Here is a 57,671-nt window from a genome sequence, read left to right as displayed (position 1 = left end):
GGCGCTCAGGTTGTCCCGGCCGTTCGGCGTGAACGTCGTCGTCAGGGAGAACGCCTGCGCCTTCTGGTCGGGCATCTTCATGCTCAGGTAGTACGGCGGCACCGCGTCGCCCGACTTGTTGCTCGGGTCGTCGGGCACCTGCCACACCTCGGAGCCGCTGAGGAACGTCGACGCGGACGCCACGTGGTAGCGGGTCAGCAGCTCACGCTGGACCTTGAACAGGTCCTGCGGGTACCGGAGATGGGCCATCAGCGAGGCCGAGATGTCACTCTTCGGCTCGACCGTGTTCGGGAAGGCCTTCATCCAGGTCTTCAGGACCGGGTCCTTGGTGTCCCACTGGTAGAGCTTGACCTCGCCGGTGTACGCGTCGACGGTCGCCTTCACCGAGTTGCGGATGTAGTTGACCTGGTTCTGCTGGGCCACCACCGCACGCTGGTTGTTGTTGGCGGTGAGCGAGTCGGCCGTCGTGTCCCCCAGAGTGGTGCGGGAGGCGTACGGATAGCCGTTCGTGGTCGTGTACGCATCGACGATCCACTGGATCTCACCGTCGACGACGGCCGGGTAGGCATCACCGTCGATGGTCAGCCAGGGCGCGACCGCCTCGACCCGCTCCTTGGGCGTGCGGTTGTACAGAATCCGCGAACCCTCGCCGATGGCACCGGAGTAGAGGATCTGCGGCTCGCTGAACGCGACGGCGTACGCGGCGCGGTTTATCGGGCTGGAGAGGCTGACACCGCTCTTCGCCTTGTAACTCGTGGTCTTCTCACCGGCGTCGTCGGAGTAGTCGATCTCCTTCTGGGGACCGCCGACGATCGAGTACTGGCTGGTCTTCTCGCCGTAGTAGATCCGCTGCTGGTACGTCCCGAGGTCACCCGTGGACGGCAGGTCGGACTCGGTGAAGACCGGGCGTCCCTCGGCGTCCGCCGTGGTGCCCTTGGCCGCGACCACACCGAATCCGTGCGTGTAACGGAAGTGGTCGTTGATCCAGTTGTTCTTCGGAATGCCGTTGAGGTTCAGCTCACGCAGACCGATGACCGTGTCCTGGTCCTTGCCGTCCTTGCTGTACCGGTCGACATCCAGGTTGGTCGGGAACGCGTAGTAATTACGCATCTGCTGGAGCTGCTGGAACGTCGGCGACACGATGTTCGGGTCCATGATGCGGATGCTCGCCGTGGCGTCCACGTCGTCCCGCAGCTTGGTCTTGTCCTCGGTGTCGCTGCGGCCGGCGTACTCGCTGACCTTGGCGCCGTCGATGCCGTACGCCTCGCGCGTCGCCTTCAGGTTCTTCTCGACGTACGGGGCCTCCTTCGCCTGCTCGTTCGGCTGGACCTGGAACTTCTGCACGATCGCCGGGTACAGCCCGCCGATGAGGATGGCCGAGAGGACCATCAGTCCGAAGCCGATGACGGGCAGCTGCCAGGTGCGCCGCCACAGGGTCGCGAAGAACAGCAGCGAGCAGATGATGGCGATGCAGAACAGGATCGTCTTGGCCGGCAGGTAGGCGTTGGCGTCGACGTACCGCAGCCCCGTCCAGTTGCCGGTCGCCTTGAAGTCGCTCGACTTCACCGCGAGGCCGTACCGGTCGAGCCAGTACGCGACCGCCTTGAGGGCGACGAAGATACCGAGCAGCACGGACAGATGTCCGGTCGCCGCGGCCGTGGCACGGGCACCCGGACTGGTGACGCGCAGCCCGCCGTACAGGTAGTGGGTGAGGGCGGCGGCGATCAGGGAGAGGATCGTGGCGGCGAAGCCGAAGCCCATCAGGAAGCGGTACCAGGGCAGGTCGAAGGCATAGAAGGAGACGTCCAGACCGAACTGGGGGTCCTTCTGCCCGAAGGACACTCCGTTGACCCACATCAGCCAGGTCCGCCACTGCCCGGACGCCGACGCACCCGCGATGAGACCGACCAGGGCGGTGATACCGAGCAGCAGCCACCTCTTGTAGGGGGCGATGCCCATGCGGTACCGGTCGAGGCTCTGCTGCTCCATCGACATGGCACTCAGCGGCGGGCGCAGCCGGTGCGCCAGCCAGATGTTCACCCCTACCGCCGTCGCCATCAGCAGACCGAAGACGAGGAAAAGACCGATCTTGGTCCACAGCGTGGTCGTGAAGACAGAGGAGTAGTCGACCGAGCGGTACCAGAGCCACTCCGTCCAGAAGCCCGCGAACATGATGAACGCCATGCCGAGTACGGCAAGGACGCCCAGTGTCATGAGCAGGGTCCGGACGCGCCGGGACGGGCGGCCCACTCTGATCCGTGGCCCCTGCGGGCCTCCGCCGCGGTCCGGCATCTGGAAAGCCAAGGTTGGCACCTCAAAAGTCGCTGTCGGTCCGTCAGGCCCCCGTGATCGTGGACCATCCGTCAGGCCCGTGATCGTAGGGGCCTCACCTATGCAACTTACTCACGCTTTACTCGGTTCCCGTTTCGGGCCATGAACGAGGCAGGATTGTGACCATGTCCAACACTCCCATGGCGGCCAACCCGCTCACCCGGGCCGTACTCGAGATCGACGAGTACGCCTCCGGCCTCGGCTGGGACCAGCCGGCTCGTCTCTTCGCACTTGTAGACACCGCCCGACTGCGCGTCCAGGAACCCGCTCTCGCGGCCCAGCTCGGCCTGGCGGACGAGCAGGCGACCACCGGTCTCACCCCGATCGAACAGGACGAGATCCCGGCGGGCAAGCCGCTGGACGAGTTCCTCGCCACCATCGCCTGGCCGGACTCGGTGGTCGGCTGCGCCCTCACCGTCGAGCGCCTGATGCTCCCGCCGTCCGCCGAGGCGGCGGTCCCGCAGGGGCTCAGCGACAAGAAGCTGGCGGCCTGGGTCGCCGCGCACCCCGACCGTCAGGAGGTCCGGATGACCGTCGCGGTCCTGCGTGACGGCACACGCGACTCGGCGGTGCGTCTGCGCGAGAAGGACGCGGCGACGGAGGTGCTCACGGGCTCGGGCCTGGTGCCGGGCCTGGCGGAGGCGTTGTCGGCGACCTTCGCGGACTGACGGACCAGCGGAGAAACAGAGAGCGGGTGCGCGGTCCGGTGGACCGCGCACCCGCTCCCCGCTCACTCGATGCCGCTTACTGAGTGCCTACTTGGTGCCGCACTTCGGCAGATCACCGGTGTCGCCGGAGCGGATGTCCTTGAGCGCGCTCAACGCGTCGCCAATGGTGCTCACCTTGACGAGTGTCAGCCCGTCGGGGGTGTCCGCGGCGGCGGCCGCGCAGTTGTCGGCCGGGGTCAGGAAGTACTGAGCCCCCTTGTCCCGGGCACCGACGGTCTTCATCTCGATCCCGCCGATGGGACCGACCACGCCGTCGTCGTCGATGGTGCCGGTGCCGGCCACGAACTTGCCGCCGGTGAGGCTTCCGGGCGTCAGCTTGTCGTAGATGCCCAGGGCGAACATGAGCCCCGCGCTGGGCCCTCCGACATCGGCCAGCTTGATGTCGATGGTGAACGGGAAGGTGTGGTCGGTTCCGGCGGAGATCCCGACGATGGCTCGCTGGGCGTCCGCGTCGTCCGACTTGGTGGTCGTGATGGTGATGTCCCGCGTCTTGGTGGCCGCCCGGTTCGCCTTCTCTGCGGCGGCCTGCTCCGCGGCGGGCACGATGGTGAAGACGACCTTCTCGCCGGCCTTGTGCTTGGTCACCAGCTTGGCGACGTCGGTGGGCACCTTGACCGCCGTACCGTCGACGGCCTTGATGACATCACCGGCGTGCAGCACGCCCTCTGAGGGGGACCCCTTCACGACGGTGGCTACGATCACCCAGGACTGCACCGGAACGCCGAGCTTGTCCAGCGCCGCGACCTTGGCGCTCTCCTGGGACTGGCTGAACTCCTCGGCGTTCTCCTGGGTCGACTGCTCCTCGGTCTTGCCGTCCGGGTAGAGCGTGTCGTGCGGCACGACCTTGTTGTCGTGCGAGAGCCACCCGTACACCGCCTCGACGAGGTTCATCCTGTAGTCGGCGCTGGTCACCCGAACGGTGGTCATGTTCAGGTGCCCGGTGGTCGCATAGGTCTTGTGCCCCGAGATCTGCAGCACCGGCTCGCCGCCGTGGTCCCCGAGAGTGTTCACGGTCGGCCCCGGCGACAGCTCCGAATACGGCACGGTGACGAACACACCGGCGCACAGGAGCACGATCAGCATCAGGGTGGAGGCGAGCATCGTCGCGGTGCGGCGTGGCATGGCACGACAGTACGGGACGGTCCTGTCGGCACACCGTCAGGGCCGCCCGTACGGTGTCTCAGGTACGGGACTTCTCCATGGCCTCGCGGAACCGCTCGTAGCCGTCGAGCTCGGGCCCGTCTCCACGCGTTCTGCGCGTCCGGTTGGCCCAACTGCCCCACAGACCGGCGCCGATCGCAGCCACCAGCGGAATCAGCAACCAGGCGAGTGCCGCCATGCCGACCTCCCAACCCCAAAGAGCCACCGCAACTGACTGATCAGCAGATTAACCTCCGCCGTGTCAACGCTCACGCCCGGGGGGCGGTTACGCAACCGGAGACGTCTCACACACAGGGTCGCCCGTGCGGCTCAGCAGGCACCCACCCACTCCTCGGTCCCGTCGGAGAACGTCTGGTGCTTCCAGATGGGCACCTCGTGCTTGAGGTCGTCGATCAACTTCCGACAGGCCGCGAAGGCCTCCCCCCGGTGCGGGCAGGACACGGCGACCACAACGGCCAGGTCCCCCACGGCAAGGTCCCCGATCCGATGCACAGCGGCGAGCGCCCGCACCGGAAACTCGGCGACGACCTTCTCGGCGACACGCCGCATCTCGGCCTCGGCGCTCGGGTGACACGAATAGCCGAGCGCGTCGACGTCCGCGCCCCCGTCGTGGTTCCGAACGGTCCCCACGAACAGGGCGGTCCCCCCGGCGGAGTCGTCCCCGACAGCCCGGAAAACCTCATCCAGGGAGAGGGGTGTCTCCCGGACGGCAACCAGCTTGATGGGATCCAGAGCCGCCTGCTCGCCGGGATGATCGCTGAGGGATGCCATGTCCCCATCGTGCCACGCCCAACACCGTCGGCCCGTAAGGGCGGCGGGGGCGAAACGGCCCAGCCCACCCTCGTCGGTCAGATCCGCCGCCGCGCCTTCCGGGCCCGTCGCACCAACGCGGCCGTACCCAGCAGCGCCACCGTCGCCCCCGCGGCCCCCGCCGCGGTCGCGTCCTTGCGCCCGAGCCGCCGACCCACCACCGTGTGCCGCCCGGCAACCTCCTCCAGCAGCTCCGCGAGAACCTCCTCGTTGCTCCACTGGGGCCGCCATCCGGCATCGTGCAGCCGGCTCCCGCTCACCACCCAGGGATACATCGTGTACGCCAGGTCCCCGGCCGGAGAGGGCGTCAGCCCGATCCTGTGCAGCCTGGCCGCCGCGCCCAGAGCGACAGCGGACGGCAGCTCCATACGGCGGATCCCGCTGAGTTCCTCGACCTCCTCCTGCTCCAGCCATCCGTCGCAGCCGACGGCCAGCTCCCCGTCGACCTTCTCCAGCACCGCGTACTCCAGGGCGCTGCACAGGTCCTCGACGTGGCAGAACTGCCAGGCGGGCCGTGACCCAGCCACGACAAGCAGCCGGGGCGACTCGAAGTACCTGGTCAGAGCGGTGTCCGTGCCCCCGATCAACACCGCGGGACGCACCACCGTCACATTGAGCCCAGGATGCGCCCGCGGCGCGCGCCGGGCGAGCCGCTCGATCTCCAGCAGGTCCCCGACCCCGGTCGCCTCGGCCGTCGCACGCAGCTCGGCGTCCTCCGCCAGCGGCAGTTCGTTGTCCGGAAGCGCTCCGTAGACCATCGCGGACGTACAGAGCACGACGCGATGCACCCCGGCCGCGGCGGCAGCGGTGAGCACGGTCTGTGTCCCCCGTACGTTGTACGCCGTACGGGCCGCGCCGTCCGTCTCCAGGTTCAGGTCGAGGGCCAGGTGCACGACGACGTCGGCGCCCCGCAGCTTCTCCGCGATGGCCGGATCCCGCACGTCGAGGATGTGCCACTGCGCCGCCGCGCACTCGCCGCGGCGCTCGTCGATGGCGACGACCTGCCTGATCTCCTCGGAGGCGGCGAGCCGCTCGGTGAGCAGCGCTCCGATGCCCGTAGCGGCGCCGGTGACCGCGACGACGGGCCCGCGTAGGGCCGGGTTGGTTGAGTGGTTTCGCGCTGCGCGAACCTGCGGATCTGGGGAACTCACCGGCGTCTCCAGCGGTTGTCTTCAGTAAGGACGCGCGTGACGCGTACGTACCAGGTGACATCCATCCTGCCGCAGGCCAGGAGTCGGCGAAGCACCGAGCCCCCAACCGGCTGTGGTGTCTAGGCTGGGTGGTGTTGTCGGGCAGCCGCCGTCGAAGAGCCGACGGCCTTACCAGCCGAGGAATCCCGTGAGTGACACCCCATTCGGATTCGGCCTTCCGCCGGAGGAGCCGGAGAACGGCGACGAGGGCAAGCAGAAGGACCAGCAGGGCGGTGGTGGTCAGGGACCGTTCGGTTTCGGGCTGCCAGGCTTCGGTGGTCCCGGAGGCGACAATCCACTCGCAGCCATGTTCGGTTCCATGAACCCCAACGACCTGGGCGCCGCGTTCCAGCAGCTGGGCCAGATGCTCTCGTACGAGGGCGGTCCGGTGAACTGGGACATGGCCAAGCAGATCGCCCGCCAGACCGTCTCCCAGGGGACGTCCGACGGCGTCAAGGACTCCAGCATCGGTCCCTCCGAGCGCACCGCGGTCGAGGAGGCCGTCCGGCTGGCCGACCTGTGGCTGGACGACGCGACATCGCTCCCGTCCGGCGCCGGCTCCGCGGTGGCGTGGAGCCGCGCGGAGTGGGTCGAGGCGACCCTGCCCGCCTGGAAGGAACTGGTCGACCCGGTCGCCGAGCGCGTCGGCGCGGCCATGGGCGATGTCCTGCCCGAGGAGATGCAGGCCATGGCGGGCCCGCTGATCGGCATGATGCGCTCCATGGGCGGCGCCATGTTCGGCACGCAGATCGGGCAGGCCGTCGGGGTCCTCGCGGGTGAGGTCGTCGGCTCGACGGACATCGGTCTGCCGCTGGGCCCGACGGGCCGGGCCGCGCTGCTGCCGGCGAACGTCGAGGCCTTCGGCAAGGACCTGAGTGTGCCGCAGGAGGAGGTGCGACTGTATCTCGCCCTGCGCGAGGCCGCCCACCAGCGCCTGTTCACCCACGTGCCGTGGCTGCGCTCGCATCTGTTCGGCGCGGTCGACGGCTACGCGCGCGGGATCAAGGTCGACACGGCCAAGCTGGAGGACGTGGTCGGCCAGTTCGACCCGCAGAACCCGGAGCAGCTGCAGGACGCGCTTCAGCAGGGCATGTTCCAGCCGGAGGACACCCCGGAGCAGAAGGTCGCCCTGGCCCGTCTGGAGACGGCGCTGGCCCTGGTGGAGGGCTGGGTGGACGCGGTGGTGCACGCGGCGGCGAAGCCCCGGCTGACGTCCGCGGACGCGTTGCGCGAGACGCTGCGCCGTCGGCGCGCCTCCGGCGGCCCGGCCGAGCAGACCTTCGCCACCCTGATCGGCCTGGAACTGCGTCCGCGCCGGCTGCGCGACGCCTCGCGCCTGTGGGCGTCCCTGACGGACGCGCGCGGCGTCGACGGCCGCGACGGCCTGTGGGCCCACCCGGACATGCTGCCGACAGCGTCCGACCTGGACGATCCGGACGGCTTCGTGCACCGCGAGCAGCTCGACTTCTCCGAGCTGGACAAGATGCTCGGCGAGGCCGCGGGCGGCTCCGCCGAGAAGCCGAACCTGGAGAAGGACGACGACTCCGAGTGACTCTCCACCACAACGCGGTCCGGGTGCTGGAGAAGTACGAGGATCAGCGGGACCTCCGTCAGGCCTACCTGGACCATCTGGATGCCCGTCCCGACGGGATGTGGAAATCCTGCGAGGACGGACACATCACGGCCAGCGCTCTGGTGATCGACCCGGAGCGTGAGCGGGTCCTGCTCACGCTCCACAGGAAGCTGCGGATGTGGCTCCAGATGGGCGGGCACTGCGAACAGAGCGACAACACGCTCGCGGGCGCCGCGCTCCGCGAGGCCACGGAGGAGTCCGGCATCCCGTCGCTGCGTCTGCTGGGGAGCACGCCGGTCCGTCTGGACCGGCACCACACGCCCTGTGCCTGGCACCTGGACGTGCAGTACGCCGCCGTGGCCCCTCGGGGAGCCGTGGCGGCGATCAGCGAGGAGTCCCTGGACCTGCGCTGGTTCTCCTACGCCGAGGTGGCGGACGTGGCGGACGACTCGGTCGTACGACTGCTCGAAGCAACTCTCGCCCGGTTGTGAACGGGTAAGGGGCGACCGCCCAAGGTGGTCGCCCCTTACCGGTCCGGTGCTGCTAGCTCCAGACGTTGCCCTGGTTCTGCGCCCGGGCCCCGTGCTGTCCCATCCCGAACTGGGCCGCTGCGCCCTGGCCGATCTGGGCGTTCTGCGGCGGCAGCAGTTCGCTGGGCTGGACCAGCGCGAAACCGCTGCCCATGAAGCTGAGCTCCCAGCCCTCGCCGGTGTTGCCGCGCCGTCGCCATACTCCGGACGTGTGTGTCTGGGCCTGCATCTGCACCCGCAGGCCGGTCGACCAGGCGACGATCGCGTCGGCGTCGCAGTTGACGTACTTGTCCGGCGTCACCTGCATCATCAGCGGCGCGCCCGAGGTCATCAGGGCGACCCTCCCGCGGCCGGTGATGTTGAGCTGGTACTTCCCGGATCCGGAGATGCCGTAGAGGCTGTCCACGGCGATGACCTCGTGGTGCAGCCCGGAGTCCATCGCCAGCACGTAACTGCTGTCGACGGTCAGACCGTCCTGTTCCACGTCCACGAAATGGATGTGCTGGGCGAGGTTGGCGAGATAGACCGTGCCCTGCCCGTGGCAGCGCATCAGGTCCAGGCCCTCGCCCGTGTGCGCGCGTGAGCGGCCCTGGTTGCTGCTCTGGTACTCGGCGTCGAACTCCATCAGCCCCTGGTAGGCGACCATCGTGCCCTTGCGGGCGAGGATGTCGTCGTGGCCCTCCAGGGTGATCCGGAGCATCTGCTTGTTCTGCAGACTCCAGCGTTCCTGGGTCTGCGAGTCGTTGTGCGCGAAAAGTGGGCTCTGCATGGCGTTCTGGCTTCCCCTCAGCCCCGGAACCGGAGACGGTCGGTGCTGTCCTCGCTGGGCTGGACGACGACGATGCCCTGGCCGGAGAAGGCCATCTGGAAGGCCTCACCACTGCCGCGGCCGATGAGCGACTGCGCCTTGAAGCTGCGCTTGCCCTTCACCTTGAGGTTCGGGGACCAGGCGACGAGCGCGTCCGGGTCGACGTACGTCTCGTCCTCGCCACCGCCGCAGTCGACGACGATCGGCTTGCCCCGGGAGGTCAGCGCGACCCAGCCCTGCCCGGAGATCTTGGTGTTCCACAGGCCCTGCCCGGCGAACTTCGCCAGCCCCTTGACCCGCTCGACGCCCCAGGTGAGATGTGCGTCGAAGGCGAGCAGGTTGGTGGCGTTGACGGAGATGCCGTCGCCGTTGAGGTTGATCACGATCACGTTCGCGCCGTAGTCCGCGAGATAGAGCAGACCGTCCCCCGAGCACTTCATCAGGGGCGCGCCCTCACCGGTCATCCAGTCCTTGGCGATCTGGCGCACGGCCGGCGGGTTGGGCTCGTACTGGACGAAGCCTTCGTAGGCGACCATCGACCCCACGCGCGCGAGGAGGTCGTTTCCGGTCTGCATGGCGACCTTCAGCATGTGGTTGCCGTGGTTTTCCATGCGGGCGGTGACGGGTGCGGGAGCGTAGCCCGCGAGCGGCTGGTTCATGGCGGGCTCCCTCAGATCTCGTACGGCTGGACGACGATGAAGTTGCCGGGCGCACCTCGGAACTGGAGGTTGACGCCCTCTCCGGTGTCGCCGGGGTAGGCGTTGCGACGCATCCGTACCTGGCTGGATACGACCACCTGGGAGGCGGCCGACCAGGCGACCACGGCGTTGCAGTCGGCGAACGTGGTGGGTGTGACCGGGAGGACGACGGGGACACCGTGCGTCTTGACGACGATGGTGCCGGTTCCCGTGAACTGCATGGTGAACAGCGCACCACCGGGGATGCCGTGTCCCTCGACGCGACGGACCTCGTACTGCAGGCTCTCGTCGAACGCGAGGACGTTCTCGGCGGACACGCAGATGCCGTCACCCTGGAGCTCGATGGGGTGCAGCATCGTGGCGTTGTCGGCGAGGAACACCTGGCCCTGGCCGGTGCAGCGCATCAGCTGCATCTCCTGGCCGGTCGCGTTGCCCACGATCCGGCCGGCGAATCCGGCGCCCTTGTAGCTGAAGTCGACCTTGCCCTGGTAGAGCACCATGCTGCCCTGCCGGGCCAGCACGGGCTGGCCGCCCATGCCCAGGTCAACGCGGATCAGCTTCTTGTTCTGCTGTGTCCAGCGCTGCCCGGTCGGGGTCTCCTTGAACTGCTGGAGCGCGGCCGTCACACCGGCCGCCTGTCCGCCGCCCTGGGGTGCGCCCTGGGGCATCCCGTAGGGGGCTTGCTGGCCGGGGGCCTGCCCGAACGGGGGCTGCTGCCCGTATCCGGGCGGGCCGGGCGGGGCCTGGGGCGCCTGCGGCTGGCCGTATCCGGGAGGCAGCGACCCGGGGTGGCCGGGTGCCTGGCCGTACGGAGCCTGCGGGGCCGCCGGTTGTCCGTAGGGCGCGGGTGCCGGAGCCGGGGGCGGTACCTGGGCGCCGCCCGGCGGTGTCAGGGGCGCGATGATGGTGGGGGCGGCGTGCATCGACGGCGCGGGCACCGGAGCCGGGGGCGCGGGGGCTGCTGGCGGAGGCGCGAACCCCTGAGCGGCGGGCTGCGGAGCGGCCGGCGCCGGAGCGCCGAACGCGGGCGGCGCGAAGCCGGGAGTGGCACCGGTCTGGGGCTGCTGCGCGGCGGGCTCTTCCTCCTCGGCGACCTCGCCGCCGAAGTTCTTCAGCAGCGCGTCGAGGCCACCGTCGAAACCCTGCCCGACGGCGGCGAACCGCCACACGTCCTTCAGATAGAAGTCGCCCAGCATCACGGCCCGCTCGGTGGAGAACTCCGAACCGTTGAACGAGTAGCGGGCCACCTCCTCACCGCCGGCGACGACGCGGATGTATCCGGGGGCGACCTGCGACATCTGCCCGGCACCGTCGAGTGTGGCCGTGAACGACAGTTTCTGGATCTGCGGCGGGATCCGGTCGAGCGTGACGCGGAAGGACTCCGTGTCGCCCGCCTGAGCGCCCAGGAGCTGGATGGACTCCTCGGGAGACTTCGGCTGGTTGAAGAAGACGAAGTACCGGTCGTCCGAGAGCCGCTCGTCGGCGTCGAGGCCGAAGCAGCTGATGTCGAAGGTGAGCCCCGGTCCGGAGATCTGTACACCTACGTACAGATCCGTGCCCGCCGTGAGATCACTGATTTTGGCCTTGTGACCGCGTTGGAATTCCCTGGCCATGCGTAACGACCGTCCCCCATCCCGAATGCCTGATGCGTCGGGTCAGGCTAACGGCTAATTCCGGCCGTGGTCAGAGCCGGTACAAACCCGGTACACAACGCTGCGCGACCGCCGCACACCTTGCCGCCCGAAGATCAGTCCCCGCGCGCGGGCGGCGATTGCGGCTGCCGGTCGGCGGCGACCACTCCTTCGAGGTAGCCACGGGCCCGTTCGGTCCGTGGGTACGCGTCCAGGAGCCGCCAGAAACGGGGCCCGTGCCCGGGCACCAGCAGATGCGCCAGTTCATGGAGGAGGACGTAGTCGACGACGTACTCGGGCATGCCCTGCAGCCGGTGCGAGAGACGAATGCTGCCCTCGGCCGGGGTGCACGAGCCCCAGCGCGTGTTCTGGTTGGTGACCCAGCGCACCGTGGTGGGCCGCGCACGGCCGCCGAAGTACTGGGCCGACAGCCGCTCCGCGTGCTCGGCCAGCTCGCTGTCGCCGGGCACCCGTTTCGTCTTGCTTTCCTGGGCGGCCAGTTTGTCGAGCATGACAGTCACCCAGCGCTGTTCCTCGGCCTCGGACATCCGGGCGGGGATGAGCACGACGGTGCGATCGCCCTCGCGGTAGGCGGAGACTGTCCGGCGTCGCCGGTCACTCCTGCGAACCTCGATCGCGCTCGCCCCCGAGCCGCTCGGCGGCTGGCTCGTCGTGCTGCGCTGTGGGTTTTTGGCGCGGTGCAGTGGGTCGGCGGGCACGGCACGACGTTACCCGCTGTGCATGGAGGAAGTCTTGACTCCGGCACGGTTCGGCGGCGATCCCCACCATGCGTTTGATTTGTACGACGAATGCCCACCGCCTGTGGACAACTTTCGACGCCCGATGAGCAAACCGGTCATGCTGACACTCGTCGGCGGAACGAGCACTGACATCCACCGACAAACAAGGACTTACCACGGGGAATCTCTCTGGCTACGGGGGCCTGCCATGCGATCGACCACCACACCCGCGCCCGCATCGGACACAGCGGTCGCGCCGCCGACGACAACCCACTCGGGTGAGGTCCACCCGGGTGTCGCTCACCCGGTGATGAAGGGCGCGCTGCGCAGCGGCTGGCGAGATCTGAACACCGTGCAGTTCGGGATGACACCCGCCCACGCGATGACACTCGGCCCGATGGACACGGCGACGGGCAGTTTCCTGAGCCTGCTCGACGGCACGCGCGGACTCCCGCGCCTCCACGAGGAGGGGCACCGCATGGACCTGCCGGCCACCCATGTCGACGGCCTGGTGGAGCGGCTGAGCGAGGCCGGCCTCCTCGACGACGCGACAGGCGGTGGTCCGGACGTCGAGAAGCTGCGCGGGAAGGAGAAGGTCCTGGCGCGGCTGGGCCCCGATCTGGCCTCCCTCTCCTTGGTCGCACGGGCGCCGGGCGAAGCGATGGCCCGGCTGGCCGCTCGCAGGTCGCAGCGTGTACAGATCCGGGGCGCGGGCCGGGTGGGCGCGGTGATCGCCTCGCTGCTGGCGGGTGCGGGCGTGGGTCACGTCGATGTGCGTGACGGCGGCGTGGTCGAGCCGTGGGACGTCGCACCCGGTGGCCTGCCAGTCGATTCCGTCGGCGAACGCCGGGACGAGTCCGCGCGACGCGCTGCCCTGCGGGCGGCCCCGGACCGCCCGCCACGGCGTACGGCTGCTCAGTCGCCGCCGGACGGGAGCGACCCCGGTCTCTCCCTGGTGATCATCGCCCCACGCGACGATCTCGCCGTGCACGCGCCCGACCCTGCCGCCGCCGAGGAACTGGTGACCTCGGGCACACCACATCTGTACGCGGGTGTCGTGGAGGGAACCGGCATCGTCGGCCCCCTGGTTCTGCCGGGCGAGACAGCCTGCGTCGGCTGTCTGGAACGGTGGCGCGTCGACCGGGACCCCGTCTGGCCACGTCTGGTGGCGCAGTGGCGTTCGGCACGGCCGCGCCAGGTCAGGGCTTGTGACCTGGCTCTGGCGACGACGGTCGCGGGTCTGACCGCGAGCCACGCGCTCGCCTTCCTGGACGGGAGGACCCCGTCCACCGCCGGTGCCCGCTGGGAGGTCTCGGTACCCGGGCTCGACTGGCACGCCCGCCCGGTCTGGGCACATCCCGCATGCCCGTGCGGTGCGGAGGAGAAGAGTAAGGAGGAACACACTCCGGAGGACGGGGGGTCGCACGAGACAATGGCGGAGCAACGGCCGTCGACGGAGTTACGCCGTAAGGCACACACGGCGCGGCTGTCCGGAACCTGGAGGGCTCATGTCTGATCTTCCCCGGAAGGCGGTCACCCGTACCGCCAAGCTCGCCGCGCTCCCGCTCGGCATCGCCGGGCGGGCCACCTGGGGACTCGGGAAACGGATCGTCGGCGAGTCGGCGGACATCGTCGGCCGCGAACTGCAACAGCGCACGGCGGAGCAGCTGTTCAAGGTGCTTGGCGAGCTCAAGGGCGGGGCGATGAAGTTCGGGCAGGCACTGTCCGTCTTCGAGTCGGCACTGCCCGAGGAGGTCGCGGGCCCCTACCGCGCGGCGCTGACGAAGCTCCAGGAAGCGGCCCCTCCGATGCCGACCCGCACCGTGCACTCGGTGCTGGAGGCTCGGCTCGGCGCGGACTGGCAGGACCTGTTCCTGGAGTTCGAGGACAAACCGTCCGCCGCCGCCTCGATCGGGCAGGTCCACCGGGCGCTGTGGCACGACGGACGCGAGGTCGCGGTCAAGGTGCAGTATCCGGGTGCCGGCGAGGCACTGCTCTCGGACCTGACGCAGCTGAGCCGCTTCGCCCGCCTACTGGGACCCCTCATCCCCGGAATGGACATCAAGCCGCTCATCACCGAACTCCGGGACCGTGTCTCGGAAGAGCTCGACTACGGCCTGGAGGCTCAGGCCCAGCAGGCCCACGCGGCGGAGTTCACGGACGATCCGGACGTCGTGGTACCTGCCGTCGTCCACCAGTGCGAGCAGGTTCTGGTGACGGAGTGGATCGACGGCATACCGATGTCGGAGGTGATCACCAGCGGTACGCAGGAGCAGCGCGACCGCGCGGGCCAGTTGCTGGCCCGGTTCCTCTTCTCGGGTCCTGCCCGCACCGGCCTCCTGCACGCCGACCCCCACCCCGGCAACTTCCGCCTGCTGCCCGGCGGTCCGGCCGGCAAGGACGACTGGCGCCTGGGCGTGCTGGACTTCGGCACGGTCGACCGTCTCCCGGGCGGGCTGCCTTCGACGATCGGCCGCTCACTGCGCCTGACCCTGGACGGCGAGGCCGAGGCGGTCTACGAGGCTCTCTGCGCGGAAGGCTTCGTCAAGGACTCGATCGACCTGGACCCCGAGGCGGTACTCGACTACCTCTTGCCGATCATCGAACCGGCCGAGGCGGACGAGTTCACCTTCACCCGCGGCTGGATGCGCAGCCAGGCGGCCCGTATAGCCGATCCACGCTCCCCGGCGCATCAACTGGGCAAGCGCCTGAACCTGCCTCCCTCGTACCTCCTGATACACCGGGTGACCTTGAGCACCATCGGCGTCCTGTGCCAGCTGGGAGCGACGGTCCGCATGCGCGCGGAACTGGAGGAGTGGCTGCCGGGATTCCTGCCGGAGGCCGAGGAGCAGTCCACAGCCGCCGAGGCGTGAACCGACTTCACCACCGAGCCGAGTTCAGCTGGCCTCGATCGCCCTGAGTTTCTCCCGGAAGCACGGGGCGCAGTCGCGATCGCCGTGACCGGCGGCCGGGCTCTACAAGAAGGGCAACGGGCAACGCACCGCGGGGGCCGGTCCGTTCGGACCGGCCCCCGCGGGAAGCGACTGCTGTTACTGCCGAGTTGCCGTGATCGTTACTGCATGACCGCCATGGCGAGCGCGCGGCGGGCACGCAGCGACGCGCGCTCGGCTCGGCGCTGGAGCCGACGGGCGGTCACCACGCTGTGCGCGCGGCGTTCCCGCTCGGCCTCCTGAAGGCGGTCGTGCATATGCGCACGAGCCAGGGCTTCTGGGATGAGTTGCATCTCTCGGGTCCTGTTCTGGCGCGAGTCGTTCGCACCGGTGGTGGTGAAGTCTTCGGTCGCGGAGCCGACGGGCTCGCTGGTGGACGGCGTCATCGGGACCTGCTTCTCGGGGTCGTGCGTGAAGGGGCGATCGATCGTTCCTGCGATGTTCATGCTGTGACCGGGTTCTTGCGCGGACGGCCACGGGGCCGCTTGCGGGCCACAACAACACCCTGGACGAACAGTTCGCCGCCCCAGACGCCCCACGGCTCACGCCGCTCCTTGGCGCCGGCGAGGCAGGCCTCCATCAGCGGGCAGGTGCGGCAGAGCGACTTGGCGTACTCGACGTCGGCCGGCGACTCGGCGAAGAAGACCTCCGGGTCGTAGGAACGGCAGGGGACGGGTACGCCGAGGTTCTCGATGGCGTCGTCGAGCGCGGTGAGCGCAGTGAGCGGGATCAAGGTGCAGTCCTCCGTGAGGCCGGGCGGGGGGATCGTTTCGGAAGGCGGTACTGACGGGGCGTGCGCTTCGAGTTGCACGGGTTGTTTTCCTCGTCTGGTCGTTCCGGCCCTGTTGGGCCGGGTGCGGCTGGTACCGGCGGGTTTTCTCTTGTCCCGAGGCCCCTTCACTCCGTCGTCCCCGTTCGGGGAAAACAGAAGGGCCGCGGATCCCGGATGGGGTTCCGCGGCCCTGAAGGCGCCGGCCTGATCAATCAGGCTGGATCACTCCAGGGTTCTGGCCCACGGAAGGCCCACATCGTGTGGTGCTGCGTCGTCTGCTTGAGGGATCCGGCACCGGCCGCAAAGGCATAGGCCGGGGCCTGTGCCGCTACTGCTCCTGCTTCCAGTGCCTTACTCGGTCGCTCATTGCGCTCGCGGACAGGGAGAGTCGCGAGAGACACGGGGGACGCCGGCCGGACGGCACGAATGTCGGACAGACCGGTGCCCAGGTTCGAGACGCCGAGCATGCACAGGGAGACGGTCGAGAGATCGGTCATTTTGACCGCGCTGACAGAGCTGGTGTTGATGCTGATCACTGGACTCGCCTCCTCTCGGCGTCTTGGGGGACCAGTGCGAACCGGTCCAACGGATATACGACTATGAAGTACAGCACAGGGCCAGACCTTCTGAGAAGACTCTGTTCCCGTGGCTAAGAACCTATGGGGATTGCCGGGGCATGCGCAAACTATTTTTCCGACGAGTTTGAATCAGTCACCACCGCTCTCCCCCTCAACCACCTGACCTGCACAGATGGCCAGAACGTCGGCTCCGTACCGATTGAGCTTGCGCACTCCGACGCCGGGGATACGGGCCAGTTCCCCTTCTTCGTCCGGGACGGTCTCCGCGATCGCCATCAGGGTCCTGTCGGTGAAGACGCAGAACGCCGGCTGTCCGCTGCGCGCGGCCTGGACCGCTCGCCACTCTCGCAGGCGCTCGTAGAGGCCCTCGTCCATGTCGGAGGGGCACTCGTCGCAGCGCATCAGCTTCATCTCGCCCGGGTCGGTCAGTGTGCGCCCGCAGACGCGACAGCGGGCGGGGGTCCTCTGGGTTCGGCGCGGGGCGGCTCCGGGGCTGCCTCCGAAACCGCGCTCGATGCCGCCTGGACCCGCCGTGCCCGCCCGGACGGCGGTGGTGACGGAGCCGGGACGCAGTCCGTCGAGGAAGCGGCTGGGGCGGCGGTTCGGCCGGCCCCCGGGCGCGCGGGAGAGGCACCAGGAGACGTGGAGGCGTTCTCGCGCGCGGGTCACTCCGACATACAGGAGGCGACGTTCCTCCTCGATCTGTTCATCGGTCTTCGCGTAGCTGATCGGCATCATCCCCTCGGCGACTCCGACCAGGAAGACGGCGTCCCATTCCAGACCCTTGGCCGAGTGGAGGGAGGCCAGGGTGACGCCCTGCACGGTCGGGGCGTGCTGGGCGTTCGCCCGCTCGTCGAGTTCGGCGACAAGTTCGGCGAGCGTGGTGCCCGGTTTCGCGACGGTGACGTCCTGCGCGAGGTTCACCAGCGCGGCCAGCGACTCCCAGCGCTCCCGGACGGCTCCGGAGCCCGCGGGCGGCGTACTGGTCCAGCCCTCTCCCGACAGCACGGCACGCACCTGGGAGGGCAGGTCGACGACGTCGTCCAGGAGGGAGTCGTTGCCCCCGAAGCGGGCGGCGGCACGCAGCGCGCTGATGGCCTTGCGCACCTCGGGCCGGTCGAAGAACCTTTCGGCACCGCGCAGCTGGTAGGGGACTCCGGCGTCGGCGAGAGCCTGTTCGTAGGTCTCGGACTGGGCGTTCGTCCGGAACAGGATGGCGATCTCGCCGGCCGGCACACCGGAGGCGACAAGATCCCGGATGCGGCGGGCGGCTCCCTCGGCCTCGGCGGGTTCGTCGGCGTACTCGGTGAAGCCGGGTTCGGGTCCGGGGCCGCGCTGGGAGATCAGTTCCAGCCGGTGTTCCGCAGCGCGGCCTCGGGCCTGGGCGAGCAGGCCGTTGGCGAGGTGGACGACCTGCGGGGTGGAGCGGTAGTCGCGGACGAGCTTGACGACGGTGGCACCGGGGTGGCGGGCGCGGAAGTCGAGCAGATAGTCAGGAGTTGCTCCTGTGAACGAGTAGATCGTCTGGCTGGCGTCGCCGACCACGCACAGGTTGTCCCGCTCCCCGAGCCACAGCTCCAGCAGCCGCTGCTGGAGCGGGCTGACGTCCTGGTACTCGTCGACCACGAAGTGCTGGTACTGGGATCGGACCTGTTCGGCGATGTCGTGCCGATCCTGGAGGACGGCGACGGTGAGCAGCAGGACGTCCTCGAAGTCGATGAGGGAGCGATCCCGTTTGAGGTCCTCGTAGGCGGCGTAGAGCTGGGCGATCTCGGCGGGGTCGCGGGGTGCGACGCGACCGGACTTTGCGACTGCGGGCACATAGTCGGCGGGGACGGTCTGGGTGACCTTGGACCACTCGATCTCGGCGGTGACGTCCCTCAGTTCGCCCCGGTCGAGGCGGATGCGGCAGGCCGCGGCGGCGTCGGCGACGAGCTGGATCTTGCGGTCGACGAGGCGGGGCATGGAGCCGCCGACGGCCTTCGGCCAGAAGTACTGGAGTTGGCGCAGCGCCGCCGAGTGGAAGGTGCGCGCCTGGACTCCGCCGGCGCCGAGCTGGCGAAGTCGCCCGCGCATCTCACCGGCCGCGCGGTTGGTGAAGGTGACGGCGAGCACGCTGGAGGGCTGGAGGATTCCCGCGCGTACGCCGTAGGCGATGCGGTGGGTGATCGCCCGTGTCTTTCCCGTGCCGGCGCCTGCCAGCACGCACACCGGACCATGCAGAGCGGTGGCCACTTCGCGCTGCTCGGGATCGAGTCCGTCGAGCACCGCGTCGGCCGAGTCCGGAACCTGCGGGAAGAGGGTGGAGTGCGTTGCTGCTGTCACACAGCCATGCTGCCAGGTCGCCGGAGACAGGTGAGCCGGTTGTCCACAGGCACCCCCTCGCAGTCGTACTAATTGAGGCAGGCATCCCCTCAGACACTCCCCGCGGGAATGGCTGCCGGGTGCCGTACGTTCCCCCAAGAGCGAGCACCCGTCCCCCGAACTGCTGAGGAGAGCGAGAGACATGCCGGGCACTGTGACGATGTACAGCACCACGTGGTGCGGATACTGCCGTCGGCTGAAGAGCCAGATGGACCGCGAGGGCATCGCGTACAACGAGATCAACATCGAGCACGACCCGGACTCCGCAGCGTTCGTGGAGAAGGCGAACGGTGGCAACCAGACCGTTCCGACGGTGCTGGTGGTCCCCTCCAACGACGGCCCGGAGGTCGTGATGACGAACCCGAGCCTCGCGCAGGTGAAGCAGGCTCTCGGCGCCTGACCCGCGTGTCCCTGACCCCCGACCGGCCCGGCGGCCGTGTGCGGGGGTCTTCGCGTGTCCGGCCCGCGGGCGGGAGCGTCTCAGGTGCCGGCTCCAGGTGTCAGAGCGCGCTGCCCGGCTTCGGCAGCGGCTTGCCGTACCAGAGTTCGATCAGGCGGGCCGCGATCGAGATGCCGTACGGCGGGAGTACCTCGCCGGACTCGAAGCCCGCGCGCAGGTCCTCCCGGGAGAACCAGCGGGCCTCGTGGATCTCGTCGCCGTCGACCTCGATGTCGGTGGACACGGCCCGGGCCATGAAGCCGAGCATGAGACTGGACGGAAACGGCCAGGGCTGGCTGGCGACGTACTCGACCGGGCCGACCAGGATTCCGGCCTCCTCGAACACCTCACGGCGGACCGACTGTTCGATGGACTCGCCGGGCTCGACGAAACCGGCGAGCGTCGAGAAGCGGCCCTCGGGCCAGTGGACCTGGCGGCCGAGAAGGATGCGGTCCTCGTCGTCGGTCACGGCCATGATCACGGCGGGGTCCGTGCGCGGGTAGTGCTCGGCGCCGCAGGCCTGGCAGCGGCGGATGTGGCCGGCGGCGGCGATGACGGTGCGCTCGCCGCAGCGGGAGCAGAAGCGGTGCAGTCGCTGCCAGTTCTCCAGGGCGACGGCGTGCACCATCAGGCCCGCCTCCCGGGGCGAGAGGAGCAGACCGGCCTCGCGCAGGCCCGCGGGACGCGCGGACTGGTCCATACGACCGGGAAGCGCGTCCTTCTGGAGGGCGAAGTAGCTGGTGCCCTCGTCGTCATTGCCGAGGAAGTAGCGGTGCGCCTCGGTGAGGGGGGCCTCGAAGGAGGGGGTCATGACGAGTTCGGTACGCCCGTCGGGCGTCTCGTCGATGAGGACCTGGCCGCCGGAGACCACGAAGCAGCGGGTTGTCGGGTGGCTCCATGCCGCCGCGAGCCAGGCCTCGTCGAGCCGGTGGTGCGCGGACCGGTCGATGCCGCTGGGGGCGGTGAGCGAGATGGGACGGTCGGCGGTGCGGTCGGTCCAGGTGGTCACAGGTGCTTCCAACTCCCCCGGTGGAACGGATATTTCTGCGGGCGGTTCAGCGGGACGTGGGTGGGGACTGGTGGGGGGCGGCGGCTTTCGGCTGACTTCGAGTGGGTACGGGGCGGTGCTTCCGGTGTGCCCGGGGGCGGCTGCCGCTCCGGGCCGCCCGAGGTCGTCAGAACTCATCTCGTCGGCTCCCCGCCAGGTCGCCCCACAGGTAGGCGGTGGCCTCGACGCCTTTGAGGAGCAGGTCGATCTCCACCTTCTCGTTGGGGGCGTGCCAGCCGTCGGAGGGGACGGAGACACCCAGGAAGAGCACGGGGGCACCGAGGACGTCCTGGAGGTCCGCGGCCGGGCCGCTGCCGCCCTCACGCGTGAAGCGGACGGGCTTGTCGAAGGCGCGGCCCATGGCGCGGACGACGGACTGCAGCGCGGGATGGTCCAGCGGGGTGAGGCAGGGACGCGTGGCCGCCGCGAAGGTGATCTCGTACCGGATCCCGGGGGGAACGCGAGCCTCGGTCCAGTCGCGGACGATCTTCTCGATGTGGTCGGGGTCCTGTCCGGCGACAAGCCGGAAGGAGAGTTTCACCATGGCCGACGCCGGGACGATCGTCTTGCTGCCGGGGCCCTGGTAGCCGCCGCCGATGCCGTTGACCTCAGCGGTGGGGCGCGTCCAGACGCGCTCCAGGGTGGTGTGTCCGGCTTCGCCGTGGGCGGCGTACGACTTGGCGGTGCGCAGCCACTGCTCCTCGTCGAAGGGGAGTTCGGCGAGAAGTTCGCGCTCGCGGTCGGTGAGTGCGGTGACCCCGTCGTAGAAGCCGGGGATCGTCACCCGGGCGTGCTCGTCGTGCAGTGCGGCGACGAGGCGGGCGACGGCGGTCGCCGGGTTGGGCACGGCGCCGCCGAAGGAGCCGGAGTGGATGTCCTGGTCGGGTCCGTGGAACTGGATCTCGCACTCGGCGAGGCCGCGCATACCGGTGCACACCGTGGGGGTGTCCTCGGCCCACATGCCGGTGTCGGAGACGATCACCGCGTCGGCGGCGAGCCGGTCGACGTGTTCCTCGACGAGGGACCGGAAGTGGATGGACCCGGACTCCTCCTCGCCCTCGATGAGCATTTTCAGGTGGGCGGCGGGTGCGGTGCGGCCGGTGGTGGCGAGGTGGGCGCGGACGCCGAGTGTGTGGAAGAACACCTGGCCCTTGTCGTCGGCGGCCCCGCGCGCGTACAGACGGTTTCCCCGGACGACCGGTTCGAAGGGGTCGGTGTCCCAGCCGTCCTCACGGGCCGCGGGTTGTACGTCGTGATGTCCGTAGACGAGGACGGTGGGGGCGGCGGGGTCGTCGGCGGGCCACTCCGCGAAGACCGCCGGGGCGCCCGGTGTGGCCCAGACCTCGACGGTGGGGAAGCCTGTTTCCCGGAGTTTGGCGGCGAGCCAGTCGGCGCTGCGGCGTACATCGGCGGCGTGGTCGGGCTGGGCCGACACGGAGGGGATGCGCAGCCACTCGGCGAGGTCGTCGAGGAAGGCGGCGCGGTGCTGTTCGATGTACTGACGGACGGCGTTGTCCGGGGCCTGGCTCATGGTCATGAGCTTATCGGCCCGCGCTGACATCCTCGTCCGGTACTTCGAACACGGCGGGCTCCTCCAGGAGCAGCCGCTCCAGCGCGGCCCGGTCCGGGAGACTGTCAGGCCGGACGGTCTCGCCGCTGCGCACGTACAGGAAGGCGGCTTTGACGGCCGCCAGGGGCACGCCCTGCTGCTCGGCCCAGGCAAGCCGGTAGATGGCGAGCTGGAGGGGGTCCGCGGTGTGGGCCCGGTGGGTTTTCCAGTCGAGGATCTCGTACGTCGTCTCCTCACCGTCGCCTTCTTTGTAGACGGCGTCGATCCGCCCTCGGACGACGCGTCCTGCGATGTCGAGCTGGAAGGGGGCTTCGACCCGGTAGGGCGTGCGGTGCGCGTACACGGTGTGTTCGAAGGCGTCCTTGAGGGCTTCCAGGTCGCGTTCGTCGGCGATCTCGGCGTCGCTGCCGGGCAGTTCGTCGGGTTCCAGCATCGGGAGTCGAAGTTCCTCGAAGCGGGCCTCGACCCAGGCGTGGAAGCGGGTTCCGCGACGGGCCGCGGGCTGCGGTGGGCGTGGCATGGGGCGGGCGAGCTCCTGTGCGAGGGCGTCCGGGTCGGCGGCCAGGAGCATCAGCTGGGACGCGGTCAGCGTCGGTGGCAGAGGGACGTCGGTGACGGTCTGCCGAGCGCGCAGCAGCTCACCGGTGAGCGCGTCGAGGTCGCGGTCCCAGGAGGCGACGGAACGGGCCTCCTCCGGTGTGAGATCCGCCTCGGCGGGGTGTCTGCGGGCGTGGGGCACGCCGGCCGGGCGGTCGTGACCGTGTCCGGTGCGCTGCGCCCGCGCGCGGGGTGGGGTCTGTGCGGACGGCTCGGGACGGTCCGTGGTCCAGGCGTCCCAGTCGGCGTCGTCCTCCGCGGGGGAGGCGTCGTCGTGGTCCACGGGACCGTCGTCAAGGGGTTCGTCGTCCTCGTACGGAGGCTCGTCGTCCGGCGGCGGGGGCCAGTCCGGGTCTTCGTACGTGTCGGGGTCGTGCGTGGCCGCGGGGTGGCCGTCCTCGTGGGGGGCGATGGTCTCCAGGTGGGCGAGGACCGTCTCGGCGGCGGCCCGGCGGCGACGGAACGCGGTGTCATCCAATGGGAGGGGCCACAGCTGGTCGGCCGTGGTGGCGTGCAGGGCGGGATTCTCCTCGCCCTCCTCCGGTTCGGCAGCCCAGACCTCGATCTCGCCGTGTCCGGCCGTGCAGTGGTCTTGGAGGGCCCGCAGGAAGTCCGAGGGGCCGCGTGGCTTCTTCTGGGACGAGCCCCACCAGTGGCCGGAGCCGAGCAGCAAGGAGCGGGGACGGGTGAAGGTGACATAGCCGAGGCGGAGTTCCTCGGTGTGCTGGTGGTCCTTCATAGCTTCCTGGAAGGCCTTCATCCCCCGGGCGTCCCAGGCCTCGATATCGGGCAGTGTGTCGGTGTCGCCGCGCAGCTCGTGCGGCAGGACCTTCGCCTGTGAGGTCCATTTCTCGCGGCCCCGGTCGCTGGGGAAAGTGCCGGTGACCAGGCCGGGCACGGCCACGACGTCCCACTCCAGGCCCTTGGACTTGTGGGCGGTGAGCACCTTGACGGTGTTCTCGCCGCCGGGCAGGGCGTTGTCGAGGCCCTTCTCGTACTGCGCGGCCGTGCGCAGGAAGCCGAGGAAGGCGAGCAGGCCGGCCTCGCTCTCGTGGGCGGCGAACGAGGCGGCGATGTCCAGGAAGTTGGAGAGGGTCTCGCGGCGGCGGGCGGCCAGGGCGTGCGGGGACGCCGACAGCTCCACCTCAAGGCCGGTGACGGCGAGCACGCGGTGCAGTACGTCCATCAGCGGGTCGGCGAGTGAACGGCGCAGGTCGCGCAGTTCGGTGGCGAGCCTGGCGAAGCGCACGCGCGCGTCCGGAGAGAAGGGCAGCCCGTCGTCGTCGCCCGCTCCCCTCAGCGATGTCTCCAGAAAGGTGTCGAGGGCGTCCGCGAGCGATATCACCTCGGCGGGATCGACCCCCTCGACCGCCTCGGCGAGCCGACGGTCCCGGTCGTCGGCGTCGCCCACGCGCGCGTGGGACACGAGAAGGCGGGCCCGACGGCCCAGGAGGGCGAGGTCACGCGGGCCGATGCGCCAGCGCGGGCCGGTCAGCAGCCGCACCAGGGAGGCGTTGGCCCCCGGGTCCTGGAGGACCTCGCAGACGGACACCAGGTCGGCGACCTCGGGCAGGTGCAGCAGCCCGGAGAGCCCGACGACCTCGACGGGGACGTCCCGTGCGACGAGCGCGCCCTGGATCTCGGCGAAGTCGGTGGCGGTGCGGCACAGGACGGCGATCTCGCCGGGTGCCTTGCCGGTGCGTACGAGGTGGGCGATGGAGTCCGCGAGCCAGCCGATCTCCTCGGCGTGGGTGCGCAGCAGCGCGCAGCGCACCTGGCCGTCGCGCTCCGCGCCGGGTGCGGGGCGGAGCGCCTCCACGCCCGCGTGCATGGCGCGCAGGGGCTCCGCGAGGCCGTTGGCGAGGTCGAGGAGGCGGCCTCCGCTGCGGCGGTTCTCACTGAGCGACTGGCGGGCCGCCGAAGCGCCGTCGGCGTTGGCGAAGTGCTCGGGGAAGTCGTCGAGGTTGGCGACGGAGGCGCCGCGCCAGCCGTAGATCGCCTGGCAGGGGTCACCGACCGCGGTCACCGGATGGCCGGTGCCGCCGCCGAACAGGCCTGCCAGGAGGACGCGTTGCGCCACGGAGGTGTCCTGGTACTCGTCGAGGAGCACCACCCGGAACTCCTCGCGCAGAAGGCGGCCGACTTCGGGGACGCGGGCGAGCGCGGCGGAGAGGGCGATCTGGTCACCGAAGTCGAGGAGGTCACGCTCCCGCTTGGCGGCCCGGTAGCGGGTCACCAGTTCGGCGAGCTCGCGGCGGGCGGCGGCCGTCTCGGGGACCTTGCGCAGGTCCGCGTTGGTGAGTCTGGCGCCCTCCAGGGCGCGCAGCAGTTCGGCGTCGTACGCGCGCAGCTCCTCGGGGCGGACGAGGTGTTCGGCGAGTTCGGCGTCGAGGGTCAGAAGGTCGCTGACGAGGTCCGGGAAGGAGCGTGTGAGCGCGGGGTAGGGGCCGGGGGCTTCGCGCAGTACGCGTGCGGCGAGCTGGTAGCGGGTGGCGTCGGCGAGGAGACGGGCCGTCGGTTCGAGGCCGAGGCGCAGGCCGTGGTCCTTCAGGAGACGGCCCGCGAAGGCGTGATAGGTCGAGATGACCGGTTCGCCTGGCGGGTTGTCGGGGTCGATGACGTCCGGGTCGGTGACGCCCGCCCGGACGAGGGCCTTGCGGACGCGCTCGGCGAGTTCACCGGCCGCCTTGTTGGTGAAGGTGAGGCCGAGCACCTGTTCGGGGGCGACCTGGCCGGTGCCGACGAGCCAGACCACGCGTGCAGCCATCACCGTCGTCTTGCCCGACCCCGCTCCGGCCACGATCACCTGGGGGGCGGGCGGCGCGACGATGCAGGCCGTCTGCTCCGGGGTGAACGGGATACCGAGGAGCTCTTTGAGCTGCTCGGGGTCGCTGATGGTGGCTGGCACGTCAGAGAGGCTAACGGCGGACACTGACAGTGGGTGTCACTCGACCACTTGCCGGCCCTCCGGGCGGGCGCTGCACGATGCCCGGAAGGAGCAGTGGGCGCAGTGCTGGCCCGTAGTCGGAGTGAAGCGTTCATCGAGCACCTTGCCCGCGGCGGTGGCCAGCAGGTCGCCGACCCACTCCCCCTCCGCCCCCGCGTCCGCCCCTCCCTCCAGGGGGGCCTGGGCCTGCACCTTGGGCAGCGTCTCACCGCCGTCCCGTTTGGCGGCGCCCTGGCGCAGCTGGACGAGTTCGGCACCACCCGGTTCGGGGCGCACGCCGTCGAAGGCGTCGTCGACGGCGCCTTCGCGGACGGCGAGCTGGTAGACGGCGAGCTGGGGGTGGCGGGCCACCTCGGCGGCGGTGGGCACCTGTTTGCCGGTCTTGAAGTCGACCACGTAGGCGCGGCCCTCGCCGTCGGCCTCGACCCGGTCCATGGAACCGCGGATGCGCACTTCGTAGTCACCGGCTTCGAGGGTCACGTCGAAGTCGTGCTCGCTGGCCACGGGGGTGCGGCCGGTTCGCCTGGAGTCGACGTGCCAGGTCAGGAAGCGTTCGAGCGCCACGCGCGCGTGCCCCTTCTCCTGCTCGGACTTCCAGGGCGCGTCGAAGGCGAGCGCGTTCCACACGGAGTCGAGGCGTTCCATGAGGACGTCGAGGTCGGCCGGGGTGTGTCCGGAGGCGACCTCGTCGGCAAGGACGTGCACCACGTTGCCGAAGCCCTGGGCGGCGGTCGCCGGGGCGTCGGCCTTCACCTCGCGGCCCAGGAACCACTGCAGGGCGCAGGTGTTGGCGAGTTGGTCGAGGGCACTGCCGGAGAGCACGACGGGCTGGTCGCGGTCTCGCAGCGGGACCTTGCTCTCGGTCGGCTCGTACATGCCCCACCAGCGGTAGGGGTGGGCGGAAGGAACGAGCGGGCGGCTCTCCTCGTCGGTGAGCGCGGCGAGCCGGGCCAGGCGGCGGGCGGCGGCCTCCCTGAGGGCGGCGGAGACGCGCGGGTCGACCGTGGTGGCGCGGAGTTCGGCGACGAGGGCGGAGACGGAGAGTGGGCGGCGTGGACGGCCCGTCACGTCCTTGGGTTCGACGCCGAGTTCGGTGATGAAGCGGGAGGGCTGGTCGCCGTCGTCGGCGGGAGCCTTCACCGCGGTGACGACCAGGCGTTCCCGCGCGCGCGTGGCGGCCACGTAGAACAGCCGCCGTTCCTCGGCGAGCAGTGCTCCCGGGGTGAGCGGTTCGGCGAGGCCGTCGCGGCCGATGCGGTCGGCCTCCAGGAGGGAGCCGCGGCGGCGCAGGTCTGGCCACAGCCCCTCCTGGACGCCGGCGACGACGACGAGGCGCCATTGGAGGCCCTTCGAGCGGTGTGCGGTCATGAGGCGTACGGCGTCGGGGCGCACGGCGCGGCGGGTGAGGGTGTCGGCGGCGATGTCCTCGGCGTCGATCTCCTCCAGGAAGTTGAGGGTGCCCCGGCCGCCGGTGCGCTCCTCCGCGCGCGCGGCGGTCGCGAACAGCGCGCACACGGCGTCGAGATCGCGGTCGGCGTTGCGGCCTCCCGCGCCACCACGCCGGGCGGCCCGCTCCAGGCGTCCCGGCCAGGGTGTGCCGTTCCAGAGGTCCCAGAGGGCCTCCTCGGCCGTGCCTCCGCCCGCGAGGCGCTCCCGCGCCTTCCTCAGGAGCGCGCCGAGGCGTTGGGCGCCCCGCGCGTATGTCGGGTCGTGGACGACCAGTCGTTCGGGCTCGGCCAACGCGCGGGCCAGGAGTTCGTCGGAGGGCGGCGGGACGGGGTTGCCGGCGGTTCGCTCCTCCTCCCGGAGGGCGCGGCCGAGGCGGCGCAGATCGGCGGCGTCCATACCGGCGAGAGGGGAGGTGAGGAGGGTCAGGGCGGTTTCGGTGCCCAGCCATCCGACGGCTTCGGACAGAGCGACGTCGGCGGCGTCGGCGGCGTCGGCGGCGTCGGCGGCGTCGGCGGCGTCGGCGGCGTCGGCGGCGTCGGCTTCAGCGTCGGCGTCGGCGTCGGCTTCAGCGGAGACGCCGTTCCGCGCCGCGTGGGTGCCCGTCTCCTCGGCCGCTCCGGACGCCTCCGCGGTCGCCACCGCACGGAGCGCGGTCAGGAGTGGTGCCACCGCCGGTTCGTGGCGCAGGGGCAGGTCGTCGCCGTCGATGTCCAGGGGGACGCCGGCCGCCGTGAGGGCGCGCCGGAGTGTCGGGATCGTACGGCCGCCGGCGCGCACGAGGACGGCCATCTCGCCCCAGGGGACACCGTCCTCCAGGTTGGCGCGGCGGAGGATGTCGGCGATGTTGTCCAGCTCCGTGCCGGCCGTCGGGTATGTGCAGACCTCTACGCTGCCTCCGTCGCGGAGCGGGGCGAGTCCGCGGTGGGCGCGGACCTTCTCGGCCGGGAGGCGGCTCAGGGGCATGCGCTGGGTGAGGAGGCGGGTGGCGGTCAGCGGGGTTGCGGCGGAGCGGCGGGACGTCCTCAGGACCTCGACCGGGGCGGGGCGGCCGTCCGCGCGCGGGAAGGCGTGCGGGAAGTCCAGGATGCCGTTGACGTCCGCGCCGCGGAACGCGTAGATCGACTGGTCGGGGTCACCGAGGGCGACGAGTGTCCGGCCGCCTCCGGCGAGGGCGTGCAGCAGTCTGACCTGGGCCGGGTCGGTGTCCTGGTACTCGTCCACGTAGACGGCGTCGTAGCGGGCCGCGAGCTGCCCGGCGGTGTCGGGGCGGCTCGCGAGGAGCACCGCGCGGTGCACGAGTTCCGCGTAGTCGAGCACTCCCTGCATGTCGAGGACGTCGAGGTACTCGGCCAGGAAGGCGGCGGCGGCACGCCAGTCAGGGCGGCCGATGTGCCGGGCGAAGGCGTCCAGGGCGTCCGGGCCGAGGCCCAGTTCGCGGCTGCGGGCGAGGACCGCGCGGACCTCGTCGGCGAAGCCGCGGGTGGTGAGGCAGGCGCGCAGTTCGTCCGGCCAGCGCACATGGGCGAGGCCCAGCCGCTCCAGGTCGGGCTGGCCGGCGAGCAGTCCGCGTACGGCCACGTCCTGTTCGGGGCCGGAGAGCAGCCGCAGGGGTTCCACGAACAGGTCGCTGTCCTGGTGGGCGCGGACCAGCGCGTAGCAGAAGGAGTGGAAGGTGGTCGCGCGTGGAGCGTGGGCGGCTCCGATGCGCAGTGCCATCCGGTCGCGCAGTTCGACGGCGGCCTTACGGCTGAACGTCAGCACGAGGATCCGCTCGGGGTCCCCGCCTTGGGCGATGCGAGCCGACACGGACTCGACGAGGGTGGTGGTCTTCCCGGTACCCGGGCCCGCGAGGACCAGTAGTGGGCCCCGCCTGTGATCAACCACCGCGCGCTGTGCGGCGTCAAGACGAGGGGGATCCTGCCGCGGTGGCGGAGTGCGCACCAGTCGGTAAGCGCCACGGTTCCCCTGTCGCCCCTGGGGGTGCGGCAGGCGCCTGGTGGAGGAAGAGGAGCTCACGTGGTTCGCCGGTCCTGGTGGGTGTGCTGGTTGGCTGGCCGCGTGGAGAACGGTGGCCGGGGGGTGAGGGGGGTGGGTGCTGCCGACGGTACGCCGACAGACGGTTCGGAAGCAGGGCTTCCGCTTGTTCCCTCCCGCCCCGGGCGTCACCCGGGCCCCTCGCCCCACGAACGTACGCCATGGCACGGACGTGCCCGGTTTACCCCGTACGGGCCACAGGTCCCCCTGATGCCCGCCCGATGGCGGAAGCTGTCAGGTGTGACCCTCCGCCCGCTCGCCGCCGTCCCACCGCGCCCGTCTCATGTCGAGGCGCGGCAGATGCCCCTCGGCAGCCCTGCTCGCCTCCTTCAGGGGCGTGCCCTCCGCGCGGTAGTGGTCGAGGGCCGCCAGTTCGTGGCCCGGGAGCAGGACACCGTCGGCGCGGACGACGCGCCACCACGGAACAGCCCCTCCGTAGAGGGCCATCACCCGCCCGACCTGGCGCGGGCCACCCTCCTCCAGCCACTCGGCCACATCGCCATACGTCATGACACGCCCGGGCGGGATCAGCTCAGCGGCCTCCAGGGCCCGCTCGGCGTACTCCGGCAGGGCGTCCGCCGGGAGGCTCTCGTCGCTCATCCGGCCCATCCTGCCCCACCCCACCGACAATGTGACGGGGCGGCCACCGTGGGTGCCTCTCGCCCCGAAGCGGCGCTTGCGGCAGACTGTGCGCCCCCGCACCGCACCCTGATGCCCCTCTGTGTCAGTGGGGCATGCCACCATCGTGCGGGCGGTGACCGGTGATACGAGACCAAGAAGAGACCATGAACCAGCAGGGCGTGCACCCCGAAGGGGCGGAGGACACCTCTGAGGTCTCGTCGCGCCCCGATGCGGACGGCACCGGCCACGAACACGGGCGGACACCGGCCGGGACGACCGCCGACTGCGCGGACGACGACGCCCGTGCCGAGGAGGTCGAGGGCGACGAACCGCTGCTCCCCGCGCGCGTGCACCGCCCCTCCGACCTCATGCGGCTCCTGGCGGGCGTCGTCGCGATCGTCGTCCTGCTCGCGATCGCCGCGTTCGCGCACGGCACCACCTCGGGGCTCGAACAGGACATCAACAAGGGCACCGGTCAGGCGCCCGACCTGCTGATCAAGATCGCGGGTCTGGCGTCGAGCATCGCGATCCTGCTGGTGCCGGTGGCCTTCGCGATCGAGCGGCTGATCAAGCGGGACGGGCTGCGCATCGCCGACGGTGTCCTGGCGGCGGTCCTCGCGCACGGAGTGACCCTCGCCACCGACCTGTGGGTCGCCAAGGCCGCCCCCGGCTCGATCCAGGAGGCGCTGACCCAGCCCTCCCCCGGCGACATCCACGCCCTCACCGATCCGGTGCACGGCTACCTCGCGCCGGTCATCGCGTACATGACGGCCGTCGGCATGTCCCGTCGGCCGCGCTGGCGCGCCGTGCTGTGGGTGGTGCTGACGCTCGACGCGTTCTCGATGCTGGTCACCGGCTACACGACACCGTTCTCGATCATCCTGACGGTGCTGATCGGCTGGTCGGTGGCGTACGGGACGCTGTACGCGGTCGGCTCACCGAACGTGCGTCCTACCGGGCGCAACCTGATGGCGGGCCTGCGGCACGTCGGTTTCCGCCCGGTGAGCGCGGCCCGTGAGGAGGTGCCGGAGACGACGGACAGCGGTGACCGCGGCCGGCGCTACTTCGTCACCCTGGAGGACGGCCCTCCGCTGGACGTCACCGTGGTCGACCGCGAGCAACAGGCGCAGCACTTCTTCTACCGCATGTGGCGCAACATCACGTTGCGCGGTCTGGCCACCCGCAGCAGCCTCCAGTCGCTGCGCCAGGCGCTGGAGCAGGAGGCGCTCCTCGCGTACGCGGCGATCGCCGCCGGGGCCAACGCGCCCAAACTGATCGCGACCTCGGAGCTAGGCCCCGACGCCGTGATGCTCGTCTACGAGCACACCGGTGGTCACACGCTCGACTCACTGGACGACGAGGACATCACCGACGAGTTGCTGCGCAGCACCTGGCACCAGGTGAAGGCCCTGCAGTCGCGGCGCATCGCGCATCGCAGGCTCGTCGGCGAGGCGATTCTGGTGGATCGTTCCGGCAAGGTGATCCTCACCGACCTCCGGGTCGGCGAGATCGCGGCCGGCGATCTGTTGCTGCGCATGGACATCGCCCAACTGGTTTCGACGCTGGGCCTGCGGGTCGGCGCCGAACGCGCGGTGGCATCCGCGGTGGGCGTGCTCGGCCCGGACGCGGTGGCGGACTGCCTGCCGATGCTCCAGCCCATCGCGCTGTCGCGCTCCACGCGCGCGACACTGCGCAAACTCGCCCGCGAGCGTGCCCAGCGTCAGCGCGAGGCGGTCCTGGAGGCGTCCCAGCAGGCCAAGCAGGACCGGCTGGAGGCAGCTCACCACGCGGACACAGGGCCCGTCGTCCTGGAAAAGCCCGACAAGAAGGCGGTACGCGCGGAGAAACAGGCTGAGAAGCGGGCCATCGACGAGGCGCTGGAGGGGGCCCGCGAGGAGGATCTGCTCACCCAGATCCGCCACCAGGTGCTGCTGATCAGACCGCAGGCACCGGTGGAACCGGCCCGGCTGGAACGGGTGAGACCGCGCACCCTGATCAGTTTCATCGCGGGGGCGTTCGGCGCCTACTTCCTGCTCTCCCAGCTCACCCACATCGAGTTCGCCACGCTGATCGACAACGCCGAGTGGGGCTGGGTCATCGCGGCCGTCCTGTTCTCGGCGCTGAGTTACTTCGCCGCGGCGATGAGTCTGCTCGGGTTCGTGCCGGAGCGGGTGCCGTTCATGCGGACGGTGGCCGCGCAGGTCGCCGGATCGTTCGTGAAGATCGTGGCGCCCGCGGCGGTGGGCGGTGTCGCTCTCAACACACGTTTCCTGCAGCGCGCGGGCGTGCGGCCCGGGCTCGCGGTGGCCAGTGTCGGCGCGTCGCAGTTGTTCGGGCTCGGCTGCCACATCCTGATGCTGCTGTCGTTCGGCTATCTGACCGGCACCGAGAAGACGCCGTCGCTGTCGCCGTCCCGGACGGTCATCGCGGGCCTGCTGACGGTCGCGGTGCTCGTCCTCGTGGTGACCTCGGTGCCGTTCCTGCGGAAATTCGTCGTCACGCGCGTGAGGTCGCTGTTCGCCGGTGTCGTACCGCGCATGCTGGACGTTCTCCAGCGGCCCCAGAAACTGGTCACGGGTATCGGCGGCATGCTGCTGCTGACCGCGTGCTTCGTGATGTGCCTGGACGCGTCGATCCGCGCCTTCGGTGACGAGTCGACCTCGCTCAGCCTCGCCAGCGTGGCCGTCGTCTTCCTCGCCGGCAACGCGTTGGGCTCGGCGGCGCCCACCCCGGGTGGTGTGGGCGCGGTCGAGGCGACCTTGACTGTCGGTCTGATCGCCGTCGGCCTCCCCAAGGAGGTCGCCGCCCCGGCCGTGCTGCTCTACCGGCTGCTGACCCTCTGGATCCCGGTACTCCCGGGCTGGCTGTTCTTCAATCACCTGACCCGGAAGGGCTCCCTGTAGAGAACCCGCCTCAGGCCGGTTCTTCCCCGCGCGGACGCCGTACCTCGTACGGCTCGTGCCCCGAGCGCGCCACCGGGTACGACCGCAGGATGGGGGCATGCCCCGCCCCTTCCGGCCGCGTGCCACTGCTCTGACGGTCACCGCCCTTCTGCTGTCGTCCCTGATGGCGGGGTGCAGCGACGATTCCGGCGCCTCGGACGGGGACTTGTCGGTCCAGCAGCTGAGTTGGCGGGACTGTCCGGCGCCGTCCGAGGCGGAGGGAGGCGGTGAGGCGCCGTCGCCGCTTCCGGGGGGCGACGGCTGGCAGTGCGCCACCATGAAGGCACCGCTGGACTGGACCGAGCCGAAAGGCGAGACGATCGGGATCGCGCTGATCCGGGCCAGGGCGAGCGGCGCCGCGAGCAGGCGCATCGGGTCGCTGATCTTCAACTTCGGTGGGCCCGGTGGCTCGGGAGTCGGCGCACTCCCCTCGTTCGGCGCGGATTACGCGACCCTGCGCACGCGCTACGACCTGGTGAGTTTCGACCCTCGCGGGGTCGGCCGCAGCGCGGGCGTGCGATGCGAGGACAGCGAGCGGCTCGACGTGTACTTCCAGCAGGACGCGACGCCCGACGACGCCGCCGAACGTGCCGAACTGCTGGACAGCACCCGAAAGTTCAACGCGGCCTGCGAGAAGCACTCCAAGAGGGTGCTCCCGCATGTCCGCACCACCGAAGCGGCCCGCGACATGGATCTGCTGCGCCAGGTGCTCGGCGACGACAAGCTGCACTACTTCGGCATCTCGTACGGCACCGAACTCGGCGGCGTCTACGCACATCTGTTCCCCAAAAAGGTGGGCCGAGCCGTCTTCGACGCGGTCGTCGACCCGACCCGGACACCTGAACAGGGCTCGCTCGGGCAGGCCGAGGGCTTCCAGCTGGCGCTCGGCAACTTCGCCGAGGACTGCACGTCCAAGACCGAGGACTGCCCGGTCGGCGACACCGCACAGGACGTCGAGAACCGGATCGCCAAGCTCCTCAAGGATCTCGACGCCAAGCCCATCCCAGGCATCTTCCCGCGCGAGCTGACCCAGAGCACGGCGGCCGGCGGCATCGCGCAGGCGCTGTACTCCCAGGAGTTCTGGCCCTATCTCACCAATGGCCTTGAACAGGCGTACGACGGTGACGGGACGGTTCTGATGCTGCTCTCCGACTCGATGAACGGGCGCAACCGGAACGGCGAGTACAGCAACATCACCGCGGCGAACATCGCCATCAACTGCTCGGACGCGAAGCCGCGTTACACCGTCGCGGACGTCGAGGCGAGGCTGCCGGCGTTCCGCGCCGCATCGCCCGTGTTCGGCGAATTCATGGCCTGGTCCATGGTCGGCTGCACCGACTGGGCTGTGCGGGGCGCCACCGACCACCCCGACGTCAGCGCGACGGGGTCGGCGCCGATCCTCGTCATCGGCAACACCGGCGACCCGGCCACGCCGTACGAGGGCGCTCGGAAAATGGTGCGGGCGCTCGGCGCGGGCGTGGGCGTCGAACTGACATACAAGGGGCAGGGGCACGGCGCGTACGACAGCGGAAACCGGTGTGTGCTCAGGGCGGTCAACAGCTATCTGCTCGACGGGAAAGTTCCGGCGACCGGGACCGTATGCACCTAGGAAAGTGCAGGTCAGACGGTTATCCACAGGCTGATACGGCCTTGGCGCGGTCCGCCTACTATGGCCGGACCGCCATCCGCCGATCCGAGCGGAGGCTCGCAGGGGGGAAGTACACATGCCTCGTTTCGTACGCTGGACGGCCGCTGCCGCCGCCGCGCTGCTGGTGGGCGGCTGCAGCAGCGGCGCATCCGACAGCGCTGACGGCAAGGGGTCCGGCGGCGCCACGCCACCGTCGGCCACGTCCTCGTCACGCGCCTCGCCCGGGCTACCGGCCTCGCTGACCTCGCAGAAGCCCGACTGGGACCGCTGCGAAGGCACGTCGGACTCCCCCACACCGGGTGGCGACTGGCAGTGCGCGACGCTCAAGGTGCCGCTGGACTACGCGAAGCCGGACGGCGAGACCATCGGCCTGGCACTCATCCGGGCCAAGGCCACCGGAGGCAGCCGCATCGGGTCCCTCCTGTTCAACTTCGGCGGACCCGGCCAGTCGGGCATCTCCGTGATGCCCTCGTACGCCGGCACGGTCTCCGAACTCCGCAAGCGCTACGACCTGGTGAGCTGGGACCCTCGCGGGGTCGGGGCCAGCGAAGGCGTGCGTTGCCGCAGCGACAAGGAGATCCAGGCTGCCGAGACGGTGGACCCGACGCCGGACGACGCGGCCGAGGAGGCGGCGTACCTCAAGGACGCGGCCGACTTCGGCAGAGGCTGCGCCAAGGCCGCCGGAGACCTCGTCGCTCATGTCTCGACGACCGATTCCGCCCGCGACATGGACCTGATGCGACAGGTCCTCGGCGATACGAAGACGCACTACTTCGGCATCTCGTACGGCACCGAACTCGGCGGCGTGTACGCCCACCTGTTCCCGAAGAACGTGGGGCGACTGGTCCTCGACGCCGTCGTCGACCCGAGCGCCGACCTGGTGGGACACGCGAAGAACCAGGCCCGGGGCTTCCAGCGTGCCCTCGACGACTACCTGAAGTCGACAGGCCAAAACCCGGACCAGGGCTCACAGAAGATCTCGGCCCTGCTGAAGCGCATCGACGCCGAGCCGCTGCCCACGTCCTCGGGCCGGAAGCTGACCCAGAGCCTTGCGGTCACGGGAGTCCTCGTACCGCTCTACAGCGAGCAGAGCTGGCCGGCGCTGACCAGCGCCCTGGAAACAGCCGAACAGGGCGACGGATCGGATCTGCTGGCGCTCTCCGACGGCTACAACGACCGTGACGCGTCAGGCCACTACGGCACGACGACGCACGCCCAACGAGTCATATCGTGCTTGGACGACAAGCAGCGGCCGAGCGTGGCGCAGACCAGGAGGCTGCTGCCCGAGTTCCGGAAGATCTCGCCCGTGTTCGGGGAGTACATGGGCTGGGACACGGCCGGCTGGTGCCACGACTGGCCGGTGGCCGGTCAGTACGACACACCGGAGGTCGGCGCGCCCGGCGCGGCACCCGTCCTGGTGGTCGGCAACACCGGGGACCCGGCGACTCCGTACGAGGGCACGCGCAAGATGGCGGACGAGCTGGGCAAGGGCGTCGGCGTGGTGCTGACGTGGCGGGGCGAGGGGCATGGGGCGTACGGCAGTGGGAGCGGCTGTGTCGACTCCACGGTGAACGCGTATCTGCTGGAAGGGACGGTGCCGCAGGACGGCAAGGTCTGTTCATGACGGCGGCGGGGGCCCCGGGCACCTGTGGTGCGCGGGACCCCCGCCGGCCGAGCAGGACCTACGGGGTGAGCGCTGGAGTGAACAGCGGGTCAGTACACCGGCTTGTGCGGCTCGATCTGGTTGACCCAGCCGATCACACCGCCGCCGACGTGGACCGCGTCCGAGAAGCCGGCGGACTTCAGGACCGCGAGGACTTCCGCACTGCGGACACCCGTCTTGCAGTGCAGGACGATCTTCTTGTCCTGCGGGAGGGTCGCCAGGGCGGTGCCCATGAGGAACTCGTTCTTCGGGATCAGCTTGGCGCCCGGGATCGAGACGATCTCGTACTCGTTGATCTCGCGGACGTCGATGATCTCGATGTTCTCGCCGTCGTCGATCCACTCCTTGAGCTGCTTGGGAGTGATCGTCGAGCCGGCCGCCGCCTGCTGGGCCTCCTCGGACACGACGCCGCAGAAGGCCTCGTAGTCGATGAGCTCGGTGACGGTCGGGTTCTCACCGCAGACCGCGCAGTCGGGGTCCTTGCGGACCTTGACCTGGCGGTACTGCATCTCCAGGGCGTCGTAGATCATCAGGCGGCCGACGAGGGGCTCGCCGATGCCCGCGAGGAGCTTGATGGCCTCGTTGACCTGGATGGAACCGATGGACGCGCACAGCACGCCCAGGACGCCGCCCTCGGCGCAGGAGGGAACCATGCCGGGGGGCGGGGGCTCCGGGTAGAGGCAGCGGTAGCAGGGTCCGTGCTCGGACCAGAAGACGGAGGCCTGGCCGTCGAAGCGGTAGATCGAGCCCCACACGTAGGGCTTGTTCAGCAGGACGGCCGCGTCGTTGACCAGGTAACGGGTCGCGAAGTTGTCCGTGCCGTCGACGATCAGGTCGTACTGGCTGAAGATCTCCATCACGTTCTCGGCTTCGAGCCGCTCTTCGTGAAGGACCACGTTGACGTACGGGTTGATGCCCAGCACCGAGTCACGGGCGGACTGGGCCTTGGAACGGCCGATGTCCGCCTGGCTGTGGATGATCTGGCGCTGCAGGTTCGACTCGTCGACCTCGTCGAACTCCACGATGCCGAGCGTGCCCACGCCCGCCGCGGCCAGGTACATCAGCGCCGGCGAACCCAGGCCGCCGGCGCCCACACAGAGCACCTTGGCGTTCTTCAGCCGCTTCTGCCCGTCCATCCCGACATCGGGGATGATCAGGTGGCGGGAGTACCTGCGGACCTCGTCTACGGTGAGCTCGGCAGCGGGCTCAACCAGGGGTGGCAGCGACACGGGGACTCCGTTGGTCGGTCAATCACTACAGTTGTTCTCCCCGTAACACTGCCACGCCCTTCTTCATTCCGAGACACCCGTTCCGAGGCGCGAGACGATGTCGTCCCAGTAGCCGGGCATGGTCTCCCAGGGGTCACTGCGGGCACCGCGGTCCGTGCGGTCGGTGAAGTAGATCGTGGCCGCGCCCTGCCAGCGGGCGATGCGCAGCGCCTCGTCGAGATGGCCGAGCGGCAGTCCGTGCACGAAGTGGCAGAAACGCTCGGGCGGATGGTCGGCGGTCCACTCGGCGACCTGCGACCAGCGGTAGTCGCTCCAGTGGCCGGAGAACGTGACGAGCTGGTCGGCGTGCTCGGCGTAGTCCGGATGCGGATGGGTGCCGTGGCCCAGGACGATGTGCGCGTCCGCGTCCGCCGTACGGAGAGTTTCGACCGTGCGGCGGATCCCCGGGAGCGCGGCGCGGTCGGTCGGGCAGCGGTCCAGGAGGAAGCCGTCCGCCTTGTACCAGTCCCGGTATCGCTGCGCCTCGGCGCTCAGCTCACCGTGCGGGCGGGCCCCGTGAGCCGTGTCGAGGTGACCGAGGACACGGACACCCGCGTTGCGCAGGCGGCCGACGGCCTCCAGACAGTGCGGATCGGGGCGGCTTCCCGGGCCGTCGGCGACGTTGAGGACGACCCAGTGCAGGGGCGTGCCCGGGCGGGCGAGTTCACTCCACTCGGTCGGTGCGACGAGGGGATGCGCGAAGCCCGGGATGCCGAAGCCGGTGCGTACCCCGGTGCTCGCGGTGCCCGCCCTGGCACTGGTCAGATGCGGCATGCCGCCTCCATCCAGATGTCGGCGAGAGACTCCTCCAGGTTGATCCGGGGGCGCCAGCCGAGCCGGTCGCGTGCGGTGCGTACATCGGCCTGCTGCCAGCTGCCGCAGCCGTCCGGGTACGCGACCGGGGCCGCGTGGTCCGGGTCGGTGCGGGGGTGGCCGATGGACGCCCTCAGGGGGCCGGGCGGGCCGTCGAGTTCGTGCAGCGCGCCGCCGTACCCGGCCACCCTGGCGAGGACGGACGCGGCGTCCCGCAGACGCACGGCGCGGCCGGAGCCGATGTTGATGACGCCCTGGGCGGCCGAGAGCGAGGCGGCGTGGACGGCGCGTGCCACGTCCCGTACGTCGATGAAGTCGCGCTGTGCGCCCAGGCCGCCGAGCTTGAGTTCGCCGTCACCTGACTGCATCGCGCGCCGCATCGCCTCGGCGAGGCGACCGAGCGGTGAGCCGGCGGGCGTACCGGGCCCGGCCGGCGAGAAGACGCGCAGGACGACGGCGTCGAGACCGGATCCCAGGACCAGTTCGGTGGCGGCGAGTTTGCTCACGCCGTACGGCCCGCCGGGGCGGGGGACGGCGTCCTCGGCCGTGGAGGAACCGGGCTGGCTGGGGCCGTACTCGGCGCCGCAGCCCAGCTGGACCAAGCGGGCGCCGCAGCCGCTGCGCCGCAGTGCCTCGCAGACGGTGGCGACGGCGACCGTGTTGTGCCGGGTGAGTTCGCGGGCCCCACCGCGGGTGGCACCCGCGCAGTTGACGACCACTCCGGGGTGGACGGCGTCGAGGAAGCGGGTGAGCGCGCCGGGGCTGCCGGACGCGAGGTCGAACCGGACGTCGGCGTCGTCGCCGCGGCCCAGGGCGGTGAGCTGCACGGCCGGGTCGGCGAGCAGTCGGTCGGCGACGAAGCGGCCGAGGTAGCCGTTGGCTCCGATCAGCAGAACCCTCATCGGACGGCTCCCTCGCCGGATGCTCCGGCTCCAAGTCGGGAGGTGATCATCGGTGTACTCCTTCGGGAATTGCGGGTGTCGTTCGTGGTGGAGGGCCGGGCATCGCGGAAGCGGGCGCCTGCCGTGGTCGTGGTCCGGGACGTCATCCGGCCTCACCCGGCGTCGCGTGCGCCGATGCCCTGGTCAGCGTGCGGGCGGCGTGGAGCAGGAGGACCAGGGCGGCCCCCGCGCAGGTCGCGGCCGGGATGCCTGCCGGACTCCAGGCGGTCACGACCGCGTCCACAGGGGCGGCCAGGAAGGCGCATCCGGGCAGGTGCGACGCGAAGGCGGTGGCCAGGGCCGCCGCCTCCGTAGCGGCTGCCGCGCCGAGGACCACTGCCGGGGCGTGGGCGAAGCCGTGTGCCGTGAGGAGGCGGGCCAGCAGGAGCAGGGCGCCGAGGGTGACCGTCGTGGTGTAGGCCGCCGGTTCGCGCAGGACCGTCGCGGAGGCCGCGACGAGCGCCGCCGACGCGCAGACGAACAGGGCGAGAGCGCTCAGGAGGAGGGGTTTCACAGCCGCGGTGAAATCCGCCAGGCCGCGGCTGACGGCCAGCTTGCGACGGGCTCCCGCCGCGAAGAGGTGTGCGCACCAGGCCGCCGGCGCACAGGCCAGCGTGAGGGCCAGCACCGGGGCGGTGGACAGGTCCCGGACGGCCGTCGGGAATCCGCCGGGGCCGCCCGTCAGCGCGGCGGTGAGCAGGTCGTCCCCCAGGAGGGCGTACGCGAGGAGCCAGTAGGTCCACGCGCGCGTGGAGGCCGGGGTGTGGCTCCCGTACGTGCCGGGGGGCGCCGGGTGGGACCTCGGGCCCAGTGGCCCCCGGCCCAGTGCCGCGCGTACGGCGAGTGCCACGGCCAGGGCGCCCAGCGTCGCCACGGCCAGCCGGACCCGGCCCTCGGTGAGGTGCAGGCCCGTCACCGTCGCCGCGCACAGGACGCCAGGCAGCAGGGAGAGCAGGACCCAGTCGGCCCGGACGCGGGGTGCGGGCGTCGGGGTGGGCCGCGGTGCCGTTTCCGTCTCCCGGGAGACGCGGGCGTACAACTCCTCGGCCAGCGAGAACACGTCCCGGTGGCGGAAGCGGGCGGCCGTCCGGTCCGTCATGCCGTGGGCCTCCAGGCCGGCGGCGATCTCCAGGGGATCCACCGCCCGCTCGCACAGCTCACGGTGTCGGTGCATGAGCGCCTTGACGGGGTCTCCGGTCCCTCGGCGCGCGGCACGGGCGGCGGGCGGGGTCGCCTGTGTGTGCTCCCCCGTCTCGCGCGTCTCCCGTACGTTCGTCTCGGCGGCGCCCGTGAGCCACTCCTCCGAGTGCTCGTCCCAGCCTCCGGGGCTGTCCGGTGTCCCGGGGCGGTCCAGTTCTCCCAGCTCGCTCATCGCACGCCCTCCCCGGCCGGTACGGGGGTCGCCTGTACCGGTGCGGAAGCGTGTCCTGTCGCCCATCTGGGGCCGCCCCGGGCCACCACGCCTATGCCGGCCTGCGTCCAGCGGCCGGGGACGTGGGCCTCCGCCGGGACGGCGAACGGGAGCGGCTCGCCGACGTGGTCGAGGACCACTCTGCTGACGGGACAGCGCGCGACGATCTCCAGGTAAATGCCGTGAAATGCCTCGACGTTCTGCTCGACGGTGAACAGTTCGAGGGCACGGGCGCGAGCGGCGGCGCCCAGACGTTCGCGGCGCGCCGGGTCGCGCAGCAGCGCCACGCATGCCTCCGCGAGCGCTTTCGGGTTGCGCGGGGGCACCACGAGCCCCGTTCCGCCGATGATCTCGACGACCGCGCCCACGTCCGTCGACACGGTCGCCCGGCCGCAGAACATGGCCTCGACCAGGCTGATCGGGAAACCCTCGACGACGCTCGACAGGACGACGACCCCGCCCGCCGCGTACGCCTCCGCGAGGGTCGGCGCTTCGGGGCCGCCGATCCCCTCGAACGACACCGGGTTGTCGCCGACGGCGTGCATGCCCTCGGCCTCGTCGGGGAAGAGTTGCGCCGCCAGCGCCCGGCAGTGACCGAGATACGCCTCGCTCTCGGCTCCCGCGGCCGCGCCGATGATGCGCAGGCGGGTCTTCGGCTCCTCCTTGCGGACCTCCGCGAAGGCGTGCAGGAGGGAGATCAGGTCCTTGGCGGGCTCGATACGGCCGACCCAGATCAGCGTGTCGGGGTCCGCGGTCTCCGGCGACTCGCCCACGTCCGCGAAGTGGGACGCGTCCATGCCCGGGTACACGGTCCGCAGCTTCTCCCGGTCGGCCCCGCATCTCTCCTGCCAGCGGCGGGTGTGCGTGTTGCCGGGAGTGACCAGCGCGGCCCGCCGGTAGACCTCCGAGGCCAGCCTGCCGTGGAAGGCCGCCAGCAGGGACCGTACGGCCGGGGCCTGGTCGTCGGCGCCCGAGGCCAGGTAGTGCGCCCGCAGCGGGACTCCGTACTCGGTGACCAGGAGGGGTACGCCGGAGAAGTGGTGGGCGAGCAGGCCGGGGAGTGCCGCAGGGCCGCCGGCGGCGGCATGGCAGAGGTCGACCGAGCCGAGCCCGTCGTCCTCGTACCAGTCGAGCGAGAGGGGGCGCAGGGCGCGTTCCAGTTGCGCGGCGACGGTGAGCAGGTCCGGGACGCGCGCCTCGCGCGCCGCTCCCAGGGCGCCGGGCGCACGACACGCGCGCTCAAGGGCGCGTACGGCGCCTTCGGAGCGGAGCGCTCCCACCAGTCCGCCCTCGTCGCGGGCGAGTTCGGCGAGCCCGTACAGCGCGCTGCCGAAACGGTCCGCCTCAGCGGTGGACGGGGCCGATCCGGCCGACGCCTTCCCCGCGTCGGGCCCGCCGCACAGGGTCGAGGCCAACTCTCCGTAGGCCTCGGCGAATCGCCGCCGTGCCCGGCGGCCGTACACCACCCCGTCGTCCTCGGCCGTCCACAGTGGCGCGGTCCTCACCCGGCTGACCTGCGACGGCAGTTCGATCCAGCCCTCGTCCTCCTGCCGCTCACTGCGGCTGAGCGCGTAGATGTCGAACTCGTGTCCACCGAGCCCGCGCACGAGCCGGTCGCACCAGAGTCTGGCGTCACCGCTCACATACGGATAGCCACCCTCCGTCAGCAGTCCGATGCGCACGAGCACACCCCCGATCTCCCTTGTGGGGAGCCGCCGTTGACCCGGCGGCTCGCAGCGGGACGAACGTATGCGGACATGACGGTGGTGCGACGGACGGTTGTCCGTCACACCACCAAAAGGGGTGAACGGTCGTAACTTTCGCGCGCGGATCGCGTTCCGTCGCGCTAGGAGATCATTCGCGCACCATTGGTGACGAACACCTGTATGGTCAGACGGGCGTCAACTCCTGGCGGGCGGCGCGCCGACGGGCAGCGATCTCCGGGTCGAGAGCGGGTACGGCGGCCAGCAGCTGCCGGGTGTACGGGTCTCTCGGATTGTCGTACACCTCGTCGGCGGGCCCCGACTCGACGATCCGGCCCCGCCGCATCACCGCGACGCGGTCGCTGACCTGGCGTACCACGGCGAGATCGTGGGCGACGAACACCAGCGCGAGGCCGAGTTCGTGCTGCAACTCGCCGAGCAGGGCGACCACCTGGGCCTGGGTCGTGACGTCGAGCGCCGAGACCGGCTCGTCGCAGACGATGACGCGGGGTTCGGCGGCCAGCGCCCGGGCGATGCCCACGCGTTGGCGTTGGCCGCCGCTGAACTCGTGCGGATAGCGGTCGTAGTGCGCCGGGTCGAGCCCCACCCGCGCCAGCAGCTCCCCCACGCGCCCACGGACACGACTTTCGTCCTTCTCGCCGCGTGCCCGCAGTGGGTCGGCGATCGACTCGCCCACACTGCGGCGGGGGTTGAGGGAGGAGACCGGGTCCTGGAACACCATCTGCACGGCCGGGCCGGCCCCGGACCGCACGTGCCCCTCGTAACGCACCTCGCCGACCGTCGGCTCAAGCAGCCCGACCAGCATCCGTCCGAGGGTTGTCTTGCCGCTGCCGCTCTCGCCGACGATCCCGAGGGTCTCGCCCCTGCGCACGGTCAGCGACACGTCGTCCACGGCCGCGAACGCCCGTTTCCCGCGCCCGAACTCGCGCCGCAGGCCGACAGCCTCCAACACCACCTCGCGGGCGTCGGAAGAGTCCTGGGGGACCCGTCTCACGTCCACGCGCGGTACCGCGGCGAGCAGTTCACGCGTGTACGCCTCCGAGGGGGTCCCCAGAACGGCGGCGACCGGACCGTGCTCGACGGCGCGCCCGTGCCGCATCACCAGCACGTCGTCGACGCTCTCCGCCGCCACCCCCACGTCGTGCGTGACGAGCAGGAGTCCCATGCCGGTCTCCTCGCGCAGGGTGTGCAGCAGGTCGAGGATCTGCGCCTGGACGGTGACGTCCAGCGCGGTCGTGGGCTCGTCGGCGATCAGCAGATCGGGCTCGCAGGCGAGCGCCATGGCGATCAGCGCGCGCTGCCGCATCCCCCCGCTGAACTCGTGCGGCCGGGACCGGAACCGCCGTACCGCGTCCGGAATCCCGACTCGGTCCAGTACGTCGACGGCACGCGCGCGTGCGGCCCGCCGGGACGCCTTGGTGTGCACCCGGTACACCTCGGCGATCTGGTCGCCCACCGCGTAGTACGGGTCGAGCGAGGACAGCGGATCCTGGAAGACCATCGCCGCCTTCGCCCCGCGCAGCCGCCGCAGCTCGGCCTCCGGCGCCCGCTGTACGTCGGTTCCGGCGACGCGGACCGTGCCGCCGACCTCCGCTCCCGTACCGCGGTGCAGCCCCAGCAGGGCGGACGCGACCGTCGACTTGCCCGAACCGGACTCGCCGACAAGGCCGAGCGCGGCGCCCTTCGCCAGCCGGAACGACAGCCCGTCCACGGCGAGCAGGGAGCCGAAGGCGACCGTCAGACCGTCGACCTCCACGAGAGCCCTGTCGTCCGCGCCGTCCACCGGAGCCTCAATTGAGGCCTTGTCCAAGCTCATACGAGCACCACCCGTCGATCGGCCACCGCGTAGAGCACATCCGCGACGGCGTTGGCGATGACCACGAAGAATCCGGTGACCAGGACCATGCCGACGACCACCGGCAGGTCGACCACCTTGACCGCCTCGACGAGCTCCTGTCCGATACCGGGCAGCCCGAAGAGCGTCTCGGTGAGCACCGCGCCGCCGAACATCGACCCGAAGTCCGTGGCGCTCAGGGCGATCAGCGGCGCCACCGCACCGCGCAGCGCGTGCCGCCCGATGATGGACCGCTCCCCGACGCCGTACGCGCGGAAGGTGCGTACGTGGTCCTCCGCGAGTGTCTCCAGCATCGACGCCCTGGTCAGGCGGGCGTACTTGGCGGACTCGATCAGGGCGAGCGACAGCCAGGGCAGCAGCAGGTTCCACGCCCACTGTTCGGGATCGTCCGCGAAGGGCACGTACTGCGGGAACGGCAGCAGCTCCAGCTGGCCACAGACGACGATCATCAGGATCAGGCCGATGACGAAGACGGGCGTCGCCGTGCCGGCCAGCGTGAGCCCGGTCAGCAGGCGCTCGGTGGGCCGGCCGCGCCGCCAGGCCGAGAGCACCCCGGTGCCGACGCCGATGAGCAGCCACAGCCCCATCGCGCCGAGCGCGAGCGAGCCGGTGACCGGCAGTTTCGCCAGGATCAGCTCGGTGACCTGCTGGTCGCTCTGGTACGACAGGCCGAGGCAGGGCGCCGAGCAGTGCTGGACGGACGTACCTGTCGAGTAGTCCTGGCCCGCGAAGACGCCCTCAAGGAAGTGCCAGTAGCGCAGGTACAGCGGGTCGTCGAGGCGCAGTTGCTCGGTGACCTGCTGCACCTGCGCCGGGGAGCAGCGCGGGCCGCAGGTGATCTGGGCGACGTTGCCGGGGGCGACATAGAAGACGACGTAGATGATGACCGAGATGGCGAGGAGGGTGACGACCGCGCCGATGACCCGGCGTGCGACGAAGCCGCCGAAACCGGAGATGTTCACGCGCCGGCTCCGTTCTTCGGCGTCGTGGCGTCCGCGTTCTTCTCCGCGGCGACCCTGTCCTCGCGTCTGCGGCCCGTGCCGATGCGCAGACGGGAGGCAGCGCGCGGGTCGAGGGCGGTGCGGATGCCGTCGCCGAGGACGGTCAGGGCGAGCACGGTCACGAAGAGGGCGCCCGCGGGCAGCAGCAGGTACTGGGGTGCCGCCTGGTACCAGACGTCGGCGGCGGTGATCATCTGCCCCCAGGACGGCGTCGGCGGCTTCACACCGACTCCGAGGAAGGACAGGGCGGCCTCGACCGTGATGTTCGTCGGGACGAGGAGCGCGGCGTACGTGATGACGGGCGCGGCGAGGCCGGGCAGCAGTTCGCGGCGGGCGATCCGCCAGGGACCCCAGCCGCTGAGCCGGGCGGCGGCCACATGGTCGAGCTGTTTGAGGGTGAGTGTCTGGGCGCGCACGATCTTCGCCGTCCCGCCCCAGGCGATCAGCCCGATGACGAGGGCGACGAGAACCGGCCGCGGGAAGCCGCTGGGCACGATGGCCAGCAGGGCCAGGGACATGATCATGAGCGGCAGCGCGATGATGACATCGGTGAGACGGCTCAGCAGTTGATCGACCCATCGGCTGCCGAGGGCGGACGCGATGCCGACCACGACGCCGATCGACACCTGGACGACGGTCGCCGCGAGCGCGACGCCCAGCGAGACGCGGGCCCCGTAGACGAGCCGGGCGAACAGGTCGCGCCCCGTCTGCGGTTCGACGCCGAGCCAGTGGTCACCGCTGATCCCACCGAGGGAACCGATCGGGACGCCTCCGCGCGCGGAGTCGACCAGGTCGGGGTGGTAGGTGGTCGGGTCCTGGCCGGCGATCGCCGTGAGCAGCGGCGCGGCGAGCGCGACCAGGACGAGCAGCGCGACGACGGCCGCCGCGGGGAGGGCGGCACGCTGCGCCCGCAGCCGCCGCCAGAACTGACGGGCCCCGGAGGCCCCCGGGACGGGTGTCGTACCCGTCCCGGCGGCCTGGGAGGCGAGAAGGACCTCGCTCACCGTGTCGTCACTTCACCGAGACCTGGGAGATGTCCAGGACACCCGTCCAGTCGCTGATCACGACGTTCTTGACGTCCTTGCCGTACAGCCGCTTGTAGACGGGGTGGAACAGCGGCACGGTCAGTGCCTGCTCGCCGATCTTCTCGTCCAGCGCGCCCCACCTCTTGGCGGCGGCGTCGAGGTCGGTCAACTTGTTGATCGCGTCGATCTCGGCGTTCACCGACTTGTCGTCGAGGAAGCCGGTGTTGAAGTTCGCGCCGTCCCCGACGATCTGCCGACCGTCGAAGATCGGGGCGAGGAAGGGTCCGCCGGAGGGCCAGTCGGCGCCCCAGTGGGCGAGGAAGAACCCGGGCTCCTTGTTCACGTCGTGGATCGTGTCGGAGTAGTCGTTGTCCTCCAGCCCGTCCAGCTTCACCGTGATGCCGGCCTTCTTGAGCGCGTCCTGGACGGCGGTCGCGATCTCCGGGCTGGTCTCGAAGTCCTTGGCGTTGGAGTGGGTGAGGGTGACGGTCAGCCCGTTCGGGTAACCGGCCTCCTTCAGTACCTCCCTGGCCTTCGCCGGGTCCCCCGAGGCGCCTGCCGGGAAGTGGTCGTAGGGCGTGTACCCGAAGGACTTCTGGTTCGGCAGATGGGTGGTGGCGGGCTCGGCGAGCGACGATCCGCCGGCCGCGTTGATGACGCTCGTGCGGTCGACGGCGTACGAGATCGCCTCCCGCACCTTGATGTTGTCGAACGGCTTGATCTTCGGGTTGAACGCTATGTAGTTGATGTAGCCGAAGTGCCCGGTGCCGACGCGCGCCGCCAGTTCCTTGTCACCCGTCACCTTGGCGAGCTCGGCCGGGCCGAGGTTGGTGTCCGTGGTCACGGACGCGGCGTCCGCCCCTTGGGACGCCGACAGCCGCTGGTTGATCACCGACGAGTCGAGCCCGGACCGTACGTCGATCCTGTCCGGGTACGCCTTGCGCTCCGCGTCCGTGGCCGCCGACCAGTAGGTGTTGCGCTCCAGGATCAGCCGCTCGCCGTCGCCCTCGTTGCTGACGACCTTGTACGGGCCCGACGAGACCGGGTGCTCCTCGTACTTCGTCCCGGTGTCCTTGGCCTTCGGAACCGGCGTGAACTGGGTCTGTGTGGCCAGATAGGGGAACTCGCCCTCGGGCTTGTTCAGGTGGAAGACGATCGTGCGGGCGTCCGGCGTCCCGATCGCGTCGAGGCCCTTGCCCTTGTCCTTGTAGGGCCCCTGGTAGTCGGCGGCGCCGACCAGCCAGTCCCTCAGGTAGGGCGCGCCGCCGGAGAGTTCGGGGGCGAAGGAGCGCTCGATGCCGTACTTGATGTCGGCGCTGGTGATCGCCGTACCGTCCTCGTACTTGAGCCCTTCCTTCAGGGTGTACGTCCACACGGTCGCGTTCTCGCTCGGGCGCCCGGTGTCGGTGGCCAGGTCGGGGACGACCTTCGCGCCGGCCGCCCCGCTCTCGCGGTTGCGTGTGGTGAGCGTGCGGAAGACGAGCGAGGGGACGTTGCCGCCGCCGGACGTGTACAGCCGGGCGGGGTCGAAGTCGTCCTGCGGATGGGCGTTGAGGACGGTGAGTGTGCCGCCCTTCCGCGGCTTGGAGTCGCCGCTGCCCGCGCCCTTGGCATCGTTGTCCTTCGGGCCGCACGCGGCGGCGCCCGCGGCCAGGACCAGGCTGACGGACACCGCTGCCACGCGGCGCGATCTGACGGACGGTTGGCGCATCGGAAGACGACCTCTCGGATGTATATGTCGACGAACGCGTCGACACGTCGAAACGTCTCAGCGAATGAGACGAAATGACGAGGAGTGGGACGGAGGAAGACAGGCGTCCGCCCGGGCGTCGACTCGTGAGAGGTGGGAGTTCATGCAACTCGCGACGCGCACGCCGGGCCACCGGGCAGCCGTAACCGCCGGTCGGGAAGCCGAAGAAGCGAAAGCGGGCGTCAGCGACAGAGAATGTCGGCCACGCAGAGAGCGGTCACGCCGATCAGCGCCAGCTCGATGGCGGCGCGCTCGACAACATGACTAGACCACATGCGCAAAAATATGAACGAACTTTCCACTCATGTCAACGGGAGCCGGAGCGCACCACCGCGCTCCGGCCGTCCCACCCGTCAACTCCCCGGAAACGGCCAGGGATTGGCTCGGCAGTGGATCCCGCCGTGGTTGAGGAACTTGGTCTGCTGCTGCATGACCGGTGCGAGGTCGCCGTCCTTGTCGCAGGTCACGTGCCCGTAGCCGAGGCGATGGCCGACCTCGTGGTTTATCAGCATCTGCCGGTACGGGTAGATCTTGTCGCCGTAGGTCACGGACCCCTGCGCCCACCGGTAGGCGTTGATCATCACGCGGTCGGTGGCGGCCGAGTCACAGGACACGTTGTCCTCGGTGGTGTCGAGCCCCGACTTCGCGCACCAGAAGGCGGTGGTACCGGGACTCGCCAGTGTGATCACGAAATCGGGCTTGCCCGAGGAGATCCGCTCGAACGTACGACCGCCGTTGTGGGCCCAGCTCCGGTTGTCGTTGAGCGTCTTCTGCACGGCCTGCGCGAACAGTTCACCGTCGAGCCCGAGCCCCTGTTCGACGTCCACCCGGTACGTGTACTTCTGCCCCGCCCCCGGTGCCTTGGCGAAGCCGCGGATCGCGTCGAACTTCCCCGAGCCCTTGAGGGCCGCCCCGAGCGCGTACTTCTTGGCCATCTTCTGGTCGTACGTCAGTGCCGCCTCCACGGCCGGCGCGTCGGGCGCGGCGGGGAGTCCGTCGATACGCGCCGCGGAGCCCCCGGAGCCCTGGACGTCCTGGCCCGAGCCGATCGCGGTCTGGGTCCGCACTCCCCCGTCGTCGTCCTGGCCCTGGGTGACCTGCCCGGCCACGACGACCGCCAGCACCGTGGTGACGGCGGCGGCCGCGATCCCGGTGAACGCCCGTCCCTTGCCGCTCCTGCCCCTGTCCGCCACCTCGGCGGGCGGGGTGGGCGTGTCGGCGGGGTGAGATGTCCGGGCGCGGGGCGCGAAGGGTTCGCCACCCGCGACGGAGCCACCGAACGTGTCGGCTTCCTCGAAGGCGTCGACGTACGCCTGCCGGGGGCCGGGCCCGTTCGCGGGCGCGGGCGCCGGACGCTGACGCGGTATGGCGGGACCGACCCCGGCCCGGGTGCCGAACTCGCCCCAGCCGCCGCCGGATTCACGCTGCTCGGGGTGTCCGCCTCCCCGCACTCGGGGGAAGCCGTGCGCGGGGGTTCCGTCCGAGGAACGCGGCATCCCTCGCACGGGGGCGTCGTCGGGAAGTCGTGGGAAGCCATGAGCGGGAGTGCCGTCGGGAATCGGGAAACGGGGCATCCCGTGCGCAGGCGTACCGTCGGCGAACCGCGGCGTCCCTTGCCCCTGCCACCCCTGGTCCTGCCCTTGGCCCTGCCCCTGTTGAGGTTTCCGACCCCGCTGGTCCTGTCGACCCTGTTGACCCACGGGGGTGTTCGCCGTGTCGCCCCTGCTCGCGCTGCCGCCTGTTCGCCCGCGGCGGCTGTGACGTCCCACCTCGCGTCTCAGCTCCCCGCATTCGCGGCGTCGACCCTGCTGCCGACCGTCCTCGCTGCCACAGTACCGGCATCCGCCGGCAACTCACCTGCGTCATCGAGCAGTTCGCGGAACGCCGAGGCCACCGTCTCCGGATACTCCATCATCGCCACATGTCCGGCGTCCGGCAGCGAGAGCAGCCGCGAGTCACGGAAGGCGCGCGCCGCGCGCTGGGCCATGCGATAGGAGACGAGCTGGTCCCGGCCGCCGTAGATGAGCAGCGTCGGGGCGAGCACGCGCTCGGCCTGACGCCACAGCCCGTGCTGACCGCCCAGCGTGTACGCGTTCACGACCCCGCGCGCGGAACGCGTCAGCGCATCCCAGAAGTACGGCAGTTGGAGCCGTCTCTCCATCTCTTCGACCGCGTTGCGGAATCCCTCGGGCGTCACCTGCCCAGGATCCCCGTAACAGAGCGCCGTGACCCCGCGGACGCGCTGTTCGGCGCTCCACTGCTCTGTCAGACGGGTGAACAGCCGGGCCACACCGGGCAGGGCGAGCAGGGCCGTCGGCACGGCGGTGCGCTGCACGCGGATCTCCGGCAGCGCGGGCGAGACCAGCGTGAGCGTCCTGACGAGGTCGGGTCGCACCGCCGCGACACGGGTGGACACCGCGCCGCCCAGCGAGTTGCCGAAGAGGTGCACGGGACCACGCCCGGACGCGTCGAGGTAGCGGATGACGGCACGCGCGTGCCCGGTGACCGAGTAGTCGCCGTCGTCCGGCGGCGGAGAGTCGCCGAAGCCCGGCAGGTCGAGCGCCTCGCTTTCGACGAGCTCGTCGTTCAGCGGCATGAGCGCCGACCAGTTCTGCGAGGAACCGCCCAGGCCGTGGACGTACAGCGCGGGCGGCAGTCCCTCGCGCGCGCGAGGCCGCGAACGCACGGTCAGGGTGATCCCCGGCAGACCGACCGAGCGCAGCCGCTCGCCGTCCGCGACCCTGACGGGCGCCACCTTCGGGAGCACATTGGTGGCCGATACGTACGGCAGCTCGGTCGAAGACATGCGGCAATGTTACGAGACGATCACGCTGTGGTTCGTGTGTTCGGCATCACAGGGCCGATACATCGGCCTCCCGCGACTCCGACCACCTGGCGTCCAGATCCCACGTCTCCTAGGCTCGTAATCGGGCACCCGCAGAAAAACCGTATCCCCGGGAAGGGAGCCCACCATGGCCGTCGACCCCATCGACCCCGAGACCTTCGAAACGAAGGATCCCGAGGACTACGAGGACTACGAGGGCGAGGACAATGCCACCGAGTTCGATGTCGAATCCCCCGCGGACGACGCCGTCGAACAGCACACGGACGTCACCCCGCAGCACGACGCCCCACTGACCGGCGAGAACACCGACCGCGCCAGTGAGGCCGACATCGCGGAACAGGCCCGCGTCGTGAAACTCGACGAGGACGACTACCGCTAGCCGCGACAAACCCGTGCAGCTCGCACACCCCGCACCGGATTTATTGCTATTTGAGCAAATAGACCGGAACATACAGTCGCTCGGTCGAGGAATTTCTGTGCTCGTACCGCGCACAGCAGGGTTACCGAAAAGTACGATGACGGCGCGGCGCACACCCGCATGTGGACGAAATTGGGAGGCGGCGTGACAGCCATCGAGCAAACTGAGGCGGCACGCCCACGGGGCACGCGGTTGCCGCGTCGCGCCCGACGGAACCAGCTGCTGGGCGCCGCCCAGGAAGTGTTCGTGGCGCAGGGCTACCACTCCGCCGCGATGGACGACATCGCCGAGCGGGCCGGGGTCAGCAAGCCGGTGCTCTACCAGCACTTCCCCGGCAAGCTCGACCTCTACCTCGCTCTGCTCGACCAGCACTGCGAAGCACTGATCGAGTCGGTCCGCGCGGCCCTGGCGTCGACCTCCGACAACAAGCAGCGTGTCCGGGCGACCATGGACGCGTACTTCGCGTACGTGGAGGACGACGGCGGCGCCTTCCGCCTGGTCTTCGAGTCCGACCTGACGAACGAGCCCGCGGTGCGCGAGCGCGTCGACAAGGTCACGCACGAGTGCGCGGAGGCGATCTCCGAGGTCATCGCCGAGGACACCGGCCTCTCGCCCTCGGAGTCGATGCTGCTGGCATCCGGCCTGGGCGGCCTGTCCCAGGTGGTGGCGCGATCCTGGCTGCACAGCGACCGCAGTGTTCCGCGCGATCAGGCGGTCCAGCTGCTGGCCTCACTGGCGTGGCGCGGCATCGCCGGCTTCCCGCTGCACGGCACCGAGCACCACTGACCGCCGGTTTGTTCCCGTCCGCTGTTCGCTCCTGGCGTTCCCGGGCGGAACATGTACGTCCCCTCACCGGGCTAATGTGTGCTGGGTACGGCGCGGACGCCCGCGCACTTCACTGACCGTCGGAGGGACATAGCCGTGGAGGTCAAGATCGGCGTGCAGCACGCGCCCCGCGAGATCGTTCTGGAGAGCGGTCAGAGCGCTGAGGAGGTCGAGCGGGCGGTGTCCGAGGCGCTGGCCGGCAAGTCGGCGCTTCTGAGCCTCGTGGACGACCACGGCCGCAAGGTCCTGGTACCGGCCGACCGTCTCGCGTACGTCGAGCTGGGCGAGCCGACGGCCCGCAAGGTGGGCTTCAGCGCGCTGTAGGACTCAGCAGGACACATATCGACAGGTATGCGGGTGGGGCCCGGCGGTGTCGAACCGCCGGGCCCCACCCATGTCCGCGGCCGTGCCCTACTCATGGTCCCGATTCACAGGTTGACCACACGTCACCCCTACAAATGGGTTGCCCCGCGCAGGTCACGGGTATGACGGGCTGAGAACGTCACGAGCAGACAGGCTGTGGGAGGGACCCCGACATGTTCTTGGAAGCACTCGGCTCCGCGATCCTCGGCCTCGCCCTGGCATGGGCGGCGGCCCACCGTCTGCCCGACCGCCTCCCAGCGCGCCACCTGGTCCTCTCCACCGGCGTGGCCGGAGCCCTTTTCGGCGCGTTCCTCACGCACAGCGCGCTGAGCGCCGGCCACTTCGTGGTGATCCTGCTGGGCGCTGCGGCCTTCTCGGCCGCCTCCGTCTCGCTCCTGCTCCGCCCTAAGGCGAGACTCCGCCGATCATCGGCAACGGCGTAGCCGCTGCCGACAGGGGCGCGGGGAACTGCGCGACCAGCCACAGCGGACCCGCGGACAAAGACAACTACGCCGCCAAGCCGAGCGCAGCCATCCGCTTCGTGTGCGCCTCGGTGATCCGGGAGAACATCCGGCCGACCTCCGCGAGGTCGAACCCGTCCGCGACGCCGCCGACGAGCATCGTGGACAGCGCGTCCCGGTCGGCCACGACGCGCTGCGACTGTGACAGCGCCTCGCCCATCAGCCGCCGCGCCCACAGCGCGAGCCGTCCGCCCACGCGCGGGTCCGCGTCGATCGCGCCGCGTACCTTCTCCACGGCGAAGCTCGCGTGTCCGGTGTCGTCGAGGACCCTGAGCACCAGTTGCCGGGTGTCCGAGTCGAGGCGGGCCGCGACCTCACGGTAGAAGTCACTGGCGATCGAGTCACCGACGTACGCCTTGACGAGGCCTTCCAGCCAGTCGGAGGGCGCCGTCTGCTTGTGGAAGCCGTCGAGGGCGGCGACGAACGGCTGCATCGCCTGCGTCGCGTCGGCGCCGATCTCCGTGAGCCGGTTCCTGATCTGTTCGAAGTGGTGGAACTCCGCCGACGCCATCTTGGCCAGTTCCGACTTGTCGACGAGTGTCGGCGCCAGCTTGGCGTCCTCGGCGAGCCGCTCGAACGCGGCCAGTTCGCCGTAGGCGAGCGCGCCGAGCAGGTCCACGACCGCGGCACGGTACTGCGGGTCGACGGCCGCCTGATCCCAGTTCTGGGCGGCGATTCCGGTGGGTGCGGGCACTGTGTCGGCCGCGGGTTCCGCGGGGGTTTCGGGCGTACCGGAGGCGTTGCCAGGCGTCGTCATGAAGCGCACAATAGCCCGCTGGCCGCAAGGAGTAAGTCCCTGCTCAGTCAGTGTGACGACCACTACGTGACCGAATCGGCCATCGCATGTGCGCGATTCCGGGGTATGGTGGTAATGCGCCCGCTGAGTTGACAGACGTATCTCGACGGGCCACACGAATGAGGATGCCCGGTCGGTGGCCCGATCGGCTCCGACCCGACAGCTCTCCTCGTCCGTACGGCACGATGCGTACGGAATCCGGAGAGACCCTCAGCGGTACGAGCGCTCGAGCGTCGGCAGTGGTCCTGTGCCACTCGGCCCGCCCGTAGGCGGCCGAAGTTTCCGGCACGGTCCCGACACGACCCCCGCGCTCGCCTCGCACCGCGTACACAGAAGAGGCACTGCCCTGACTACGACTTTCCGGGATCTCGGAATTCTTTCCGAGACCGCCGAGGCGCTCGAAGCCGTCGGCATCATCACCCCCTTTCCCATCCAGGAGATGACGCTCCCCGTCGCCCTCACCGGCACGGACGTCATCGGCCAGGCCAAGACCGGCACCGGCAAGACGCTCGGCTTCGGCCTCCCGCTCCTTGAGCGTGTGACCGTCCCCGCCGACGTCGAGGCCGGCCGCGCCAAGCCCGAGCAGCTCACCGAGGCCCCGCAGGCCCTCGTCGTCGTCCCGACGCGCGAGCTGTGCCAGCAGGTGACGAACGACCTGCTGACGGCCGGCAAGGTCCGTAACGTGCGCGTTCTCGCCATCTACGGCGGCCGGGCGTACGAGCCGCAGGTCGAGGCCCTCAAGAAGGGCGTCGACGTGATCGTCGGCACCCCGGGGCGTCTGCTCGACCTCGCGGGCCAGAAGAAGCTGGACCTGAGCCACGTCCGCGCGCTCGTCCTCGACGAGGCCGACGAGATGCTCGACCTGGGCTTCCTGCCCGACGTCGAGAAGATCATGAACATGCTGCCGGCCCGCCGTCAGACGATGCTGTTCTCGGCGACCATGCCGGGCGCCGTCATCGGTCTCGCGCGCCGCTACATGTCGCAGCCCACGCACATCCGCGCCGCGGCGCCGGACGACGAGGGCAAGACGGTCGCGAACACCGCGCAGTACGTCTACCGCGCCCACAACATGGACAAGCCCGAGCTGGTGGCGCGGATACTGCAGGCCGACGGCCGGGGACTGGCCATGGTCTTCTGCCGTACGAAGCGCACCGCGGCCGATCTCGCCGACCAGCTCGCCCAGCGCGGCTTCGCCTCCGGCGCCGTCCACGGCGACCTCGGCCAGGGCGCCCGCGAGCAGGCGCTGCGCGCCTTCCGCAACGGCAAGGTCGACGTCCTCGTCTGCACGGATGTCGCCGCGCGCGGTATCGACGTCGAGGGCGTCACGCACGTCATCAACTACCAGTCTCCCGAAGAGGAGAAGACGTACCTGCACCGCATCGGCCGTACGGGCCGCGCGGGTGCCAAGGGCATCGCGATCACGCTGGTCGACTGGGACGACATCCCGCGCTGGCAGCTGATCAACAAGGCGCTGGAGCTGAACTTCAACGACCCGCCGGAGACGTACTCCACGTCCCCGCACCTCTTCGAGGAACTGAGCATCCCGGCCGGTACCAAGGGTGTCCTGCCGCGCTCGGAGCGCACCCGCGCCGGCCTGGGCGCCGAGGAGCTCGAAGACCTCGGTGAGACGGGCGGACGCGGTGGCCCGCGCGGTCGCGGTGGCCGAGGCGGCCACTCCTCAGGCCCGGCGGCCGCTTCCGCGCCGCCGGCCGAGCGCGAGCGCCCGGCCCGTACGCCGCGCAGTCGCCGCCGTACCCGTGGCGGTGCCGCCTCGGACGCGCCGACGACTCCGACCGCGTCGGCCGCTCCGGTCACCTCGGCCGGCGACGCGCTCGCCCCGTCCGAGCAGCCCACCGAGCGCCGTACGCCGCGCCGCCGTCGCCGTACACGCGGTGCCGCCGCGGAGTCGGTGCCGGCCCCCACGACGACGTTCGTCGAGCCGTCGGCCGAGGCCGCCGTCGCGACGGCGGAGGGCACCGCCCCGGCCACGGAGCAGCCGCGCCGTCGCCGCACCCGCAGGACGGCGGAGTCCGCGCCGACCACCCCGGTCGAGGTCAACCCCGTAGCGACCCCGGTCGTCCCCGAGGCGGAAACGCCGGAGGAGCAGCCGCGCCGTCGCCGCACCCGCAAGGCCGCGGAGCCGGTCGTCGGTGCCCCCGAGGTCGAGGTCGTCGCGGAGACCAAGGCGCGCCGCGCCCCCCGCAAGACCGTTGCAGCGACGGCGACCGCCGAGGCGGCCGTGGACACCGCGGAAGGCGTCGAGGCCAAGCCGCGCCGCACGGCCACCCGTAAGGCGACCGCACCGGCCGCCGAAGCCGCAGTCGACACCGCCGAGACGGTCGAGGCCAAGCCCCGCCGCCGTACGGCGCGCAAGGCCGCCGAGCCCGTCGCGGCCGTGGTCGAGGCCACCCCGGTGACTCCGGAGCCCGAGGCCACGAAGCCCCGCCGGACGCGCAAGGCCGTCGCGGCGACCGCACCGGCCGCCGAGGCAGCGCTCGACACCGCCGAGGCGGTGGAGGCGAAGCCGCGTCGCGGTGCGACCCGCAAGGCCGCCGAACCGGCGGTCGTGGCGGAGACGGTCGACATCCCGGCCCAGCCGACCTCGGCCGAGACCCCCGAGCCGAAGCGTCGTACGACGCGGAAGGCGACGGCACCGGCCGCCGAGGCAGCCGTGGACACCGCGGAAGGCGTCGAGGCCAAGCCCCGTCGCCGCACGGCACGCAAGACCGCCGAGGCCCCCGCCGTCACGGAGCCGGAGCTCACGGAGCCGAAGCCGCGCCGTACGGCCCGCAAGGCGACGGCGACGGCCGCACAGGCCGCTGTCGACACCGCCGAGGCGACCGAGGCCAAGCCGCGCCGGACGACCGCCCGCAAGGCGACCGCCACCGCACCGGCCGCCGAAGCCGCCGTCGACACCGCGGAAGGCGTCGAGGCCAAGCCCCGTCGCCGTGCGGCCCGCAAGGCCGTCGAGGTCGTCGCGGACATCCCCGCCCAGGTGGCGGACGACGCGGAGGCCAAGCCGCGTCGCCGGGCCCGTAAGGCCGCCGAACCGGTGGTCGTGGTGGAGACGGCCCCGGTGGCCGCCGAGGCGAAGCCCAGGCGCCGCGCCACCCGCAAGGCCACGGTCAGCGCACCGACCACGGACGCCGTGGAGGCCTGACCCCCGAGGGCTCCGGCCCTCCGCAGTACCGGCGACACCCCGACGGCCCGGCCCACCCCACCAGGTGGCCGGGCCGTCGGGGTTCTCCGCCCGAGCCGCCACCCTCCCCCTCAGGTACGCCGGATAACCTCGGCACATGAGCAGGCCTTCGACCTTCGCCCCGCCCCCCGGCGCCCGCGCGTACGCCCTGCGTACCGCGCGTGGTGAGTTCGCCGTCGTCGATGCCTCCGTGGCGGCCGGTGCCGAGCCCAAGGGGACCGTTCTGCTGCTGCCCGGGTTCACCGGCAGCAAGGAGGACTTCATCTCGATGCACGAGCCGCTGGCCGCGCGCGGGTACCGTACCGTGGCCGTGGACGGGCGCGGACAGTTCGAGTCACCCGGCCCCCGGGACGACGAATCGGCTTACGCACAGGCCGAGTTGGCGCAGGACGTGCTCGCCCAGGCGGCGGCCGTAGGCACCCCCGTGCACCTCGTCGGGCACTCGCTCGGCGGGCAGATCGCCCGGGCCGCCCTTCTCCTGGACCACTCCCCGTTCGTCTCGCTGACCCTCATCTCCTCGGGCCCCGCCGAGATCTCCGAGGCCCAGCAGCAGCGCGCGAAACTGCTGCGGGACGCGCTCGCCGTGATGAGCATGGCCCAGGTCTGGGAGGCCATCCAGGCCATGGACGATCCGCAGACCGGCGGCGGCGACCTCGACTCGGTGGACGCCGTCGACGCCGGGCTCGACGACCGCGAGGACCTGCGCCGCCGCTGGATGGGCAACAGTCCGGCTCAACTCGTCGCCACAGGACGCCAGTTGTGCACCGAGCCGGACCGGGTGGCGGAACTCGCCGCCGTACCGCTGCCCTTCCACGTACTGTCCGGCTCGGAGGACGGCACCTGGGCGGTCCCGCTCTTCGACGACATGGCCGTACGACTGCGGGCGCACCGGACCGTCATCGCCGGGGCGGAGCACTCCCCCAACACGGACCGCCCGCTGGAGACCGCTCGGGCCCTGGCCGACTTCTGGGACGGCGTCGAGCGGTAAGAGCCGTCGGTCAACCACCCGAATGGCCTAGTACTGCGTCTGCAGGTGCTCCCAGAAGCCGTCCCGCAGCGCCCGTCTCAGCTCGGACTGGCCCCGCAGCGAGTA

Annotated in this window: 47 protein-coding genes (2 of these 47 running past the window's edge); 15 read left to right on the top strand and 32 right to left on the bottom strand. The window is 70.7% G+C overall.

The features are described 5' to 3' along the window. Positions 1 to 2,292: the 5' portion of a UPF0182 family protein gene (locus PV734_RS27680; RefSeq protein ID WP_319092590.1), read on the bottom strand. It extends 645 nt beyond the left edge of the window; 2,292 of the gene's 2,937 nt are visible here — the first part of the coding sequence; the start codon lies at positions 2,290 to 2,292; its stop codon lies off the left edge, out of view. Between the two features lie 164 nt (positions 2,293 to 2,456). On the opposite strand from PV734_RS27680, the gene PV734_RS27675 reads away from it, so the two are divergent. Next, on the top strand, positions 2,457 to 2,999 hold the full coding sequence (locus PV734_RS27675) for a PPA1309 family protein (protein ID WP_319092086.1): 543 nt from the start codon (positions 2,457 to 2,459) through the stop codon (positions 2,997 to 2,999). Positions 3,000 to 3,086: 87 nt separating this feature from the next. Here the strand turns inward: PV734_RS27675 and PV734_RS27670 are convergent, their stop codons facing one another. The 4 genes from PV734_RS27670 to PV734_RS27655 form a co-directional block, all read right to left on the bottom strand. Then, entirely contained in the window at positions 3,087 to 4,181 is a 1,095-nt protein-coding gene (locus PV734_RS27670) for a PDZ domain-containing protein (RefSeq protein WP_319092087.1), read from the bottom strand. A gap of 58 nt (positions 4,182 to 4,239) precedes the next feature. Next, entirely contained in the window at positions 4,240 to 4,398 is a 159-nt protein-coding gene (locus tag PV734_RS27665; RefSeq protein WP_006379628.1) for a hypothetical protein, read from the bottom strand. Positions 4,399 to 4,529: 131 nt separating this feature from the next. Continuing rightward, positions 4,530 to 4,991, bottom strand: a complete 462-nt coding sequence (locus PV734_RS27660; protein ID WP_319092088.1) for a molybdenum cofactor biosynthesis protein MoaE — start codon at positions 4,989 to 4,991, stop codon at positions 4,530 to 4,532. A 77-nt stretch (positions 4,992 to 5,068) separates the two neighbouring features. Continuing rightward, positions 5,069 to 6,181, bottom strand: coding sequence for an SDR family oxidoreductase (locus PV734_RS27655; RefSeq protein ID WP_319092089.1), 1,113 nt, complete (start codon positions 6,179 to 6,181; stop codon positions 5,069 to 5,071). 187 nt (positions 6,182 to 6,368) lie between these two features. Between PV734_RS27655 and PV734_RS27650 the strand changes: the two genes are divergently transcribed. Continuing rightward, positions 6,369 to 7,772 (top strand): zinc-dependent metalloprotease, encoded by a 1,404-nt coding sequence (locus PV734_RS27650; RefSeq protein ID WP_319092090.1) that lies wholly within the window; start codon positions 6,369 to 6,371, stop codon positions 7,770 to 7,772. Beyond that, positions 7,769 to 8,284 (top strand): NUDIX hydrolase, encoded by a 516-nt coding sequence (locus PV734_RS27645; protein ID WP_319292519.1) that lies wholly within the window; start codon positions 7,769 to 7,771, stop codon positions 8,282 to 8,284. The genes PV734_RS27650 and PV734_RS27645 overlap by 4 nt, the downstream gene beginning before the upstream one ends. Before the next feature lie 52 nt (positions 8,285 to 8,336). Here the strand turns inward: PV734_RS27645 and PV734_RS27640 are convergent, their stop codons facing one another. The 4 genes from PV734_RS27640 to PV734_RS27625 form a co-directional block, all read right to left on the bottom strand. Further along, on the bottom strand, positions 8,337 to 9,092 hold the full coding sequence (locus PV734_RS27640; protein WP_044473953.1) for an AIM24 family protein: 756 nt from the start codon (positions 9,090 to 9,092) through the stop codon (positions 8,337 to 8,339). Between the two features lie 17 nt (positions 9,093 to 9,109). Further along, positions 9,110 to 9,790: an AIM24 family protein gene (locus tag PV734_RS27635; protein WP_044473954.1), complete on the bottom strand. Its 681-nt coding sequence runs from the start codon at positions 9,788 to 9,790 to the stop codon at positions 9,110 to 9,112. 11 nt (positions 9,791 to 9,801) lie between these two features. Continuing rightward, positions 9,802 to 11,442, bottom strand: a complete 1,641-nt coding sequence (locus PV734_RS27630; RefSeq protein WP_319292518.1) for a TerD family protein — start codon at positions 11,440 to 11,442, stop codon at positions 9,802 to 9,804. A gap of 134 nt (positions 11,443 to 11,576) precedes the next feature. Beyond that, positions 11,577 to 12,179, bottom strand: coding sequence for a M48 family metallopeptidase (locus tag PV734_RS27625; protein WP_319092093.1), 603 nt, complete (start codon positions 12,177 to 12,179; stop codon positions 11,577 to 11,579). A 331-nt stretch (positions 12,180 to 12,510) separates the two neighbouring features. Between PV734_RS27625 and PV734_RS27620 the strand changes: the two genes are divergently transcribed. Further along, positions 12,511 to 13,716, top strand: coding sequence for a TOMM precursor leader peptide-binding protein (locus PV734_RS27620; protein ID WP_319092591.1), 1,206 nt, complete (start codon positions 12,511 to 12,513; stop codon positions 13,714 to 13,716). Continuing rightward, complete coding sequence (locus PV734_RS27615; protein WP_319292516.1) at positions 13,709 to 15,073, top strand: ABC1 kinase family protein; 1,365 nt, start codon at positions 13,709 to 13,711, stop codon at positions 15,071 to 15,073. Before PV734_RS27620 ends, PV734_RS27615 begins: the two co-directional genes overlap by 8 nt. Before the next feature lie 200 nt (positions 15,074 to 15,273). Here the strand turns inward: PV734_RS27615 and PV734_RS27610 are convergent, their stop codons facing one another. The 4 genes from PV734_RS27610 to PV734_RS27595 all read right to left on the bottom strand — a co-directional run bounded on the left by PV734_RS27610 (position 15,274) and on the right by PV734_RS27595 (position 18,826). After that, positions 15,274 to 15,597, bottom strand: coding sequence for a hypothetical protein (locus PV734_RS27610; RefSeq protein WP_319092095.1), 324 nt, complete (start codon positions 15,595 to 15,597; stop codon positions 15,274 to 15,276). Then, positions 15,594 to 15,962 carry a WhiB family transcriptional regulator gene (locus tag PV734_RS27605; protein WP_189147026.1) on the bottom strand — a complete coding sequence of 123 codons (369 nt, stop codon included), beginning with the start codon at positions 15,960 to 15,962 and terminating at the stop codon, positions 15,594 to 15,596. The genes PV734_RS27610 and PV734_RS27605 overlap by 4 nt, the downstream gene beginning before the upstream one ends. Before the next feature lie 173 nt (positions 15,963 to 16,135). Further along, a complete protein-coding gene (locus PV734_RS27600) occupies positions 16,136 to 16,459 on the bottom strand; it encodes a hypothetical protein (RefSeq protein WP_319292514.1) in 324 nt (107 codons plus the stop codon). A 171-nt stretch (positions 16,460 to 16,630) separates the two neighbouring features. Then, on the bottom strand, positions 16,631 to 18,826 hold the full coding sequence (locus PV734_RS27595; protein WP_319092097.1) for an ATP-dependent DNA helicase UvrD2: 2,196 nt from the start codon (positions 18,824 to 18,826) through the stop codon (positions 16,631 to 16,633). A 181-nt stretch (positions 18,827 to 19,007) separates the two neighbouring features. On the opposite strand from PV734_RS27595, the gene PV734_RS27590 reads away from it, so the two are divergent. Beyond that, positions 19,008 to 19,265, top strand: a complete 258-nt coding sequence (locus tag PV734_RS27590) for a glutaredoxin domain-containing protein (RefSeq protein ID WP_006383423.1) — start codon at positions 19,008 to 19,010, stop codon at positions 19,263 to 19,265. A 100-nt stretch (positions 19,266 to 19,365) separates the two neighbouring features. Here the strand turns inward: PV734_RS27590 and nudC are convergent, their stop codons facing one another. From nudC to PV734_RS27565, 5 genes are all read right to left on the bottom strand, one after another. Continuing rightward, positions 19,366 to 20,313 (bottom strand): NAD(+) diphosphatase, encoded by a 948-nt coding sequence (gene nudC, locus PV734_RS27585; RefSeq protein ID WP_319092098.1) that lies wholly within the window; start codon positions 20,311 to 20,313, stop codon positions 19,366 to 19,368. A 166-nt stretch (positions 20,314 to 20,479) separates the two neighbouring features. Further along, on the bottom strand, positions 20,480 to 21,889 hold the full coding sequence (locus tag PV734_RS27580; RefSeq protein WP_319292512.1) for a dipeptidase: 1,410 nt from the start codon (positions 21,887 to 21,889) through the stop codon (positions 20,480 to 20,482). A gap of 4 nt (positions 21,890 to 21,893) precedes the next feature. After that, positions 21,894 to 25,427 (bottom strand): ATP-dependent DNA helicase, encoded by a 3,534-nt coding sequence (locus PV734_RS27575; RefSeq protein WP_319292510.1) that lies wholly within the window; start codon positions 25,425 to 25,427, stop codon positions 21,894 to 21,896. A gap of 36 nt (positions 25,428 to 25,463) precedes the next feature. Beyond that, positions 25,464 to 28,931: an ATP-dependent DNA helicase gene (locus PV734_RS27570; RefSeq protein ID WP_319292508.1), complete on the bottom strand. Its 3,468-nt coding sequence runs from the start codon at positions 28,929 to 28,931 to the stop codon at positions 25,464 to 25,466. Positions 28,932 to 29,183: 252 nt separating this feature from the next. Then, positions 29,184 to 29,549: an MGMT family protein gene (locus PV734_RS27565; protein ID WP_319092102.1), complete on the bottom strand. Its 366-nt coding sequence runs from the start codon at positions 29,547 to 29,549 to the stop codon at positions 29,184 to 29,186. A 185-nt stretch (positions 29,550 to 29,734) separates the two neighbouring features. Here PV734_RS27565 and PV734_RS27560 point away from each other — a divergent pair, with 185 nt between their 5' ends. From PV734_RS27560 to PV734_RS27550, 3 genes are all read left to right on the top strand, one after another. Then, complete coding sequence (locus PV734_RS27560; protein ID WP_319092103.1) at positions 29,735 to 32,473, top strand: lysylphosphatidylglycerol synthase transmembrane domain-containing protein; 2,739 nt, start codon at positions 29,735 to 29,737, stop codon at positions 32,471 to 32,473. A 97-nt stretch (positions 32,474 to 32,570) separates the two neighbouring features. Further along, positions 32,571 to 34,121, top strand: coding sequence for an alpha/beta hydrolase (locus tag PV734_RS27555; RefSeq protein ID WP_319292506.1), 1,551 nt, complete (start codon positions 32,571 to 32,573; stop codon positions 34,119 to 34,121). A 115-nt stretch (positions 34,122 to 34,236) separates the two neighbouring features. Then, positions 34,237 to 35,784 (top strand): alpha/beta hydrolase, encoded by a 1,548-nt coding sequence (locus PV734_RS27550; protein WP_319092105.1) that lies wholly within the window; start codon positions 34,237 to 34,239, stop codon positions 35,782 to 35,784. Positions 35,785 to 35,873: 89 nt separating this feature from the next. Here PV734_RS27550 and moeZ read toward each other — a convergent pair whose 3' ends face one another. The 12 genes from moeZ to PV734_RS27490 all read right to left on the bottom strand — a co-directional run bounded on the left by moeZ (position 35,874) and on the right by PV734_RS27490 (position 50,417). Beyond that, on the bottom strand, positions 35,874 to 37,052 hold the full coding sequence (gene moeZ, locus PV734_RS27545) for an adenylyltransferase/sulfurtransferase MoeZ (protein WP_319092106.1): 1,179 nt from the start codon (positions 37,050 to 37,052) through the stop codon (positions 35,874 to 35,876). Between the two features lie 63 nt (positions 37,053 to 37,115). Further along, positions 37,116 to 37,865 carry a spherulation-specific family 4 protein gene (locus PV734_RS27540; protein ID WP_319092107.1) on the bottom strand — a complete coding sequence of 250 codons (750 nt, stop codon included), beginning with the start codon at positions 37,863 to 37,865 and terminating at the stop codon, positions 37,116 to 37,118. After that, positions 37,853 to 38,806 (bottom strand): NAD-dependent epimerase/dehydratase family protein, encoded by a 954-nt coding sequence (locus PV734_RS27535; RefSeq protein ID WP_319092108.1) that lies wholly within the window; start codon positions 38,804 to 38,806, stop codon positions 37,853 to 37,855. The genes PV734_RS27540 and PV734_RS27535 overlap by 13 nt, the downstream gene beginning before the upstream one ends. Positions 38,807 to 38,948: 142 nt before the next feature. Next, positions 38,949 to 40,217, bottom strand: a complete 1,269-nt coding sequence (locus tag PV734_RS27530) for a hypothetical protein (protein WP_319092109.1) — start codon at positions 40,215 to 40,217, stop codon at positions 38,949 to 38,951. After that, complete coding sequence (locus PV734_RS27525; protein ID WP_319292552.1) at positions 40,214 to 41,938, bottom strand: DUF3492 domain-containing protein; 1,725 nt, start codon at positions 41,936 to 41,938, stop codon at positions 40,214 to 40,216. Before PV734_RS27525 ends, PV734_RS27530 begins: the two co-directional genes overlap by 4 nt. A gap of 208 nt (positions 41,939 to 42,146) precedes the next feature. Continuing rightward, positions 42,147 to 43,796 (bottom strand): ABC transporter ATP-binding protein, encoded by a 1,650-nt coding sequence (locus PV734_RS27520; RefSeq protein ID WP_319292504.1) that lies wholly within the window; start codon positions 43,794 to 43,796, stop codon positions 42,147 to 42,149. Beyond that, on the bottom strand, positions 43,793 to 44,791 hold the full coding sequence (locus PV734_RS27515) for an ABC transporter permease (protein ID WP_319292551.1): 999 nt from the start codon (positions 44,789 to 44,791) through the stop codon (positions 43,793 to 43,795). The genes PV734_RS27520 and PV734_RS27515 overlap by 4 nt, the downstream gene beginning before the upstream one ends. Before the next feature lie 2 nt (positions 44,792 to 44,793). Then, positions 44,794 to 45,840 carry an ABC transporter permease gene (locus PV734_RS27510; protein ID WP_319292502.1) on the bottom strand — a complete coding sequence of 349 codons (1,047 nt, stop codon included), beginning with the start codon at positions 45,838 to 45,840 and terminating at the stop codon, positions 44,794 to 44,796. A 7-nt stretch (positions 45,841 to 45,847) separates the two neighbouring features. Next, positions 45,848 to 47,572: an ABC transporter substrate-binding protein gene (locus tag PV734_RS27505; RefSeq protein WP_319292500.1), complete on the bottom strand. Its 1,725-nt coding sequence runs from the start codon at positions 47,570 to 47,572 to the stop codon at positions 45,848 to 45,850. A 221-nt stretch (positions 47,573 to 47,793) separates the two neighbouring features. Further along, a complete protein-coding gene (locus PV734_RS27500) occupies positions 47,794 to 47,886 on the bottom strand; it encodes an Ms4533A family Cys-rich leader peptide (RefSeq protein ID WP_319092113.1) in 93 nt (30 codons plus the stop codon). Between the two features lie 78 nt (positions 47,887 to 47,964). Beyond that, the gene (locus tag PV734_RS27495) at positions 47,965 to 49,380 is read right to left on the bottom strand and encodes a DUF3152 domain-containing protein (protein WP_415924272.1); all 1,416 of its coding nucleotides are present in this window, start codon (positions 49,378 to 49,380) and stop codon (positions 47,965 to 47,967) included. Between the two features lie 8 nt (positions 49,381 to 49,388). Further along, a complete protein-coding gene (locus PV734_RS27490; protein ID WP_319292499.1) occupies positions 49,389 to 50,417 on the bottom strand; it encodes an alpha/beta hydrolase in 1,029 nt (342 codons plus the stop codon). Between the two features lie 166 nt (positions 50,418 to 50,583). Here PV734_RS27490 and PV734_RS27485 point away from each other — a divergent pair, with 166 nt between their 5' ends. The 4 genes from PV734_RS27485 to PV734_RS27470 all read left to right on the top strand — a co-directional run bounded on the left by PV734_RS27485 (position 50,584) and on the right by PV734_RS27470 (position 52,505). Beyond that, positions 50,584 to 50,835, top strand: a complete 252-nt coding sequence (locus tag PV734_RS27485) for a hypothetical protein (RefSeq protein ID WP_319292497.1) — start codon at positions 50,584 to 50,586, stop codon at positions 50,833 to 50,835. A 183-nt stretch (positions 50,836 to 51,018) separates the two neighbouring features. Continuing rightward, positions 51,019 to 51,660 carry a TetR/AcrR family transcriptional regulator gene (locus PV734_RS27480; protein WP_319092117.1) on the top strand — a complete coding sequence of 214 codons (642 nt, stop codon included), beginning with the start codon at positions 51,019 to 51,021 and terminating at the stop codon, positions 51,658 to 51,660. Between the two features lie 135 nt (positions 51,661 to 51,795). Next, a complete protein-coding gene (locus PV734_RS27475; RefSeq protein ID WP_006379546.1) occupies positions 51,796 to 52,023 on the top strand; it encodes a DUF3107 domain-containing protein in 228 nt (75 codons plus the stop codon). Positions 52,024 to 52,235: 212 nt separating this feature from the next. Then, positions 52,236 to 52,505 (top strand): hypothetical protein, encoded by a 270-nt coding sequence (locus PV734_RS27470; RefSeq protein ID WP_319092118.1) that lies wholly within the window; start codon positions 52,236 to 52,238, stop codon positions 52,503 to 52,505. A 64-nt stretch (positions 52,506 to 52,569) separates the two neighbouring features. Here PV734_RS27470 and PV734_RS27465 read toward each other — a convergent pair whose 3' ends face one another. Beyond that, positions 52,570 to 53,349 carry a ferritin-like fold-containing protein gene (locus tag PV734_RS27465; RefSeq protein WP_415924271.1) on the bottom strand — a complete coding sequence of 260 codons (780 nt, stop codon included), beginning with the start codon at positions 53,347 to 53,349 and terminating at the stop codon, positions 52,570 to 52,572. A gap of 469 nt (positions 53,350 to 53,818) precedes the next feature. Between PV734_RS27465 and PV734_RS27460 the strand changes: the two genes are divergently transcribed. Together PV734_RS27460 and PV734_RS27455 are read left to right on the top strand one after the other, a co-directional pair. After that, positions 53,819 to 56,539, top strand: a complete 2,721-nt coding sequence (locus PV734_RS27460; protein WP_319292495.1) for a DEAD/DEAH box helicase — start codon at positions 53,819 to 53,821, stop codon at positions 56,537 to 56,539. Positions 56,540 to 56,675: 136 nt separating this feature from the next. Beyond that, on the top strand, positions 56,676 to 57,566 hold the full coding sequence (locus PV734_RS27455; RefSeq protein ID WP_319092121.1) for an alpha/beta hydrolase: 891 nt from the start codon (positions 56,676 to 56,678) through the stop codon (positions 57,564 to 57,566). 27 nt (positions 57,567 to 57,593) lie between these two features. Here PV734_RS27455 and PV734_RS27450 read toward each other — a convergent pair whose 3' ends face one another. Next, on the bottom strand, positions 57,594 to 57,671 hold the 3' portion of the coding sequence (locus PV734_RS27450) for an NYN domain-containing protein (RefSeq protein ID WP_319292493.1). The gene runs 822 nt beyond the window's last position; only the last 78 of its 900 coding nucleotides appear in the window; its start codon lies beyond the right edge, outside the window; the stop codon is at positions 57,594 to 57,596.

Origin of the sequence: Streptomyces sp. AK08-02 (assembly GCF_033795085.1) — a bacterium.
Classification (GTDB): domain Bacteria; phylum Actinomycetota; class Actinomycetes; order Streptomycetales; family Streptomycetaceae; genus Streptomyces; species Streptomyces echiniscabiei.
Note: the sequence above shows the minus strand (reverse complement) of the source record. Positions and strands in the feature narration are given on the sequence as shown.

Bases quoted from the DNA above. Each gene is read 5' to 3' on its own strand.
- PV734_RS27490 (WP_319292499.1), bottom strand. From the start codon at position 50,417: ATGTCTTCGACCGAGCTGCCGTACGTATCGGCCACCAATGTGCTCCCG.
- PV734_RS27555 (WP_319292506.1), top strand. From the start codon at position 32,571: ATGCCCCGCCCCTTCCGGCCGCGTGCCACTGCTCTGACGGTCACCGCC.
- PV734_RS27615 (WP_319292516.1), top strand. From the start codon at position 13,709: ATGTCTGATCTTCCCCGGAAGGCGGTCACCCGTACCGCCAAGCTCGCC.
- PV734_RS27550 (WP_319092105.1), top strand. From the start codon at position 34,237: ATGCCTCGTTTCGTACGCTGGACGGCCGCTGCCGCCGCCGCGCTGCTG.
- PV734_RS27620 (WP_319092591.1), top strand. From the start codon at position 12,511: ATGAAGGGCGCGCTGCGCAGCGGCTGGCGAGATCTGAACACCGTGCAG.
- PV734_RS27560 (WP_319092103.1), top strand. From the start codon at position 29,735: ATGAACCAGCAGGGCGTGCACCCCGAAGGGGCGGAGGACACCTCTGAG.
- PV734_RS27540 (WP_319092107.1), bottom strand. From the start codon at position 37,865: ATGCCGCATCTGACCAGTGCCAGGGCGGGCACCGCGAGCACCGGGGTA.
- PV734_RS27505 (WP_319292500.1), bottom strand. From the start codon at position 47,572: ATGCGCCAACCGTCCGTCAGATCGCGCCGCGTGGCAGCGGTGTCCGTC.
- PV734_RS27460 (WP_319292495.1), top strand. From the start codon at position 53,819: ATGACGCTCCCCGTCGCCCTCACCGGCACGGACGTCATCGGCCAGGCC.
- PV734_RS27535 (WP_319092108.1), bottom strand. From the start codon at position 38,806: ATGAGGGTTCTGCTGATCGGAGCCAACGGCTACCTCGGCCGCTTCGTC.
- PV734_RS27580 (WP_319292512.1), bottom strand. From the start codon at position 21,889: ATGACCATGAGCCAGGCCCCGGACAACGCCGTCCGTCAGTACATCGAA.
- PV734_RS27665 (WP_006379628.1), bottom strand. From the start codon at position 4,398: ATGGCGGCACTCGCCTGGTTGCTGATTCCGCTGGTGGCTGCGATCGGC.
- PV734_RS27640 (WP_044473953.1), bottom strand. From the start codon at position 9,092: ATGCAGAGCCCACTTTTCGCGCACAACGACTCGCAGACCCAGGAACGC.
- PV734_RS27630 (WP_319292518.1), bottom strand. From the start codon at position 11,442: ATGGCCAGGGAATTCCAACGCGGTCACAAGGCCAAAATCAGTGATCTC.
- PV734_RS27470 (WP_319092118.1), top strand. From the start codon at position 52,236: ATGTTCTTGGAAGCACTCGGCTCCGCGATCCTCGGCCTCGCCCTGGCA.
- PV734_RS27590 (WP_006383423.1), top strand. From the start codon at position 19,008: ATGCCGGGCACTGTGACGATGTACAGCACCACGTGGTGCGGATACTGC.
- PV734_RS27565 (WP_319092102.1), bottom strand. From the start codon at position 29,549: ATGAGCGACGAGAGCCTCCCGGCGGACGCCCTGCCGGAGTACGCCGAG.
- PV734_RS27455 (WP_319092121.1), top strand. From the start codon at position 56,676: ATGAGCAGGCCTTCGACCTTCGCCCCGCCCCCCGGCGCCCGCGCGTAC.
- PV734_RS27660 (WP_319092088.1), bottom strand. From the start codon at position 4,991: ATGGCATCCCTCAGCGATCATCCCGGCGAGCAGGCGGCTCTGGATCCC.
- PV734_RS27635 (WP_044473954.1), bottom strand. From the start codon at position 9,790: ATGAACCAGCCGCTCGCGGGCTACGCTCCCGCACCCGTCACCGCCCGC.
- PV734_RS27530 (WP_319092109.1), bottom strand. From the start codon at position 40,217: ATGAGCGAGCTGGGAGAACTGGACCGCCCCGGGACACCGGACAGCCCC.
- PV734_RS27670 (WP_319092087.1), bottom strand. From the start codon at position 4,181: ATGCCACGCCGCACCGCGACGATGCTCGCCTCCACCCTGATGCTGATC.
- PV734_RS27520 (WP_319292504.1), bottom strand. From the start codon at position 43,796: ATGAGCTTGGACAAGGCCTCAATTGAGGCTCCGGTGGACGGCGCGGAC.
- PV734_RS27485 (WP_319292497.1), top strand. From the start codon at position 50,584: ATGGCCGTCGACCCCATCGACCCCGAGACCTTCGAAACGAAGGATCCC.
- PV734_RS27610 (WP_319092095.1), bottom strand. From the start codon at position 15,597: ATGAACATCGCAGGAACGATCGATCGCCCCTTCACGCACGACCCCGAG.
- PV734_RS27500 (WP_319092113.1), bottom strand. From the start codon at position 47,886: ATGTGGTCTAGTCATGTTGTCGAGCGCGCCGCCATCGAGCTGGCGCTG.
- PV734_RS27675 (WP_319092086.1), top strand. From the start codon at position 2,457: ATGTCCAACACTCCCATGGCGGCCAACCCGCTCACCCGGGCCGTACTC.